The following is a 57,671-nucleotide window of genomic DNA, read 5'->3' as shown; positions in this document are numbered from 1 at the left end:
AAAGGTGTATGAGCGTGAAATTAACTACAATTGGTTTAGGTTATATTGGTTTACCAACATCTATTATGTTTGCAAAACATGGGGTGGAAGTGCTAGGTGTGGATATTAATCCTCAAGCGGTAGCAAGTTTAAATCAAGGACAAATCCATATCGAAGAGCCTGGATTACAAGAAGCATTTGAGGCTGTATTGGAAAAAGGGAATTTTAAAGCATCTCAAACGCCTGAAGAAGCGGATGTTTTTATCATTGCGGTTCCAACACCTAACAACGATGATACGTATGAATCATGTGATATTTCAATTGTGATGCGTGCACTTGAAAGTATTGTACCTTATTTGAAATCTGGAAACACAGTGATTGTGGAATCAACGATAGCACCGCGCACAATTGATGACCATGTCAAACCATTTCTTGAGCAACAAGGCTATACGATTGGTGAGGATTTATATTTAGTACATTGTCCTGAACGTGTCCTCCCAGGAAAAATTTTAGAAGAACTTGTACATAATAATCGGATTATAGGGGGCGTCACACCTGCATGTGTGGAAGCGGGCAAAAATGTTTATCGCACTTTTGTTCAAGGAGAAATGATTGAAACAAATGCACGTACTGCTGAAATGAGTAAGCTAATGGAGAATACGTATCGTGATTTGAATATTGCATTAGCCAATGAGCTAGCAAAGATTAGCAATCATTTAAACATTAATGTACTTGATGTCATTGAAATGGCAAACAAACATCCAAGAGTTAATATTCATTGGCCTGGACCTGGAGTAGGTGGCCACTGTTTAGCAGTAGATCCTTATTTTATTATTGCGAAAGATCCTGAACACTCTCCATTAATTCAAACAGGTCGTAAAATTAATCGTTCGATGCCACAGTTTGTCGTGGGTCATGTGAAAAAGATTTTACAAACAGTGAATGGTCATAAGGTTACTGTTTTTGGTTTAACGTATAAAGGTGATGTTGATGATATACGTGAATCGCCTGCATTTGATATTTATGAATTATTAAAAGCAATCGAAGGATTAGATGTTGTCGCGTACGATCCTCACGTTCAATTGGACTTTGTTGAAAAAGACATCGCAAAGGCTGTAGAGGGCTCATCCCTTGTCATTGTCTTAAGTGATCATTCGGAATTTAAAATACTTAAAGACCAAGACTTTAGTTCAATGAAAGATAAGTTGATACTTGATACAAAAAATGTCATACCGAACACTTTTAATGAAGTTAAATACTTCAACTACGGTAATTTATATGAAATAGAAAGTATGTGAAGACTTTTATAAAGATAGTAGGTTATAAGTGTGAATATATTATTTATGATTTTAAAAGAACAAGTTGGAAATTGGCAAAAAATACTTCAATTAGCAGCATATAATATGAAATCTCAGTATTCTAACCACTATCTCGGTGTGTTTTGGAATATTTTACAACCTATGATGCAAGTCGGCGTGTATTATTTAATCTTTGGATTAGGTTTAAGAGGTGGAGGAAACCATTTAGTGGATGGTGTGCCTTTCATCGTTCATTTAATTTCTGGTTTATTTCCTTGGCTCTTCATTTCTCAAAGTATTAATTCAGGCGCCAATGCGATTCAATCTAATCTAGAGTTAGTGACGAAAATGAAATTTCCATCCTCTGTCTTATTATCGATTTCATTCACCAATACATTGTTTAATCTGTGCTTTATGACCATGATTTTATTTGTCATTTCTATTGTTAATGGTTATGTTGCGATTTGGAAGTACTTTATATTTCTTTATTTTATTTTCGCTGCATTTCCAGCAATTTTTGGGATTTCTTTATTAATGAGTTCACTTGTCATTGTTGTCAGAGATACAAAAAACCTTTTGCAAAATATATTGAGATTAGGTTTTTTCATGACACCTATATTTTGGAGTCTTAATTCTGCACAGCCTATTTTACAAAAAATAGCTAAATTAAATCCTTTTACTTATTTAGTAGAAGTCTATAGAAGTGCTTTTTTAACAAGTCCACATTTGCTATATGGGACAATGGCAGATCATTTTTACTATTGGACGTTTACATTGTTGATGTTAATTTTAGGGGCTTTAGTACATCAAAGATTTAAAGACCGATTATTAGATTTTTTATAGCACAATGCAGAAGGAGCAGGTATGAAATACAAAATTTTATTAATCAGTCAAAATTTTTATCCAGAACTTGGATCAGCAGCAAATAGGATGAAAAATATATTTGAGCAACTTCAGAAAAAGGGATTTAATCCGATGATTGTGACAACAGATCCATCCTATCCCAATAGAGAGATCTTTAAAAATAAGCGTTATTTCGATAATAATGCTTTAAATCAACTTGAAGGCACACAAATCCATCGCATCCAGATGAGATTTGATAAACAACATCCGAATTTAGTTTATCGCTTGCTTTACTATCTTGAGTTGACAGTTAAATTAAAATATTATCTTAAAAGATTAGAAGGTTTTGAAAATATATTTGTTAGTAGTCCTAATATATTTATGGCTTGGGCCACTCTGTTTTTCAAAAAGAATAAGACAGCGAAATATTTTCTAGAAATTAGAGATTTATGGCCTGACAGCTTTTTAGATATTGGGAAATTTAAACTCAAATATTCAAAGCCCATTCTAAAGTTTCTAGAAAAAGAAATGTATAAACAAGCGGATGATGTGGTGATTAACAATCCTTTTTTTGAGACCTATATTAAAAATATGATTGGTAACAACAAGCATTTTATTTATATGCCAAATGCCATTACTAAAAGTGAAGTTCAACCTACCAATAAATTAGAGGCATTTTCAGTCATCTATACAGGTAATATTGGTTATGCACAAGATGTGGAACAATTAATCTCGATTGCGCGACAGCTTAACGCAAAAAAAGTCCATTTTACAGCCATTGTTTATGGTGTAAAAGCAGACCGATTTAGAAGCGCTGTCAAACAGGAGCGTATGCATTATGTTCATCTTATTCCTCCGTTAAAAAGAGAGGAATGTTTAGCAATGATTTCAACCCATCATGTTTCACTATCTATTTTAAAAAATACACCTGTATTTATGAATGTGATGCCTGGCAAAATTGTTGATAGCATATGTTCAGGTACACCGGTTGTCAGTAATTTAGGAGAAACGGTGTGTGATTTAATACAACAAAGCGGCGTAGGCTTTTCAAAAGAAAATGCCTCATCGAAAGAAATCGTTAACTATATTTTAGAACTGAAAAATAATCCACAACTATTGAAACAAACCATCGATAATACGCAAAGTTTAAGAGACGCGGATTTTATATGGGAAAACAACATCGAACAGTTAACACAAAGGTTGAGGAGGGGTTAAATGGAAGCGAACTTTAAACAATTCATCTCTGGAACATCGTATGAAGGCGCTTATGTAAGATTAAAGTCTAAGAAAGTTCCAATCTATCAAGACGAAGCGATGACAATGCCATTTGAATTAAATGATCCAACCTCAAAGTTATATCAAGTGTTATATGAATATAAACAGTCAACTAAGCTTGCTTTGAAACAGGGCGAGCTTGAGCTTTATGTGAATAAAAATGATGTACAGTTAATGTTATTTTTACACGTTGATTTACACTTAAATGAGATTCATCTTGCTTATTTTGATCAAAAATGGAAGCAAGTTTATCTTGGGAATCAAAATGAACCGTTCGATTATCAAGTCAATGATGTGGGGTACTTAATCGCAAATCATTTAAAAATCCTCATGTGCATTCAAAGAAAGCAACAACTTAATGTTGTAAAAAAATTGCTCGGAGATACGATTGAAAAACGACAATCCATAACGCAATTGATGGAACAAAATAACACATTAAAAGACAGATACTTGAAGTTACGCAATTCAAAATTGGGAAAAATTCAGATTAAATGGTGGGAGAGGCTCAAATGAATTTTAGAGCGATAAAATATTTATTATTTGGCAATCCTAAACCGTTCCAAATGACGAGAGAAAAGATTGACTTCAAAAAAGAAGAACTCACAGCACTCCAAAATATTGCGGACGTTATAGAAGAAGATGAGAGTAAAGGGTTATACGAAATCTATCGATCCCATGCTTTAAAACCTTACGTTGACTATATTCGTACCTATCATCAAGTAGGGAAAGGGGATCAAAATTCATCTTTTGACTTAGTGAACATGCCAGAACAGACCTTATTAAATCAAGAGAGGTTGCCTTTAAATGTAGGCATTGTCGCAGATACATTTTTATATGATGCTTTAAAAGGGGCTTGTAATTTAATTTACATTAATGAAAAACATAAGGATGAACACTATGATTTAGTCATTGTTGCATCAACTTGGAAAGGCATAGATGGTTATTGGGAAGGAAATACGAACGTTTATAGTGAAAAATATAAAGAACTGAAAAGGCTTGTTAAAAATTTTCAAGATAGAGAGATTCCTATCGTATTTTTTAATAAGGAGGATCCTATTAATTTTGAGATCTTTCAATCCCATGCACAATGGTTTGAATATGTGATAACGACGGAACAAGAGTTTGTGTCAGTTTATAAGGAAAAATTACGCATTGCAAAGGTGAAACAGATGCAGTTTCCAATCAATCCTCGAATCCATCATCCGATAGCGTCCAGCCGAGATGTTGCGGATAAAAAAATTGTTTTTGCAGGATCTTGGCTAGATAAATATGAAGAACGTGCGGCGGATATACAAACGATTTTGGAAGGCGTCATTCAAAATGACTGGGATTTGACTATTTATGATCGAAATCTATGGACAAATAAAAAGAAGTATCAGTTTCCAGCAGCATTCTTACCCTATATTGCTGCACCGTTAAGCCATATGAATACGATGAAAATGCATCGTGCCTATCCATTTGCTATTAATGTGAATACAATTAAATATTCCCAGAGTATGTGCGCGAACCGAATTTTCGAGTTACAAGGCATGGGCGTGTTCTTGCTATCGAATTATAACGCTTTTGTGAATGCCCATTATCCACAGATACAGATGGTTTTTGAGCCAAAAGATGTGAAGAAAATTAATCGATTAGATCCCGTTTTAATCAAAAGAGCACAATCCATCGGTATTCAAAAGGTTATGCTTTCAACAGCGCATCAGTTGAAGTGGTTGGACGACGTCAGTCAATTCATCGGATTGTCTAGCCAAAGTTCAAATCTTCCTGAGATTACGGTAGTTATCGAGGAAGCGGATACGAAAGCAATGGAAATGTTTGAAGCTCAAACTTATGAATTGAAAACATGTGTATCCTTTACGGACGACATTCGTACAGATTACTATACGTTTTTCTCATCCGATTTCAACTATGATCCCGAATACTTGAGTGACTTTGCAGCCGCTTTTATGTATACCGATGTCCAATTTATTACCAAAAAAACGGAAGGATATCGATGGGTGAGTGGTTATGAGAACCGCTATTTAACAGTTTTTAATCAACAGCATGACAATAATCAACAAGGCTTTGCATTAGACATGACATTTGTAGACAGCAAGAATCAAATTGAAGCAGAACTATCTGTGAAACCTGAACTCAGTGTGATCGTGCCTGTTCATAACAATGGCACGCATTTAGAGCATAAATGTTTGCGTTCAATCATAAGTCATCCTTTATTTCCAAAATTAGAAGTTATTCTTGTTGATGATGGGTCAACGGATTGTTACACACGAAACTTAATGGAAATGTATAGTCAATGGTACAAAAATATTGAAGTGATTCATTTAAGTGAAGCTTCAGGGAGCGCTTCGACGCCAAGAAACATAGGGATTGATTATGCGAAGAGTGACCTGATTACTTTTCTAGATCCTGATAATGAATGGATTGGAGAAGGAATTGACCGTTTGTTTGAGGAAATGACACAAAATGATGAGATCGATGTTGTCATTGGCAACATGTTAAAAGTAGACCAAACTGAAACGAAAAAACATGACTATTATCAACAATTTGTTCATGTCGTGCATGCGGATATGACGCGACAGACACACCAATTTTTACATGATATGAAGCTTAAGACAGCTAGTATTCAAGCGCTCATTGTTAGGAAGTCTTTATTAAAAAAACATCAAATTAAAATGGTGCCGGGTGCTTTAGGACAAGATTCATTGTTCTTTTTAACAGTGATTCATCATGCGCAAGTGCTCAAAGTGGTTGATGCTACAGTGCATGTCTACTACGCAGGGATTGCCAATTCGATGACGAATCAAATTTCTGAACAATTTTTTAGAAAATATTATTTAGTTGAGCGGGAAAAGGTGAAATTTCTTAAACAGCATGGCTATTTATCAACATATATGAATCATCGTTTTAATTACTATGTTAAGCATTGGTATATTTCAAGGATAAATAGAGCGACAGAGAAAGATCCGAATGTGTTGAAAGCATTTTTAGCCATCATTGATTTATATCAACATTTTGATCGTCCGTATGATGCGGAATTAGTAGATGAAATTGAAATGATGAAGAACGAGGTGAAAGAATGGGGTATTTACTGATAACCAATGCATATCCAAACAAAGATAAAATATATGCGAATGCTTTCATTCATCGAAGAGTCAAAGGTTACTTAGCACGAGGACTCGATGTAACGGTTGTTATTTTTACGACTAAAATCAAAAGAGATGAATACTTTGATGGTGTAAAAATCATGTATATGGATGAGGCACAATTATACAATCACCTATTATATTACCGTTACGAAAAGCTGCTATTCCATTTTATTAATTATAAAATGTTTAACGCAGTAGAACGCTTAAAAGTAAAGCCGAATGTTGTTGTCTGGTTACACGGCTTTGAAGCTGAGGCATGGTATACACGTTATTATAATTACTTATCCTCACCAGGATCACTAAAAGCACAACTGCAGAAAAAAGAACATTATTATCCAGTTCAAAAAGCTTTTTTGAAAAAATTAATGACACGGCAAGATATGCATGTACAGTTTATTTATGTCTCTGAAAGGTTTAAGACATTGTATGTAGATCCATTTGTAGGTGTTGAGCCTGAAAACTTTGAAATCATACCGAATATGATTGATGCAGATTTATTTCCTTATCACGAAAAAACAAAAGAGGATCGCTTTCATATTGTAACGATTCGGCCCTTTACTGCTAAAAACTATGCCAATGATTTAACAGTGAAAGTGATACAACAATTAGCTAAGAAGAAATATTTTAAGAAGCTCCAGTTTTCAATTTATGGTGATGGACCCCTGTTTGAAGAAATTACAAAACCTCTTCAAAATAAGAAGAATGTTAATTTGAATCAGATGTTTATTCCGCAAAATGAGATCTCAAGTATCCATCGAGAAAATGGCATTTATTTAGGACCTAGTCGCCATGATTCTCAAGGTGTATCAATTAATGAAGCAATGAGTTCAGGATTAGTTCCCATTTCGAATGAGATTGGTGGCATCCCCAATTTTATTCAGCAAGCAGTATCAGGGTTTTTAGCACCACGAAATGATGTTGATGAAATGGTCGCTTATATTGATTTTTTAATTCAACATCCAAAAGTATTTTTAGAAATGAGTAGAAACGCATCCGAAATGATACAAAGTATAACAGGTTCAGATGTTGTACTTCAAAAAGAACTTGAGGTGATTACAAATGGGGAATATTAATTATCAAGCCGCATATGAATATCTAGAATCACAATTAGAAGACATCATGCTCGAAACAGCATACTTACTCGATCATAATCCAGCAACTTTGAAAATCGATGATATCGTAACGCATCAGGAAAAAGAAGGCGAAATTGATGTAACAATATGTAGTTCGGGAGAAAAAATGAAATATGCACTCTACATTTATAAAAAGGGTGAATCAGTAGCGATTGATAAAATCATGTATCAAGTTCAAAACCATTTTCAACTCGAATTAGAACCTGGTAAATATAGAATCAAAGCCTTTGTACAACAAAACGATCATCAAAAAGTATCAAAATCAAAGGAAATGAGAGTCTATTAAGAAAAGAGGATAGCGATGTCTAAAAATAAGTGTATTTTTTCTTGGGATTTTAATACAAATACGCATAAACTCGAAATTCATTTTAAGAACAATGATTGGACACATAGAAATGAAACGCAATTTAACACAGCTTTAGAAAAAGTGACGGAAATTCATTGCCATTTTTATGAAGTAATAGATGCGCGCACAATCGCAAATTTTAAAGCGTTATTAGCTGATATACCGCATGTATTGAAATTTAAATGCATATTTCACGTCCTTGAGACAAATGAAACGACAATCATTAGCCTCTTATCTCAGATGCCTGAAATGTATATGCTTAACATTTACAACTTCAAGCATCATATTCTATCTATAGATTTTATAGAAAATGAGGGGACACAGGCGCTAGTCGCTACACATAACCAGCAATTAATTGGACAATTAAAGCTAGCGATCCAACAACAAATAGGCAGAAATACAGTGAATGAACATCAACTTAAAAATGCTTTAACGCAGCTAGAGCATGACTATCAAGACTTGTACTCAGAATATATAAAGCAACATAAAAGGATGCAGTATGCATTTAGAGAATTACACCGCTTTAAACGAAGTGCTTGGAAATATAAAAAAATCTATTTAAACCATGAAAGGTTGATTGACCTTCTAGAAAAGGCAAATTTTTATCAGAAAAAAGTGAACAAGAAAAATGTTAAAAAAGGTATGAAATGGTTTTGGAGGGAGGTTGTAAAATGAATGCATCGTCAGAACAATATTCACCGGAACAATTAGAAGCAATGCAAAAACCTATTGCAAGAAAGCCTCATTCTTTTGTCAAATCATTGATTAATAGTGGTGATGTTCAAAATAACAAAAGGTTAAAAAAGGGGATTTCCTATATCTTATTTTTAAACAATCACTTAGATCAGGAAACCTTCCTACAACTTCAAAATCACTATGACCAATTGATTTTAATATTTAAATCAAAAGAAGAGCTTTTAAAGTTTAAAGAGATGGCAATTCCAAAGCAATCACAAATCTTTTGTCATTTATTCGAAAATGACCTTAACGCTTCATTTGAATTTGCAATAAAACAGGTTGAATACAGCCATGCTCTTATCACGCTGTTTCATGAGGAAAAGGTCAGTACATTGCCTATTGCTAATCATACATTATCACGCGATATGATTTATTTAATCGGTTCAGAATGGCTTTATCCGACACATGCGATACAAAATATCTATTTAGAATATCCGCTTGATAGCTTTATAAAGTCATACATTAATGAAAGATGTAGCGAGTATAGAGGTGTGTCACAATGCAAAATAGGAGTATCGAATTTAACACAAAAACGAAAGACGAACATCGAAACGGTAGCAGAAGCTTACCAAGCATTAAAAACGATTCAAGCTATTTATTCAGAGAGTCTCCTCACTGATGTTACCTATCATTTTGAAGCGAATAATTTAATCGTTAAACTTAAAGCTTTTATGGAAACGCAATCGTCAGAAGTCAATGCGCGACTAATGATTTATATCAGGGAACATATCCAACCTTTTAATTATCATTTGTTGAATAAAGGGCATGCCAAGACATTAGTGGTGGCATATTGTTTTCCACCATTTATTGATACGAGTGGGAATGTCATGGCGAAGCGTATTCGAGATCAGGAAGAAATTGTAGATATTATATCAAATAACATGTCACGTATTAGAGACAAAGATTTTATGTTGAATACGCTAGCTGAACATTTAGTAGACACGCATTACTTACTTGATGTTAAACAAGCCTTTTCTAGTTGGGGAAGTATTAGTGGATTTATCGAAGAAGGATTAAAAGTGCTAGAGGAAAATCCAAAATCTTACGAGCACCTCTATTCTCGAGCCATGTTTCCACAATCTCATTTTTTAGGATATGAAATTAAAGTTAACCATCCGCACATTTTTTGGCGAGCTGAATTTTCTGATCCATTGCACACGACTGTAACAAGTGACTTAAGATATGCACCCATTGAAGATGAACAGTATATAACTCGAATTAAGAAATCCTTAAGACCTGAACTTGTGCCATTAGTTGACGATAATGTCTTTAATGTTTGTGAGTTACTTGCTTTATCTCATGCAGATGAATTAATTTTTACGAATGAAAATCAAATGGAGTACATGATTGGGCGATTTGATGACAATATTAAAGATAGTATTAGAAACCGCGCAGTCATATCGAGACATCCTATCCCTCGAAAAGACGATTATTATAAAGTGATGACCACTTATGAAGTGGATACTGAATACATTAACTTAGGTTATTTTGGTAATTTTTATGCTACGAGAGGTTTTAACGAGATTGAATTGGTATGCAAATATTTAGAATCTAAAGGGGAAACAAACTTTAGAATACATTGTTTTACAAATATTAGAGGTAATGTCTTGAATATGTACAAAAACAGTGATTTTAAAGAATATATTATTTTACACCCGCTTGTAGGTTATTTTGAATTTTTAAATATTACTTTGTTATTCGATGGCTTACTTATTTTTGACGCACATACGATTGGTATTAAACAGTTGAATCCTTATATTCCTTCGAAGCTTAGCGATTATAAAGGCAGCGGTAATATGGTTTGGGCATTTACAGAAGAAGGAAGTGTAATGGATCAAGATCAATCGATTATTAAAACACGAATGGGAGACTTTGAAGATTACGTGAATTGCTTTCGCGAAATTAAAGCAAACGCACGAAATAATTCACATCTAAATCAGGTGATAACATGACTTATAAAGTAAAGGTAGAAAATGTCTCAAAAATATATGACTTAAATAATAGTAAAATCAGTAAAATGATTTCTTTATTTTCATTTGGTTATTTTTACAAACCTAAACCCTACTATGCGCTTTATGATATTTCATTTGAAGTCGAAAAAGGGACGTCAGTCGGACTCATTGGATTAAATGGCTCAGGGAAATCTACTTTATCAAACATTCTCGCAGAAGTATTAAAACCTTCGAGAGGGAAAGTAACAATTAATGGTAATGCTTCACTCATTGCGATTTCAGCAGGCTTGAAAAATGATTTTACAGGTGAAGAGAATATACGTTATAAATGTTTAATGCATGGCATGTCTACTAAAGAAATTAATCAAATATTCGATGATGTCGTAAAATTTTCTGAGCTCGATGAATTTATTTATCAGCCAATTAAAAGTTATTCGAGTGGGATGAAAGCAAGATTAGGTTTTTCAATTGCAATTCATACAAATCCAGATGTTCTTATTGTGGATGAAGCGTTATCAGTTGGAGATGAAACGTTTGCGAATAAATGTATCGCTAAAATGAAAGAATTGCAACAACAAGGAAAAACGATATTTTTTGTATCTCATTCAGCAGCTCAAATTAAAAATTTATGTGATAAAGCCATCTGGATTCACTATGGAGAAATGATTGAATATGGCGAAGTCAATCATGTTGTTAAGCGATATAATACGTTAATTCGTGGTTTTAAAGCACGAGATAAAAAAGGACAACTTGCTTATAAAAAGAAAATGCTAGGCTTACAACAACAGAGAAGTGATTCAATTGAAGCGTCAGAATTATCCCCTGTACATTGGCATACCTTTTTACCTTTAGGTGGTAGTTTCATTTTATTTTTAATCGCAATTATATGGCAAATGGGTGGTTTTTAATATTTTAGACTGTATTACATTTTAAAAGATATAAGAAAGGGCGTTACAGATGAAAAAAGTAGGTATGTTCGTTTGGAATCACTTTACAAATGATGCGCGTGTGCATCGTGAATGTACCGCATTAGCAGATGCAGGTTATCAGGTTGATTTGATTGCGATTAATGATCCGAAAAATCCCAATATCCATCCTTATGAAAAGATTTCAGATCGTTTTAGCGTTCATCGCGTAAAACGTTATCCCACACTATTGCAAGCTTATTCAGATCATGGCAAACGCTTTTTAATTGCTGTCGGTGGTGTATGTACAGTTGTGGCAGTCGGCTTGTTTTATGTGAATTACATGTTATTAAGCAGCTATTTAGCGTTATTATTAATCAGTATGGGTGCAATGAAATCTCGTTGGCTACGCAAGTGGGTGATTAATAGTGCGATTATTTTAAGAATGATTGTTAAAGGTTATCGCCTCAATCCAGATGTTTATCATGCAAATGATTTGAACACATTACCCCAAGGGATTGTGTGTGCGAAGTTGCGCCTCAAACCTAAACCCCTTATCTATGATAGTCACGAAGTTCAATCAGATCGTACAGGGTATCGTCCTGATTTAATTAAGCGTATTGAAAGATTTTTATTACAATTTGTTGATGAAATGATGGTAGAAAATCATACAAGAGCAAAATATAATGAAGACATTTACGGATTTTATCCGAAAACACTTTATAATTATTCAGAACTTTATGATATTGAAACAAAACCTAAAATTAATTTACATCAAAAGCTTAATTTAAAGCCAGATGAAAAAATATTACTCTACCAAGGGGGGCTTCAACAAGGTCGAGGTCTTGAAAAATTAATTGAAGCGATGCCTTTAATTAAAGAGGGCGTATTGGTTTTTGTCGGAGGCGGTAAATTGACAGGGACGTTGAAAACACAAGCGCAACAATCCTCTGCACGAGATCGGATTTATTTTTTAGATAAAGTCCCATTTCAAGAACTGCCAAGTATTACACGTGAAGCTTTCGTTGGTTTTCAAGTTTTACAAAATGTTTGTTTTAATCATTATTCAGCCAGTTCAAATAAATTATTTGAATATATTATGGCGCATGTCCCCGTTATTGGGTGTGATTTTCCTGAAGTTAAACGTGTTATTGTAGAAAATGAGATTGGCGTTGCAATTGACCCTCATAACGTTCAGCATATCGCAGAAGCTGTTAATCAAATGATTGATGATCCGTCTTTTTATGCGCAATGTAAGGAGAATACGAAAAAGGCCAAAGCCATTTACAATTGGCAAAATGAAAAATCGAAGTTATTAGATGTTTACAACCACTTAGAGAAAGCACAACGCTTTATAGGCGCTATAAAAAATCGATTGCAATTACGATAGACAACTACACCTCACGACGGATTTTTGATATGTGAAACAATAAATTGTAGCATTTCTGCATAAAAGTCTGTATAAAGGGAATGTGAAGTTTAAGTAAATATTATGTTAAAAATTTGGAGGTTATACAATGAGGTTCAAAGTACTATCGTTATTATTATCAACAGGGGTTGTCCTAGCAGCTTGTGGTCATGATGATCAAGACGACCACGATGATCATCAAGAACATGCACAGAAAACTGAACAAAAATCAGACAATCAATCTAACGCATCGTCTCAAAATATGACAACTCAAAATGTTAATAAAGTGAAAACTCAACCAGAAGATGCTATTAAAACTGCACAAAAATCATTTGATGGGGACGTTAAAAAAATAGAATATAAAAACGACCATGGCGAATGGATTTATGAAATCGGCTTATTCAAAGGAAATAAAGAAGCAGAAATTAAAGTATCAGATAAAGATAATAAAGTCATACACAAAGAACAAGAAACAGAGCACGAGATGGATAATGAAAAAGCAATCCAATATCAAGATGCGATTTCATTTAAAGAAGCTGTTAAAAAAGCACAGAAAAAATATGATGGTGATTTAAAACAATGGCAATTGAGCCAAGATGATGGTCAATTTGTTTATGAAATCGAATTATCAAGCAAGCAAGGTGAACAAGAAATCACATTGGATGCGAAGTCTGGTGATGTGCTTAAACAAGATCACGACAATTAAAATAAATGATTGAGGTTAGATTAGGAATGCATCTAAGCCTACTTAAATTAACAATATCTATTCTCATAGAATATGTCCAATTCAGTGTAGACGATTCACTATAATTTAAACAAAAGAACAGTGGCTAATAGGATTTATTTACACTTAGAAAGCTTGTACAATTCTAGCCATATTGTTTATCTTTAGACTAAATAAGCGCTAAGATGACTTTGATTGAAAAAGTCATCTTAGCGCTTTCTTTATATCATTGTTATTGCTTGCTATGGATTCACACTCGTCTGAATTTCGGCGTTTCGTCTAAGTTATATTAAGGGCAATAGGATAATAATGAAAAGAAACAGTCTAGAAAATCTTCATATTGGATCTGCATCACAATTTGTGCATTCGGCTGAGAATGTTGGAAATCCATAATGGTCATACCTCGTGTGTGTTCACCTTTGAGTTCAACATCGACATGAGCTGGACGTAGTGTAAATAAATCTGGATTGATTAAATACATGATGGTGTAGGCATCATATACATTCAAGCCTTGTTGGAAGTTTTCACCTCTATAATGGCGGAAAAGCTCAACAAGCATCGCGCCTGTTTGATTCGTATTTTGAATCTGTGGCAACTTTTCTAAAGGAAGATTCGTTGTGCGCACAACATCTAAACCAATCACGGTGATAGGGACACCACTATCAAAGACAATTTGAGCAGCTTCTGGATCAGCATAAATATTAAACTCAGCTGCTACAGTCACATTTCCTCGTGAAGCACTGCCGCCCATTAACACAATTTCTTTGATTTGATGTTTGATGTCTGGATGATGCTTCAGCAATAATGCGATGTTAGTTAAAGGACCAATTGGAACTAAGGTAATAGGGGAATGACTTTCAACAATGATGGATCTCATTACTTCAACCCCATTGTCAGATTTTACCGTACGTGTGAGAGGAGGAAATTCAAAGCCATCCATACCCGTTTCTCCGTGTACATGTTCTGCATAAATTGGAAGCTGAATTAAAGGGACAGCTTGACCACGACTGACTGGGACATCTTTATTGAAGTATTCTACGAGTGTTAACGCATTTCGTGTTGTTTTATCTATAGATACATTACCATGGACCGTGTTAATCAATTTGACATCGATTTCTGGATGATGAAGTGCAAAGCTGATGGCCGCAGCATCATCGATACCAGGGTCTGTATCAATAATAATAGGGATAGGCATCTCTATTGTCGCTCCTTTAAAATAATATTGTAAAAAAGCACTAACACGCATGCGTGTTAGTGCTTTCGTTATGCATTGCTTAGATGTGGTGACCGTGACCACCTTGCATAACCCAATATGTTCCGATAACAATAACTAAAGTAATGATAATCGCAAAGAGTACTTTTGCAAGTTGAATACGACCATTTTTACCTTCAGTTAAGTGCATGAACATTAAGAGTTGTAAGAACGCTTGGATAAATGCAAAACCAAAAATAATAGTAACTTTGGCGTTAAAAGACAGTGATGTGTAAAGAGTCACGAAAACTGCAAGTAACGTTAAAATGATTGAGGCAATAAAGCCTATCGTATGTTTAACAATTGTATTCATCCGCTATACACCATCCCTATCATATATACGGCAGTAAAGATGAAGATCCAAACAACATCTAAGAAGTGCCAGTATAAACTTACTATAAATAATTTTGGTGCGTTGTATTTATTAAGCCCGCGCATTGCAACTTGGATTAATAAGCAGATAATCCAGAAAATACCTAAAGTTACGTGGGCACCGTGCGTTCCTAATAGAATAAAGAAACTAGACCAGTAGGAAGCAGTTTGTGGTGTTGCACCTTCATGAACGTAGTGCGAGAACTCGAAAATCTCGAATCCAACAAATCCGATCCCTAGTAACACTGTAATAATCATCCAAAGTAATAATAAATTCTTATTTTCTTTACGCATGTAATAAATCGCGATACCGCAAGTATAAGAACTTGCTAAAAGTAAGAAAGTCATGATTAATACAAGTGGTAATTCAAACAAATCAGTTGTAAGCATGCCACCATAACTACCACCATGTTGGAGGGTTAATAGTGTTGCGAAAAGCGTACCAAAAAGTGCAAATTCAGCTGTAAGGAAGATCCAAAAACCGAGTTTATTTATTTCGCCTTCATGTGTACGAGCATCAATAGTATCGACAACCTTATTACTCATGATTTAGAGCCTCCCTTTCTTTTTGACGTGCCTTTCTTAAGCGCGCTTCAGTTTCAGCGACTTCACTTGCAGGAATAATATAACCGTGATCTTCTTGGAAACTTCTCCAAATCATTAATCCGAAAATACCAGCAAGTGATAAAATCGCAGGTAATAATGTTTCGAATACTAAGAAGAAACCACCGATGAAGAACAAGACACCCATCCAGAAACCAATGTGTGTATTATTTGGCATGTGAATGTCACTATAATTATGATTGTCAAGATAGTGTCTACCTTGTCGTTTCATTTCAACAAATGTATCAAGATCGTCCCACTCTGGTGTGATGGCAAAGTTGTATTTAGGTGGAATTGCTGAAGCAGTTGACCACTCTAAACCACGTCCTAAACCATCCCAGTTATCGCCAGTTGCTTCACGTGGTGCTTTAATGTGACTGTAGATGATGTTACCAACGAAAATTAAGAAGCCGATAGACATCAACGCTGCACCAATTGAAGAAATAAAGTTCAATAAGAACCAGTGATCTTCAGGCATATAAGTGTAAAGACGACGTGGCATACCATCAAGACCTAAAATGAATTGTGGTAAGAATGTAACGTTGAAACCAATCATAAAGATCCAGAAGAACCATTTATTAGGTTTCTCAAATAATTTGTATCCCATTGCTTTTGGATACCAGAAAATCATAGCTGCGAAACATGCGAATACAACACCAGCAACAATTGTGTAGTGGAAGTGGGCCACTAAGAAATATGTGTTGTGGTATTGGAAGTCAGCGGATGCCATCGCAAGCATGACACCTGTAACCCCACCAATTGTAAAGTTAGGGATAAATGCTAATGAGAATAGCATAGGTGATTCAAAAGTAATTCGGCCTTTATACAATGTGAATAACCAGTTAAAGATTTTCACACCTGTAGGAACAGCGATTAACATTGTTGTAATTGAGAAGAATGAGTTAACTAAAGCACCATTACCCATTGTGTAGAAATGGTGAACCCAAACTAAGAAACTCAAGAATGCGATACCAGCTGTTGCCCACACCATACTTTGGTGTCCGAATAAACGTTTACGTGCAAATGTTGGAATAATTTCTGAATAAATACCAAATGCCGGAAGGACAAGGATGTATACCTCAGGGTGCCCCCATACCCAGAAGAAGTTTGCCCATAGCATTGGCATACCGCCATTGGCTACTGTAAAGAATGCAGTGTCAAAGATTCTATCAGCAGTCATTAACGCAAGTGCGATTGTTAATGCAGGGAATGCCAAGATAATAATTAACATAGTAATAAATGTTGTTACAACAAACATTGGCATTTGCATAAATGTCATACTTGGTGTTTTTAGCTTAATAATAGTAACGAAGAAGTTAATACCTGTTGCTAAAGTACCAATACCTGAAATTTGAATCGCGATTAAGTAGTAGTTTACACCTGGTCCAGGACTAAATTCACCCGCAAGTGGTGCGTAGTTTGTCCAACCTGCTGCAGGTGAACCACCGACGATAAATGAAAGGTTGAATAAAAGCATACCTGCTACAAACAACCAAAAACTAATGTTGTTAAGTAATGGGAATGCAACGTCACGTGCACCAATTTGTAATGGAATAATGATGTTCATTAAACCGATAACAAGTGGCATTGCCATGAAGATGATCATGATTACACCGTGCGTTGTAAAAATTTCGTTATAATGGTTTGATTCTAAGAATGGGTTATCTGGTACTGTTAATTGAATACGTAATAGGATTGCATCAATACCACCACGTACAAACATTAAAACAGCACAGATTAAGTACATTAAACCAATCTTTTTGTGGTCGACTGACATGAACCATTCCTTATATAAATATCCCCAGAGCTTAAAGTAAGTAATGGCAGCAACAACACCAATAACAAGAAACGGCGCTGCAATTTGAGCCAATGTAATCATCCAGTTACCGTTTACTAAAAGCTCATTCCACGGAAAGTTCAACATTAATGTCCACCTCCACTTTTATGATCTTTATGTGCCTCAGCATTTTTGGCACCTTCATGCATTGATTCCATTTCGTCCATAGTATGCTTTTCATTTTTCATGAATGCACGACTATATGGCTCGTCGTTTTTCAGAATGGCAGCTTTCATACCATGTCGTTCGTAGTTCGCATTTGTAATTTGTGGTTTACGTGCTGGCTTATTCGGTTCACTTAGTACGCCTTTAGTATCATCATAGAAGTTTGGATCTTTTGGTACGTAGTTGAATCGTTTATAAGCATAGAAAATGTATTCTGGATCAGCAGCAGGATCCACAAATGCCATATGTGTGCCACTAAAAGTAAGCTCTTTGTTTTTAGTGATAGGTAAAAGTTGTTTATCAAACGTATCTTGATCAATTTTTTTCTCAGATTGCGCTTCTTTTACCCATTTGTCATATTCACTTTGACTCACAGCTTCTACGTTAAATGTGTGACGAGAGAAGCCTTCACCGTTAAAGTTTGAGTTACGTCCACGATATGTACCTTCTTCGTGAGCTTGGTAAGTCCACTCCATTGTCATGGCAGTCATAGCATATTTTTGACCACCTAATTGAGGAACCCAGAAACTTGTCATTGTGTCCATTGCTTGAAGTTTGAAAGTAATTGGTCGGTTAGTAGGAATTTTAATGTGGTTAACCGTTTCAATTTTTTCATCCGGATAAGCAAAGAACCATTTGTATCCACCACTCACTGCGTAAATGACGATTGGGTCATCTTCAGCTTTAGGTGGCTCCTCATATTCATATAAGGCTCTAACAGTTGGAATCATTAATGCAATTAAAATGATCACAGGGATGATGAACCATACTGTCTCAAGAATAACGTTGTGGTGCATTTTTCCTGATTCGCTTGTGTTTTTGTAACGATACTTAAACGTAAATATCGCGAATAGGATAAGTACCACAGCTACAATGGCAACCATAAAGATGATTGAATAAATAATCAAAAACCTTTGGTCGCTGGCCATTGGCCCTTTTGCGTTTAGAACTTCTACATCAGAACAGCCCGCAAGCAAAAACAATGTTCCGAAAGCTAGAAGCAAAGACTTAAATTTTGACACTTTTTTTGACCTCCTAATACTACAATTGTAGGGCTTATACTAATTTTAAAATAATATATGATATTTACAAGTGCCATTTTGAAAAAACAATAAATGAAAAAACATGAAAGCCTTGATATTCAAGGCATGATAGGGCTTCAGGGCATTATTAAAATTATGTGTACATTTTGTGAAAAGTCTCTATTTCTACTTATTTAATTAAGATTTAATTAAGAAAAAGGTAATGTTTATTTTTTCACAAACTTTTCGAGCTATTTTTTATGGAATTAAAAAAGGGGGATTTGAAGAATAGATGTAGGGAAAGTGCTAATTAAAATTTGTGAAAAAAAGTTTAAAATACGAAGTAGTTGATATGAAAAAAAGAGAAAGATTTATAAATACAGTTTTTAAGTGTCTATTTTATCTCTCTCTTCTTTATGGGAATAGCATAGCGCATCAATATTATTTTTAGTGCATAATAAATTTCACATCAGGAAAAAGTATTGATGATCACTTTTCGTTGTTCGGAACTATGGATACAAATATTATTTTAAGGGTGCATCTACAACTTTGATTACTCTCGAAGAAGTTTCAATGGCACCGTTTGAATCGGCAACTTGGTATTGAAGTTCGTATGTACCTTGTTTAGATGTATCGATATGACCATTTACTTTAATTTTATCAGTTAAGTCGCCGTCTTCTTTATCAAAAGCGGTCACACCTTCAAGAGGGTTGTATTTTTCGCCCACTTGAATGACCGAGTCTTTTATACCTTTAAAAGAGGGAATCGTGTTTGTTGTAGCCTCTGCATTAAGATGTGGTGTGACAAGTGTCGCTGATACACCGATAGCTGTTAATGATTGAAGTAGTTTGTTCATAAGATTTTAGCCCTCCGTTCATTGAACTGTTATGGTATTCACATTAAGTATTATACATTTTTCAGAGAATTTTGCTATCCATCTATGGACCTAATTATCATCAATGAGAATATGTTATATTTTTCTAGAATGGCTGTATCAAAGTGTAAGATTGATTTACTTTTGACATAAGTCAAATGTTTGAGTAAGGAATCAATGCAAATATTAAACAGGAGTGAGGATTTATGTTAACACAAGAAGAAAAAGGAATTATTTTGCAAACTGTACCGATTTTAAAAGAGAGAGGAACAGAAATCACATCAAATTTCTATAATAGAATGTTTAACCAACACCCTGAATTGCGCAATATGTTTAATCAAACGAACCAAAAGAAAGGATTTCAATCGACAGCGCTTGCACAATCTGTCTTAGCAGCAGCGATGAACATTGAGGACTTCACACCGATTTTACCTATTGTTAAAGAAATCGCTTATAAACATTGTGCGTTACAAGTTTTTCCTGAGCATTATCCGATTGTAGGAGAAAATTTATTAGCTGCTATTCAAGAAATAGTTGGATTAGAAGAAGATGATCCAGTTATTCAAACTTGGGCAAAAGCTTATGGCGTGATTGCAGATGCTTTCATCGGAGTAGAAAAAGAAATCTATGAAAACATGGCTTGGGATGGCTTCAAACCTTTTAAAATTACGCATATTGAACAAGTAACACATAATATTAAAGCATTTACAGTGACTTCAGAGACACAAGATTTAAGCCAGTTTGTACCAGGACAATACATCACAGTAGATGTTGAAAGTGAAAGATTACCTTATAGAGCAAAACGTCACTATTCCATTGTAGATGGTGGTAAAGACTTCATGACATTTGGGGTAAGACATGAAGTGAGTAATACACATGAGGGTGAAGTTTCGACTGTATTACATGAAGAATTTAAAGAAGGAGATACGATTTTATTATCTGCCCCGGTGGGAGGATTTAAAGTACATCATTCTGAAAAGCCTCAATTGTTTATCGGTTCAGGCGTAGGTGTGACGCCTTTAGTCTCCATGTATCGACAAGTGATTGAATCACAAGGTACAGCACAAATGATTCATGTCGCTGCGACAGAAAATGACGTTGCTTTTAAAGACACATTAGAAGCGCTAACAGCAAAATCGCCCCATGCACACCTTCATATTCATATTAAAGATAAAGAAGGTTATTTAGAAGCAGATGAACTTAAAACATATCTTTCAGATGAAACAGAAGTTTATGTATGTGGGGGAACACCATTTTTACAATCGATTATTAAAACATTAGATGATTTAGGCGTAGATCAAAATCAAGTTCACTTTGAAACATTTGTACCACGTTTAAGTGTTAATGTATAAAAAATAAATAATAAAAAGCGATGAAGAAGGGCTTAGTGGCTTGCTTCTTCATCGCTTTTTTAGAAAGAGCATAAATTAATCGTGAGTTAACGCGATTGATGTATATTTTTTTTATAAGTATAGCCAAGAGAATTAAAAAGGGTTTTATAATTTTCAATGGCTGTTGATTGGTATAATCTACTTGTCAACTGCACATTTTGTAATGGTTGGTTAACAATATCTTCCATTCTAGAAGCAAATTCTTCTATATTTTGTGGTGTGACCAAATAACCGTTTGCCCCATGATCAATAATTTCTCTAGGTCCATATTTCACATCATATGAAACGACAGGACATCCTGTTTTGATACTTTCCATAATTGTAAGACCAAATCCCTCATGCAGGCTTGTCAGTAAAGAAGCTTTAGAACGTGAAAATACGTCTAATGGATTTGAAGTAAAGCCATTAATTTCGACACTTTTTTCTAAATTTAATTCTTTAATCAAAGCTTCAATCATTTTTAGCTGACCATCTTCATCTTTACCGTAAAGATGGAGTTTATCTTCGTATCCCTTATCTTTAAATAATTTGTAGGCACGAATGAGATGGGGCAATTGTTTCTGTACGCCAAATCTTCCGATAAAAACAAAGTCTTTACGTGCATGTTCAACGCTGTTAGAAACTGTGTGATCAATAGAGTGAGGGATGACTATGAATTTATCATTTGAAATGCCATATTTTGCTTGAATGTCTTCTTTTTGGTGATTTGTAAGGATTAAATATTTGAATACAGCGTTACTATTTTCTAATGCAAATTGATAAGATTTGAGTACGCTTGTATCATCATTTTGTAAATGCGTATTATGGAAAACGAGGATGTTTTTAGTCTTCTTTTTATTGAATAATAAAGGTCTGTCCAATAAACGCGCATCATTGAAAACAATGTCACCGTCTTGGAACTTACTTTCAAAATAATAACGAAATAATGCTTTTTCATTATCAAAAAAGCGATAAGGTCGACCTTCTTGATCAACAAGTTTGATGAGACTTAGCTTAGGTTTTTCATCTGAAGTATAGTATTTGACGCAATATGGGTAGCCTAAACCATCATAAAATGTTTCAACTTGCTTACCGAAAGTCTTAGGATGATAGACAATTTTTTGATGAATATAGCCGTACTGATTATACTTACGTCTTTCAATACGGCGCTTTGAGATATCATCCATAAAATCTTCTAATTCTAAGATGTTTGATTGTGCATAGTATTTTCTGTAAAGGACATAGCGTTCTTGATTATAGTATCGCACAATATCGTTATCTTTCTTAGGTACTTTAGAAGTCAGTCCTTCGATTTCTCTAGCTGTCTCATTTATGATTGGCTTTGATTTAAAACGGCTCCGTCTAACGGCATACAGACGATAACCAGATAACCAATCATAGATGTTTTCGTGCGTAATAGACGGATCAAGTATGCTATTTTCAATAAACGTTTTTTGGATTTCTGGATATTCAATATTATAGTTTGTCGTCAAAATTACATTATTGATGTTTAATTGCTGTTTGAGTAGATCTATTCTTTGTAACAATGACTTAGTACGACCACCATGTTCTTTTGGTAGAGTAGAAGTAATTGTATAAATCATATTAGGAAATGCCCCTTTAGTTAAAATAATTATATTAATGCCCTTGAAAATATTCTAACTACAATTTGCTTTGATGTATACAGTTCTAGTAAATTGTAATAAATTAATTTGATATTTGAATGATTGACACTTTTAATAGACTATATTTCTATAGTAAATAACTGGTATTTAATCAACTATAAAATGAATTGGATTATTATAACAAAATATAATATGTATTTTAGCATACAAGAAAAAGAGGTTGAGCAACGTGCCCAACCTCTTTATATATATATCAATACTTGATTTGTCCAAGCTTATTAAATAAGAAAAAATATACCGCTAACAGACAAATCTTTAGAATTCATCAATTATGATAGTTTATTCTAAACCACGACGCATTTTTTCAGCAATTAAAGTATTATTTAAAACCATTGTGATTGTCATAGGCCCTACACCACCAGGAACAGGTGTGATTGCACCTGCAATTTCTTTTACTTCGTCATACTCTACATCGCCTTTAAGCTTGCCGTTTTCATCTGGTGTATTTCCGACATCAATCACTACAGCACCAGCTTTAACGTCATCACGTGTCACCATACCAGGACGTCCAACTGCGCTCACAATGACATCAGCTTGTTTTAAATGTTCACTAATATTTTGACTACGTGAATGTAAAACAGTGACAGTTGCATTTTGTTGGATTAATAATTTTGCCACAGGTTGACCCACAATATGACTACGGCCGATAACTACTGCGTTTTTACCTTCTAAATCAATGTCCGCATGTTTCAATAATTCCATCACGCCAAGTGGTGTACATGGGATTAATTTTGCTTCATCTAAATATAAACGACCAATGTTGATAGGGTGGAAACCATCAACATCTTTGGCTGGGTCAATGGCATCTAATACTTTTTGTTCATCCACTTGTTTCGGTAGCGGAACTTGCACTAAAATCCCACTTACGCTGTCGTCTTGATTTAAACGTTCTAACTCTTTCAACACATCCGCTTCAGAAGTATCTTCATTTAAATGAATGACTTCAGAAATCATGCCGATTTTTTCAGCTGCCTTCTTTTTTGAACGGACATAGCTTTGGCTTGCGCCGTCATTTCCAACTAAAATAACAGAAAGCTTAGGCGTATACCCTTGCGCCTTTAATTTTTCTACTTCATCTTGCAAACCTTGTCTATAATCTTTCGCGATTTGTTTCCCATCTAAAATTTTTGCACTCATAAAAATAGCCTCCTCATAATAATTCGAACAATAACGAATGATTTCAATGTAATTATACCAATAATCGAACAAAATACGAAATATAGATTTTAAAAAAGTATTAAAGTTCGATTTTTACGTTGAAAAAAGCATGTGAGCTTGTTATGCTATACCTGTAATATACAACTATTAAGATTAATATTTCAAATCTTTGAAAGGGTGTTCATAGTGAAGGTAGCAGTCATAATGGGGAGTTCTTCTGACTGGGAAATAATGAAAGAAGCATGTGTCATGTTAGATGATTTTGAAATTTCATATGATAAAAAAGTCGTTTCAGCACATCGCACACCACATATGATGGTCGAATTTGCAAGTCAAGCAAGACAAAATGGATATTCAGTCATTATTGCAGGTGCAGGCGGTGCTGCACATTTACCGGGTATGGTCGCTTCCATGACGACATTGCCCGTCATTGGCGTGCCTATCGAATCAAAAAGTTTAAAAGGCTTAGATTCATTACTTTCTATCGTTCAGATGCCTGGAGGAATACCTGTAGCTACAACGGCAATTGGCAAAACAGGTGCGAAAAATGCAGGGATTTTGGCTGCACGAATGATTGGTATGACAGACGAACAAGTTCAAGCGCGTTTAAACGCTTACGAAGCATCGCTTGTAGAAAAAGTAGAGGTGATGCAAAATGACCTTCGATAAGTTACATTTTGGGCAAACAGTTGGCATTATTGGTGGCGGACAACTTGGAAAGATGATGGCACAATCTGCACAAAAAATGGGGTATCGTGTGGTCGTGTTGGATCCAGATAAAAATTGTCCTTGCCGATATGTTGCACATGAATTTATACATGCTGCCTATGATGATATGTCAGCATTAACACAATTAGGAGAAAAATCAGACGTTATCACTTACGAGTTTGAAAATATTGCGGGCAAACAACTTCAAAAACTTGTAGAAAATTACAACGTTCCTCAAGGTTATCAAGCCATTCAACTTCTTCAAGATCGTTTAACAGAAAAACAAACTTTACAAAATGCAGGCGCAAAGGTCGTTCCTTTTGTTCAAGTCACATCAGCACAAGATTTAAATGTAGCAATACGAACATTAGGATATCCTTTTATGCTTAAAACACGTTTTGGTGGTTATGACGGTAAAGGTCAAATCCTTGTACAATCAGAAGCGCAACTCGAGGAAGCATTCGCTTTAATTGAAAATCAAGAATGTGTCGCAGAACAATTTTTGGATTTAGCACTCGAAGTTTCATTAACTGTAACGATAGGGAAACATGGGCAAAAAGTTTATTTTCCGCTTCAAGAAAATGAACATCGTCATCAAGTATTGTTTAAAACAATTGTACCTGCGCGTTCAAGCAAAGAGGAAGAGGCACGTCAAGAAGTTTCGAAAATTACAGAAGCAGTACATTTCGTAGGTACATTTACAGTTGAATTTTTTATTGATCAACAAAATGAACTATACGTCAATGAGATTGCGCCACGTCCTCACAATTCAGGACATTATTCGATTGAAGCATGTGATTTTTCTCAATTTGATACACATATCTTAGCTGTGACAGGGCAACAATTGCCATCTCAAATCGAGTTATTGAAACCTGCAGTAATGATGAACTTACTAGGAAAAGATTTAGACTTATTAGAAGATCAATTCAGCCAGCATCCAGAGTGGCATGTGCACATTTATGGTAAAACAGTGCGAAAACCTGAACGTAAGATGGGGCATATGACCGTTTTGACAGACAACATTGAAAAAACTGAAAAAGCAATGTTGAAACAATTTGAAGGGAGAGACGAAATCAAATGAGTCTACTATATGAAGGTAAAGCCAAACGTGTATTCGAAACGGAGCAACCTAATGAATTACGTATCGAATATAAAGATGAAGTGACAGCAGGAAATGGTGCTAAAAAAGATGCAATGGTTGGGAAAGGGCGTTTAAACAACCAAATTACAAGTAAGATTTTTGAATATATTAAAAAAGAGGGCGTTGAAAGTCACTTCATTCGCCAATTATCTGAAACGGAGCAATTGGTAAAAGCGGTTAAAATCATCCCGCTAGAAGTTGTAGTCAGAAACATTGCTGCAGGTTCTATTACAAAACGTCTTGGTTTTGAAAAAGGTCATCGTTTTGATTATCCTTTCGTTGAGTTTTTCTATAAAAATGATGACCTTAACGACCCATTGATTACAGATGATCATGTTAAACTCCTTCATATTGCAGATGACGAAACGATTGCTGCACTTAAAAGGGAAGCACTCAAAGTAAATCAAGCACTTGTGAAATTAATGGATGAAATGGGACTTGATCTCGTCGATTTTAAGATTGAATTTGGGCGCGACTCATCAGGGAATCTTGTGCTCGCAGATGAAATTTCCCCTGATACATGTCGTATTTGGGATAAAACGACACACGAAAATTTTGACAAAGATGTATATAGAGAAGATACAGGTTCTTTAATCGATACTTATCAAACTTTCTTAAATAAATTGGAGGCACTTTAATCATGAAAACAATCGAATTACACATCACTTTACAACCCCAAGTTTTAGATACGCAAGGACAAGCGTTAAACCGCGCAGTACACGATTTAGGATATCCACAAGTTAATGATATTCGTGTAGGAAAAGTACTTTATATGACAATTGATGAAGCAACGGATGAAGCAGTTCATAATGTTATTACAACATTAAGCGAAAAGTTATTTGCGAATACAGTGATAGAAGAATATAGCTACAAAGTATTGGATGAAAAGGAGAATGCATAAAATGAAGTTTGCTGTCCTAAGATTCCCGGGGTCTAACTGTGACCGTGATATGTATAATGCAGCGATTAAATCAGGTGTAGAAGCTGATTACGTGGATTATCGTGAAACGTCATTGAATGGCTACGATGGTGTTTTGATTCCTGGTGGTTTTTCATTTGGTGACTATTTGCGCTCAGGTGCTGTAGCGAGTGTTACGCCCGTTATTAAAGAAGTTAAAAGACTTGCAGAAGAAGGGAAACCAGTCCTTGGTGTTTGTAACGGTTTTCAAATTTTAACAGAAATTGGACTGCTTCCTGGTGCATTGTTGCATAATGACTCACACTTATTTGTAAGTCGCAACGAACGTTTGAGAATTGTAAATAATCAAACACCGTATACAAATAACTATGCCGAGGGTGAAGAAGTGGTTTACCCAGTTGCACACGGTGAAGGTCATTATTATTGTACGGAAGAAATTTATCAAGACTTAGTAGAAAATAACCAAATTATTTTGAAATATGTGGACAATCCAAATGGTTCACATGATGATATTGCAGGAATTGTGAATAAAGCAGGAAATGTTTGTGGCATGATGCCTCACCCAGAGCGTGCATTAGAAGCGATTCTTGGTACTGATAGTGGTGTGAAATTATTTGAATCTATGGTAAATAGTTGGAGGGAACAAAATGCCTAAATTTTTAGAGCCGTCTGCAGAAGAAGTTAAATCAGAAAAATTGTATCGTGATATGGGGTTAAGTGATACAGAGTTCGAAAAAGTAACTGAAATTTTAGGACGTACACCTAATTTTACTGAAACAGGTATTTTTTCAGTAATGTGGAGTGAACACTGTTCTTACAAACACTCTAAACCATTTTTAAAACAATTCCCAACTACAGGTGAACATGTATTAATGGGACCTGGTGAGGGCGCTGGTGTTGTGGATATCGGTGATAATCAAGCGGTCGTCTTCAAAGTTGAATCACACAACCACCCATCAGCAATTGAACCGTATCAAGGCGCAGCAACAGGGGTTGGTGGCATTATTCGTGATATCGTATCTATCGGTGCACGTCCAATTAATTTATTGAATAGTTTACGCTTTGGTGAATTGACTGAAAAAACGAACCGCCGATTATTAAGTGGTGTAGTTGCAGGCATAGGTGGCTATGGTAACTGTATTGGAATCCCTACAACTGCAGGTGAGATTGAATTTGACGAACGCTATGACGGTAATCCACTTGTCAATGCGATGTGTGTCGGTGTCATTGATCATGACATGATTCAAAAAGGAACTGCGAAAGGTGTAGGCAACTCTGTCATTTATGTGGGCTTAAAAACAGGTCGTGATGGGATTCATGGTGCTACTTTTGCATCAGAAGAGTTAACAGAAGAAAGTGAAAGTAAACGTCCTTCTGTTCAAATCGGTGACCCATTTGTCGGTAAGAAGTTAATGGAAGCGACTTTAGAAGCAATCACATTTGAAGAGCTAGTAGGAATTCAAGATATGGGTGCTGCAGGTCTGACATCTTCATCTTCTGAAATGGCTGCAAAAGGGGGTAGCGGTATTCATTTAGAACTGGATAAAGTCCCTGTACGAGAAAAAGGAATTTCACCATATGAAATGATGCTTTCAGAAACACAAGAGCGTATGTTACTCGTTGTTGAGAAAGGGACTGAACAAAAGTTCTTAGATTTATTTGATTATCACGAGTTAGATAGTGCAGTCATCGGTGAAGTAACAGATACCAATCGCTTTGTCCTCACATATGAAGGTGAAGTTTATGCAGATATCCCTGTTGAACCGCTTGCTGACGAGGCGCCAGTTTATGTATTAGAGGGAGAAAAACTTCAACATGAAGCGCCGGCAAACAATTACGACAATATAGATGTTGAAAATGTATTCGATCAATTACTGACGCATCCTACACTTGCATCAAAACATTACTTGTATGATCAATACGACCAACAAGTAGGTGCGAATACCATTGTGAAGCCTGGATTACAAGCTTCTGTTGTACGTGTGGAAGGTACAAATAAAGCTGTTGCATCAACAATCGATGGTGAAGCGCGTTACGTATTTAATAATGCGTATGAAGGTGGAAAAATGGTCGTTGCAGAAGCATACCGTAACTTAATTGCAGTTGGGGCAAAACCGCTTGCGATGACAGACTGTTTAAATTATGGTTCTCCTGAGAAAAAACATATTTATCAACAGCTTATTGATTCTACAAGAGGAATGGCTGAAGCATGTGAAGCATTAGCGACACCTGTTGTATCTGGTAACGTATCACTTTATAACGAAACGCGTACGTCCTCAATTTTCCCAACACCTGTTGTAGGTATGGTGGGATTAATAGAAGATATCGATTATTTAAAATCATATCAACCATCTGTTGGCGATACACTTTATGTTGTAGGTGAAACGACAGATAGCTTTGGAGGAAGCCAAATTGAGAAACTTTTACATGGCAGTGTTAATCATGAAGAAGCGCATATCGATTTATCTAAAGAGGTTCAAAGAGGCGAAGCAATCCGTTCGGAGATTCGCAGTGGAAAAGTTTCACATACACAAACAGTCGGTAAAGGCGGTTTATTACTTACATTAGCCAAAATGAGTGCACATTACAGCTTAGGTATTGATGCAAAATTTGATTTAACAAATGCACAGTTATTTAGTGAGACGCAAGGCCGTTATATTGTCGCTGTTAAAAAAGGACAAAGCATTGATATTGAAGATGCCACGCCAATTGGTTCTTTCACTGACACTGACGACTTTAAAGTAGAAGGTAAAGAAAGTGTAATCGAACGTCGTACATCAGAACTTAAAAGAAACTGGGAAGGGGCTATTGAGGCATGTATGACATCCGTGGACTAAATGAAGAATGCGGTGTTTTTGGAATTTGGAATCATCCACATGCGGCACATTTAACATACATGGCTTTACACAGTTTACAACACCGTGGTCAAGAAGGTGCTGGAATTGTATGTTCAAATGGTGAGCAACTTTTTGGGGCGCGTGGTATGGGATTACTTCCCGAAGCGATTTCAGAACAACAACTTAACTCTCTTCAAGGTTATGCGCACGCTATCGGTCATGTACGTTATGCGACAACAGGCGCAAGTGAAATTTCAAATGTCCAACCTTTTTTGTTTAAACATTCAAAAGGGGACTTAGGCTTAGCGCATAATGGAAATTTGACAAATGCGGGTCAAATTCGTAAAGCGATTGAGTCTGAAGGTGGCATATTCCAAACAACAAGTGATTCAGAAGTTTTAGCACACTTACTTATTAAAGGTAAATCGAAAAATATTAAGACAAATCAAAAAGCTGCGTTGAATCAAGTGAAAGGTGCCTTTAGTTGTGTCATTTTAAATGAACAGCAATTGACAGTAACACGAGATAATCGTGGGGTACGTCCTTTAATGCTTGGTAAAGTGGATGGGGCATATTGTGTAGCAAGTGAAACATGTGCTTTTACTGCAATTGGCGCGGAGTATATTCGTGATATTGAACCTGGAGAATTAATCACATTTTCAAATGAAGATGATGTGGACTACGATATGTATACGCCTGATGTAGATCATAAGATGTGTTCTATGGAATATGTATATTTTGCACGTCCTGATTCAGAATTTCGAAATCATTCTATTTACAATGTCAGAAAAGCTTTAGGGCGAAAGTTAGCTGAAGAAATGGGAGTAGATGCAGACATCGTTATTGGTGTGCCTGATTCTTCTCTTCAAGCTGCAAAAGGTTTTTCTGAATACACAGGAATTCCGAATGAACAAGGATTATTAAAAAATCGATACATTGGCCGTACTTTTATTACACCTGATCAAACCGTCAGAGAGCGTCAAGTCCGAATGAAACATTCTCCGATTCGTGATGTGATTGAAGGGAAACGTGTCGTGGTGATAGATGACTCCATTGTGCGTGGAACGACAAGTAAATACATCGTGAAAGCATTAAAATCAGCGGGAGCTAAAGAAGTGCATATGGGTATTTCTTCCCCCCCATTACAAGACCCATGTTATTACGGGATAGACGTTTCTACACATGCTGAACTGATGGCAGCACAACATAGCGTCGAAGAAATCCGAAAAATGATTGGTGCAGATACATTAACGTATCTATCTGTAGATGGGATGCATGAAGTGTTCAGAGCGCACGGTTCTAAAGGTGAATGTAACGCTTGCTTTACAGGTGAATATCCAATTGAAATTGTAGATCATCAATTACCAGAAGCGAAAGAAATGAAAAGAAGAGGAGTGTAATAAATGGCTGAATCGTATAAAAAAGCTGGGGTGGACATTGAAGCAGGTTATGAAGCGGTCAAACGTATGTCCAGTCATGTTGAAAGAACAATGCGTAAAGAAGTACTCGGCGGATTAGGTGGCTTTGGTGCAACTTTTGATTTATCACAACTGAATATGAAAGCGCCTGTGCTCGTATCAGGTACAGATGGAGTCGGTACAAAATTAAAACTTGCGATTGACTATAATCAACATGACAGCATCGGTATTGATGCAGTAGCCATGTGTGTCAATGACATTTTAACGACTGGTGCAGAGCCATTATACTTCTTAGATTACATTGCTACAAATAAGGTCGTACCTGAAGTCATCGAGCAAATTGTCAAAGGAATTAGTGATGGTTGTGTTGCTACAAATACAGCATTAATCGGTGGCGAAACGGCTGAGATGGGTGAAATGTATCACGAAGGTGAATATGATGTTGCTGGTTTTGCCGTAGGTGCTGTTGAAAAGGAAGATTATATCGATGGTTCAAAAGTTGAAAAAGGAGATGTCATCATTGGGCTTGCATCCAATGGTATTCACTCTAACGGTTATAGTTTAGTACGTCGCTTAATTGCACAATCTGGCATTAATGTCGAAGATGAATTTGAAGCAGGGAAAAGCTACTTAGATGTATTTTTAACACCGACTGCACTATATGTTAAACCTGTACTTGAGGTGAAATCACAAGTACAAATTAAAGCGATGACACATATTACAGGGGGTGGCTTCTATGAAAATATTCCTAGAGCACTTCCACAAGGTAAAACAGCAGTTGTTAATACAGAATCTTTCCCAACACCTAAAATATTTGAATGGTTACAACAAGAAGCACAAGTTGATAGTGATGAAATGTATCACATCTTTAATATGGGCATCGGTTTTACACTTATTGTTCGACCTGAAGATGAAACAAAAGTGCATCAAATTTTAAAAGCAGCGGATGTTCAATCTTACACAATAGGTACAATTACTGAAGAAGATGAAGCCATTCGCTTAACGGAGGCGGCATTGTGATTAAAATTGCGATTTTTGCTTCAGGCTCAGGAACGAATTTCGATAATATTATGACACGCATTCGTGAAGGTGAATTGCAAAATATAGAAGTGACAGCGCTATATACAGATCAACCAGAAGCCGCGTGTATCGCACTGGCGCAACAACATGAAATACCCGTTCATGCTTTTGTACCTAAAACGTATGAAAATAAAGCAGCGTATGAAGCGGATGTGCTTAAGCATTTGAAAGCTGAACAAGCAGAATGGATTGTTTTAGCGGGTTATATGCGACTCATTGGTGAAACGTTATTATCAGCATATGAAGGTCGTATGATTAATATTCATCCTTCATTATTACCGAAATATAAAGGTAAAAACGCAGTCGGACAAGCATTAAATAGTGGTGATGACAAAACAGGTTCAACCGTACATTATGTTGATGCAGGCATGGACACTGGACAAATTATTGAACAACGTACATGCCCGATTTATAAGGATGATACGATATCTACATTAGAACAACGTATTAAAGCATTAGAATATGAATTATATCCAGCCGTTATAAAGAAGATTATTCAATAAGGAGTTAAATTAAACCATGAAAAAAGCAATTTTGAGTGTTTCTGATAAAACAGGTATTGTTAAATTTGCCAAATCATTAGTCGATGCAGGTTATGCATTATATTCAACAGGTGGCACATATCGTGCAATTGATGAAGCAGGAGTGAAAGTGGCATCAGTGTCTGAATTAACACAGTTTGAGGAAATAATGGATGGACGTGTTAAAACACTTCACCCAGCTGTTCATGGCGGTATTCTCGCTGATAGAGATAAACCGGAGCATTTAGAACAATTAAAAAAACAAAATATTGATTTAATTGATATGGTGGTTGTTAATTTATATCCATTTAAAGAGACAGTTAAAAATCCAGATGTGACAGAAATGGACGCAATAGAAAACATCGATATCGGTGGGCCGACAATGTTAAGAGCTGCTGCGAAAAACTTTAAACATGTTACAACGATTGTGGATCCAACTGATTATGACACAGTGATTGAGCGTATTCAAAATGGGACTTTAGATGAAGCTTATAGAAAGTCATTAATGATTAAAGTTTTTAATCATACATTTGAATATGACCAAGCGATTGTTGAATTTTTCAGTGACAATAAAGAAACTTTACGTTATGGTGAAAATCCGCAACAGTCTGCGTCATTTGTTCGTACATCATCAGCTCCGAATACCATTGCAGGTGCAAAACAACTGCATGGTAAGCAATTGAGCTATAACAATATTAAAGATGCTGATGCGGCATTAACACTTGTTAAAAAATTCGATTTACCGACTGCAGTTGCAGTTAAGCATATGAATCCATGTGGTGTAGGTATTGCTTCAGACATTCATCAAGCGTATCAACATGCATATGAAGCAGACAGTCAATCTATTTTTGGTGGTATCGTTGCATTAAACCGTCCAGTTACAAAAGCGCTTGCTGAAGATTTACATTCTATTTTCTTAGAAGTTGTGATTGCGCCAAAATTTGAAAAAGAGGCGCTAGACGTATTGCAACAAAAGAAAAACATTCGATTACTTGAAATTGAAATGTCTGAAGAAAAAGATGAAGTTGAATTTGTCTCTGTTTCAGGTGGCTATCTTGTTCAAGATAAAGATCACTTCGATGTTAAAAGAGAAAACATGACCGTTGTGACAGAAGCGAAACCAACAGAAGAGCAATGGAACGCATTATTGTTAGGTTGGCAAGTTGTTAAGTCAGTGAAAAGTAATGCGATTGTATTAGCTAATGACAAACAAACAGTAGGTATTGGCGCGGGACAAATGAACCGTGTCGGTTCTGCTAAAATTGCTATTGAGCGTGCAATCGAAATGAACGATCAAGTCGTATTAGCGTCAGATGGTTTCTTCCCTATGAGTGATACAGTTGAAACTGCTGCAAAAGCAGGTATTAAAGCCATTATACAACCAGGGGGTTCTATTAAAGATCAAGATTCAATCGATATGGCGAATCAATATGGTATCGCTATGGTAACTACAGGCATGCGCCATTTCAAACATTAATGAAGGAGGAACGCATACTATGCATGTATTGGTCGTTGGTGGTGGCGGTCGTGAACACGCACTTGCACACAAATTAATTCAATCTCAGCTCGTTTCGAAAGTTTTTGCAATTCCAGGAAATGTTGCAATGAATCATGTAGCCGAAGTGCATTCAGAAATTGCTGAAACGGAACACGATCGTATTGTTGAATTTGCAAAAGATCATCAAGTAGAGTGGGTAATCATTGGACCAGAGCAACCTTTAACTGGGGGATTAGCTGACTTATTAAGAGCGGAAAAAATCAAAGTATTTGGCCCTAATCAAGATGCTGCACAAATCGAAGGATCAAAATCTTTTGCTAAGCGTCTTATGGAAAAATATGATATCCCAACAGCAGATTATCGTGAAATTAATGATAAAGAGGAAGCTTTAGCTTACATTGAAACATGTGAATTGCCAGTGGTCTTGAAAAAAGATGGTTTAGCAGCTGGTAAAGGCGTAATTATTGCAGAAACGCGTGAGCAAGCGCAAGAAGCAATTGATATTTTATATCCTGAAAAAGAAAGCAAAGTGGTTTTTGAACAGTTTTTAGAAGGTGAAGAGTTTTCACTCATGACATTTGTTAATGGTGACTATGCCGTACCTTTTGATACGATTGCGCAAGATCATAAACGTGCTTTCGATCAAGATCAAGGTCCTAATACGGGCGGAATGGGTGCTTATTGCCCAGTTCCACATATCAGTGACCAAGTTTTAAAAGAAGCTAATGAAAAGATTGCTCAGCCTATTGCAAAAGCGATGCAGTCAGAAGGTTATGACTTCTTTGGTCTATTATATATTGGCGCGATTTTAACGAAAGAAGGTCCTAAAGTCATAGAATTTAATGCACGCTTTGGTGATCCCGAAGCACAAGTTTTATTAACACGCTTAGAAAGTGACCTTATGGCACATATCATTGCGTTAGATGAAAAGCAACCTATTGAAATGAAATGGAAAGAAAATGCTGTAGTCGGCGTGATGCTTGCTTCAAAAGGGTACCCAGGTGACTATGATAAAGGTTTAGCTGTTGCAGGGTTTGAAAATGATTTAGACCATTATTTTGTAAGTGGATTAAAATATGAAAATAATCAATATGTGACTTCTGGTGGCCGTGTGATTTTAGCAATCGGTGAAGGCACAACAATTGAATCAGCTCAGGCGCAAGCGTATCAACGTGTAGCTCAAATAGAAAGTGATGCCTTATTTTATCGAAATGATATTGCAAATAAAGCATTGTCATAATTCATAAACTTTACATGAAGAAACGTCATCACTTCAATGATAGAAATTGAAACAGAAATACAACCTCCTCAATTACGTCGTTCGTCAATCGAGGAGGTTGTATTTTCTTATATTAGAAGAAAGGGTATCTATGTGTGATTGAGTATAGCGTCTCATATTATAGCTCATCCAAAAAAGAGGTTAAGCCATGTTATGCGGCTTAACCTCTTTTTTGCGTAACTATCCGATTCGACAGAGCGCAAAAAAATACTCATATAAAAAAGCGGCATAAGCAGACGATATTGCGCGTAAGCTTTATAACAAACTTTCGTCAATATACGTCTACTCTGCCAAAGGTAAGGCATTGTATGGGAATATGCCTTACATCATCGATGGTTCGTCACTTTATCACAGTGTTTTTTATGATTAAAGTGACGTGCCGATTTCCTTTGCAGATAGAATTATAAACGGGATTAAAAGGAAATCTGTACGATGCCTTTTCATATCATCGAGATCATGAAAACGCAACAGATGCGTGACTCGTGTTAGCGCGCATCTGTAATTCCAGTTAATGGCATTGTACCTGCTAATATGAAAGACAGCATTACAATACCTAATGTAACGATGATTAAAATGATATCTCTATAGGTGAACGGCACATGATAGTAATATGTGCGGGGCCCATCTTTAAAGCCTTTTTTCTCCATTGCTACCGAAAGGCGATGTGCTTTTCGGATATTTTGACTTAATAAAGGAATGAGTAAATGTTTCAATCGTTTAAAGCCTGAATAATTTTGATTATCGATCATTTGGTAGCGCATCTTTAATGAATTTCTTAATTGGAATAAAGCATCAATCATTAAAGGAATCATACGAAACGCAGCCATAAATGCATATGCAACTTTAGGTTTGACTTTTAGATGTTGCATAAAACTATAAAAAATCATAATGACTTGCGAAGTGAATGCTATAGACAAGCCAAAATAACTGATTGTCATTGTTCGAAAAGAGAGGTGAAGACCTCTGACTAAACTTTCAGTACTTATTTTAACGAAACCAAACGAAAATAAGACGTGCTTACCATGTCCATAAAAAATCATAAAAAGAGATGAGGTCAGCGCAAAAAATGTCGCAATAAGCGCAAAGGTTAAAACAACTTTCCATTTAGTTCCACTAACAAGCCACATAAATATAAACATAATTGTGGCGAGGTAAATCATAAAATCAAAATTATGAATAAAAATGATGAAAAAGAATAATGCGATGCCTAAAAATAACTTCGTTACAATGTTTACTTGATCCATAAACGTATTGCGTATTTTCCATGATTCTATCATTCACTCACCACCTCGACTTCATGTAATTGATTGTCTCTAACTTCTAAACGTCTTGATGGATAACGTTGAATAATATGTGGGTCATGGGTTACCATTAAAATCGTTTGTCCTTGAGCGACACGTTTTTGAAACAATTCAATAAGTTTAAATGTATTGTGACTATCCAAACCAAATGTAGGCTCATCTAAGAGAATGATATCTGCTTCAGTACTTAAAGCTGTTGCCACGCTTAAACGTCTTTTCTGTCCCATTGAGAGTTCAAAAGGATGTTGCTGTGAGACATGCTCTAAATCAAGAAGTGCGAGCATCTCAGACGTACGAGATTTGGCATTTTTAGAATCCATATGGTGGTAATTAATATAGATTTCATCGTATACACTATTTTGAATAAATTGTAGCTCCGGATTTTGATAAACCAGATACATGTGTTGCGCAGCATCTTTAATTTTAGTGAGTTTTTGGCCATTGAAAGTCATCTTGCCTTTATAACGAATCAACTGCATGATTGATTCTAATAGCGTCGTTTTGCCTGTTCCATTTTTCCCAGTTAAAGTTATCCACTCTCCAGAACGAATGGACAAGTCTTCTACTTCATATAAAGTTTGACGATTTCTTTGGACAGCCCCTTGATGAAACGCCAATTCAAATAATGATGTCTCCTCAGAAAAGGATGCTTTTTGCGGTTCAGGTGCATGCGACCATGCTTTAGGGTGCCATACGCCAAATTCAGTGAGTAGAGATTCATAATTTTTCATAATATCGCTTGGCGTACCCTGTTGAATGATTTCACCTTGATGATTCATTAAAATGACACGATCAACATAGTCCCAAATATGTGCCACTTTATGTTCAACAATTAATACCGTTTGGTCTTGCCATAGCGTTTTCAACAAGGTCCATAAATTTTCAGTAGCTTCTGTATCAAGCATTGCTGTGGGCTCATCTAAAAATAAAGTATCTGCACGTTGTAATAAAGTGCCAGCAATGGCTAACTTCTGTTTCATCCCACCGCTAAGATGATGGATCAATTGTTTAGGATTAATATCAAGGCCCACCTGTTTTAAAGCCCATTGAATTTGTGCATCCATTTCATGACGGGGGACTTGCTGATTTTCTAAAATGAAAGCAAGCTCCTCATTCACTTGTGGCATGCAAAATTGTGAATCAGGATCTTGGAAAATAACGCCTGAATGCTCAGCAATTTCTAATTCATCATATTTCATAGGTAAATCAATTAAGTTCGGTACGATACCACTTAAAACATTGAGTAAAGTACTTTTACCTGAACCTGAAGGACCAAGTAAAAGTACTTTTTCTTTATCTTTTATTTCAATATCGATACCATCAAAAATTTTATAGGGTGCGCTCGGATATTTTAAGCGTAGATTTTTAATTTTTAGCACAATAAAGCCACCTTACAATGTATCGTAATCATCTTTTGATGCAGGTCGAAATAGTTTAGTGACACCAGTCTGATCCAGGGCTTTGACTAAAATATAAGGGAATACACCCGCTAAGACTGCACCACTGATAACACGGAATGAAATGAGTAAAATAAGATTCCAAGTGGCAACTTCATTTAAGTAACCATAATACCAGTCAATCGGTAAACTAATGATTGCTGCTGCCATCCCCGCAAGTACAGCTACCATTAATGCACGAGATTTATATCTGAAAATAGCAAATACAATCTCACAAGCAAGACCTTGTAGCAACGCATAAATAATAGTAGGAATATCAAAACGTCCCATGAGAATCGTTTCCCCAGCACCTGCAGCAAATTCAGCTAAAAGCGCAATCCCCATTTTTGGAATGATAAGATATGCGACAACAGCGGCACTAAACCACATACCATACATAAGTTGATCTAAATGTAACCCTAAAGGTTGAACTGTATTATTCACAATCCACCATAAATTATAAATCACTGCAAAAATGACTGAAACCAATACAGTGACTAGAATATCTGATAATGTTAAGCCTTTCTTCATTTGTATACCTCCCAAAATTAAAAAAATACGCATATCTCTTACACTAGAGACAGACGTATGCTGTGATAATTTATATGGGATACAAGTCATCTTAATTGAAGCATACGCTTTTCTCCTAAAACAAGGCGTATCCATTATAAATGAAACACTTTCCTACGCTAGTATCATCTAGTTCAGGTTCAAAGGGTTCGAGGCTTATCCTCATCTCAGCTTTCACACCCCTAGTGCGTGCGTATTTAATTGTTAATGTCAATGTACACCTAGCCCATTCAAAAGTCAACACTCTTCAACATTCTTTTTAATGGCTAGGTGGCCGACAATTTCAATATTATGCTTTGAATGATATACCTAATTAGATGTTATATATAAAAGAAGGGATTAGAACATGTTAACGTCCTATCCCTTGTTAAACTTCTATAAATGCACAGCTTTCAAATAAAAAGGTCGCATTATTCAAAAGTTTTTTGAATATCGTCTTTTGTTTTTTCAGCGCCTTCTTTAGCATCTTCTTTTTTATCTTTTAATTCTTGCTCTTTATCTTTTGCTTGTTCAGCAGCTTTTTTAATATCTTTTTCAGACATTTAAAACGCCTCCCTTTCGTTTAAAGCTATAATAATACATAACCCATATTGAAAAACTCTAAACATGATTGTTTCAAACAAGGTTTTAAAGGATGTATATCAATGCTGTTTTGGCTGCGATGAGGGGGAGATGAGACATGCAAGGGGTTTGATATTTTAAACTTATGTATCAAAAAGTGCTTTTCGTTTCAAATCATTTGAGTCGTATTGATGAAGCGGTGCTAAAATTTGATCGATATACGAAGGTTAGTTTGTCATTTTAAGCATGAGTGAAATGGTTAAGGTAGTGGCTATCTTTTGGTATACTAAACCAATCAAGTATTTTATTTAAGTTTTTAATTGTATATACGTTGATGCATGCTGTACGCAATTGTGGGGAAATCAAGTTAAAATTTTGATGCTACTTAAGTATTGAAAATTCTCATTCTAAAGACTGAATTTGATTAATTTTACAGACAGGTATTCATAGTTCGTATATAATAACTTTGAGGTGAGAGGATGTCTTTGTTTAACAAATACACCGAGGTCATTTATAGCTATATTATCGGTGCACTGTCAATTTTATTAAGTGTGATTATTTTTATAAATATTCCACTCATTCATGAGTTAAAGGATGGTAAGCACCATATTTCTAAGATTGATAATTTATGGGACTTCATTATGGCCTTTTTCAATGAAATTATTCGTGTGATGAGTAAGTATATTGGTGATATCCCGCTAGCAAGTGGCATTGTCATTCTACTTTTTGGTATTTTAATGCTTTTCATAGGTAGAACACTCACGAATACGACACGATTTGATTACGACATATCTATTTTATTTTTACTCATCGGAATCATATTCTTCGTATTAACACTCATTTTTATGTCACAAGTGTATGGATGGATTGCGTTTGTTTTCATCATTCCATTTTTAATTCATATTGGTTATATTGCCTATAAAGATGAGCTGAATCCATTACATCGTAAAGAGCATTATTTATGGATTATTTTTAGTTATGGCATTTGTTATATCATTACACAATTGGCACTTTATACAAGAATTGAAAGTCGTCAAATAGCACCGATTGATGTTTTAAGCATCAATACATTTTTCGTCTTATTATGGTTGATTGGACAAATGGCAATATGGAATTTCTTATTTCTTCGTCGTTCACTACCTGTATCGCAAGAAGAAATAACAGGTGAAGAAAATCCATATTCTAGAAGTAAGAAGTATCAATTTGCGAACCCCTCTAAAATTCATTTCAAGGACTTCCAAGATCGTACAGTTGAATTTACTCATGATATTTCGCATCGTACACGTAGAAGTATTGATATCGAACGCTTACGTGCTAAGCGTGAAACGATTGTAGAAAAATGGTTTAAATGGGCGAGATTGGAAGAAGATGATATCCCTACGTTTCTAAAAAAACGTCCAAAATGGTTAAATAAAGGCTACGTAACAATTGCTTGTGGTGTGATTCTGTTGTTCTTTATTTTATTAGAATTTAACAACCGCAATGCCTTATTTTTATCTGGAGATTGGCAACTTTCACAAACACAATATGTATACGAGTGGATTAGTCTATTTCTTCTTTTAATTGTTGCCATTTTATTTATTTTAACGTCTGTAACGCGAATGTTAAGAGGTAAATATTATTATTTACAATTATTTATGATTAGTATTTTATTTTTTAAATTATTTACAGAGTATATCGTAATTGTCGTACACGGATTGTTATTATCCATTTTCATCACGCCAATTCTAATTTTAATGTTAGTTCCGACGATTATTGCTTTCGTCTTACAATTGAGACAACCAGGTCCTGTACCAAGAAAATCGCAATAAATGAATACAAGCTTGAAGAGACTGGGACATCAATCCCAAAATCAATAGCGCTGAGATGATTTTGCTAGAAAATTGTCTTAGCGCTTTCTTTTTATGATAAAACTTCGTATGATATGCCTGTGTTTCGGTGTGAGGAAAAAGTATTAATACTTAAAAAAAGAAATCATATGACCTAGTGATATTAAATCAAAAACAAAGCAAACATTTTCATCTTCATCTTGGAAAGTCCACACGACTACTATGATAACAATGTTACTCCTATATTTTTCGTGTTAAGATGGTGGTAATGATAAGAAGGGAAAGGCTGATTATATGAAAACCGCAGTACTAAATAAAGGAAAAGAAGATAAATATCTTAACCAATACCCTTTGATAGAAGAAGAGGATATCTATCGCCAAGATCGACTAGAAGAAGGAGATTTATTTCAATTATTAACATCTAAAAATACTTTTATCGGAGTGGGATACGTTGGACGACAACATAAAGGGTTAGGTTGGATATTATCATATCAAAAAGATGATGAAATTAATCAAGCTTTTTTTGAACAGTTATTTGAACAAGCTCTAGAAACACGACAATACTACTATCAAATTGAAGGAACCAATGCTTTTCGTTTATTCAATGGAGAAGGTGACGGATTAGGTGGTTTAACTATTGATTCTTATGATGGTCACTTATTGATTCAATGGTATTCGATAGGGATTTATCAATTTCGTGATTCTATTCTCGAGGCTATCAAACAGGTCTTTCCGTTTCGTTCAATTTTTGAAAAAACAAGATTTAAACATCAATCTATTAAAGGCGGATGGGTTGAAGGGGAAAAACCAGAATTTCCAATTGTGATTGAGGAAAATTTCACGTTTTACAATGTGCACCTCGATGATGGCCCGATGACAGGTATATTTTTAGATCAAAAAGAAGCAAGAAAAAAATTAAGAGACTATTATTCAGAAGATAGAAAAGTTTTAAATCTATTTAGTTATACAGGTGCGTTTTCAGTAATTTCTGCAACAGGCGGTGCAAAAACAACAAGTGTAGACTTAGCAAATCGTTCGCGCCCCATGACTGAAGAAAATTTTGGACTCAATGGTATCGATCCGAAATCACAAAATATTTTTGTGATGGATACATTTGATTTTTATAAATATGCAGAAAGACATGGTCTGACATTTGATACAATCGTGATTGATCCACCAAGCTTTGCCCGCAATAAAAAGAAAACTTTTTCTGTTACTAAAAATTACCCGCAATTGATTGAAGGGGCTTTAACACTATTAAATGCGAAGGGTAGTCTTATTTTAAGTACAAATCACAGTGCTTATTCATTAAAAGCGTTTAAAAATATGGTTAAAAAAACGTTAGATCATGAAGGGATTGCTTATCAAATTGATGAGGTGATGGGCTTGCCTAAAGATTTCAAGACACATCCACATTTTAAACCGTCGAAATATCTTAAATTGATTTTTGTGACACTTCAGTAATAATTGCAGTTGAAACGGGGTATAAGAAGGTGATAACGCTTTGAAAGGTGGAGTTGAAATGGGTATTTCCAATAAAATTAGCGAAACATTAGGAAATAAAGTATTAAATATTGAAAACATAAAACGAAAAAATGCATTACCGGTTACCACTTCAGAAATAAATGAAAGACGTCAACGTGCTGAAAACCTTGTGAAGAAAAAAGCTTTTCTTTCATCGAGTGCAACCATCGTTCCAATACCTGGATTCGATTTTGGGGTCGATATGAAATTAATGCGTGACATTATAGAAGATGTCAATAAAATTTATGGTTTAGATCACAAACAAGTGAATAAAATGAGCGACGATATGAAAAATCGTGTCTTGATGGCTGCAGGCATTCAAGGCAGTCAATTCATAGGAAAGAAAGTATCAAGCGGTATTTTAAAAGTAGTTGTGAGAGATGTCGCAAAACGTGCAGCAGCTAAACAAATACGTTGGTTTCCTCTTGTAGGACAAGCGGTATCGGCATCAATTAGTTATTACTTTATGAATAAAGTAGGGAAAGATCACATTCAAAAATGTGAAAACGTTGTTAAGGCATTGTTATAAATTATAAAATTCAGTGACGTTTTTTTGAACCAATCCTGTGAAAAACAAGGGATGAAAGCATTTTCGAATTGAATTTAAATATAGAATTTGGTAATGTTAAGCTATGTAGCAAAGTTAGTAATAATTTAAGCTAGTAAATCTAGAAATTGAAGGAGTAAGATGTAAGATGGAACAACAATCATATGTAATTATTGACGAAACAGGTATTCATGCACGTCCTGCAACAATGCTTGTTCAAACAGCTTCTAAATTTGACTCAGATATTCAATTAGAGTACAACGCTAAAAAAGTCAACTTAAAATCAATCATGGGTGTTATGAGCTTAGGTGTTGGAAAAGACGCAGAAATTACTATTTATGCTGATGGTAGTGATGAAAAAGAAGCAATCAGCGCGATTACTGAAGTCTTATCAAAAGAAGGGTTAACAAAATAATGTCAAATATAATTAAGGGAATTGCAGCTTCAGACGGTGTTGCTATTGCCAAAGCGTATTTGCTCGTTGAACCTGATTTGAGTTTTAGTCAAGAGACAACAGATCAGCCTGAACAAGAAATCCACAAATTCAACGTTGCGTTGAAAAATTCTAAAATAGAGTTAACAAAAATTCGCAACAATGCGGAAGAACAATTGGGTGCTGACAAAGCGGCCATTTTTGATGCGCATTTATTAGTGCTCGATGATCCAGAATTGATTAATCCTATTGAAGAAAAAATAAAGAATGACAAAGCAAGCGCACCACATGCGTTAACTGAAGTGTCACAAAACTTTATTACAATTTTTGAATCAATGGATAATGAATACATGAAAGAACGTGCTGCAGATATACGTGATGTGTCCAAACGTGTTTTAGCACATCTACTTGGTGTTGAATTACCTAATCCAAGTATTATTGATGAAAGCGTCGTCATTGTGGGCCATGACTTGACACCATCAGATACAGCACAATTAAATAAACAATATGTTCAAGGATTCGTTACAAATATTGGTGGCCGTACTTCACACTCAGCGATTATGAGTCGTTCATTAGAGATTCCAGCTGTTGTAGGGACAAAATCAATTACTGAATCTGTAGAACAAGGTGATATGGTGATTATTGATGGTTTAACTGGAGATGTCATCATTGATCCTACGGAAGATGAATTAAAAGCGTATCAACACAAGCGTGAATCATTCTTTGCTGATCGTGAAGCACTTAAACAATTACGTGATGAACCATCAAAAACAAAAGATGGTCAACATGTCGAACTTGCCGCAAACATTGGAACACCTAATGATTTGCCAGGTGTAAAAGATAATGGTGCAGAAGGTATCGGCTTATATCGTACAGAATTTTTATATATGGGTCGCGATACGATGCCTTCAGAAGATGAGCAATTTGAAGCTTATAAAAAAGTTTTACAAGAAATGAATGGTAAACGTGTGGTTGTCCGTACGTTAGATATCGGTGGAGATAAAGAATTGCCATATCTTAACTTGCCTAAGGAAATGAATCCATTCCTTGGTTATCGTGCAATTCGTCTATGTTTAGATCAACCTGAAATTTTCCGTCCGCAGTTAAGAGCGTTATTACGCGCTTCAACTTACGGGAAATTGAACATTATGTTCCCAATGGTTGCTACTATAAAAGAATTCCGTGATGCAAAAGCGCTTCTTCTTGAAGAAAAAGAAAACTTAAAACAAGAGGGCGTTGAAGTTAGCGATGATATTGAATTAGGTATTATGGTGGAAATTCCATCTACAGCAGCTTTAGCTGATGTTTTTGCTAAAGAAGTTGACTTCTTTAGTATTGGAACAAATGACTTAATTCAATATACGATGGCAGCTGACCGTATGTCAGAACGCGTATCATATCTTTACCAACCTTATAACCCATCAATCTTACGCTTAGTTAAGCAAGTGATTGAAGCATCTCATAAAGAAGGTAAATGGACAGGTATGTGTGGTGAGATGGCTGGAGATGAAACAGCTATACCACTATTAATTGGTTTAGGGCTCGATGAATTTTCAATGAGCGCGACATCCATTTTAAAAGCACGCCGACAAATTAAAAATTTAAGTCAAACCGAGATGACACAATTAGCAGACCGCGCAATTAATTGTGCTACTGTTGATGAAGTTGTAGATTTAGTCAAATCAAAAACAAGTCAGGCTTAGTTCACTTTACTGTAAAACAAAACAGGAGCTTGCACCTCAAAGTGCAGACTCCTGTTTTGTTTTACACAAATTAACGATAACGCTTTACAATATGGCGTATGTTACATACGAGATGATTCCCACTATTATGAAGTAGGAATCCCCAATTTTTGATTTAATCGATCTAAATCGACTTGGAACATAGGGACCTGATCAATCAAAATAAAGGGTGTAGAAAATGCGTCCCAGTCGATCATTTCATTTCGATATTGTGCATGTGCAATGTTGCGCTCTTCAAAATTAACGTGATTTTCGTTGAGATAATTTTTAACAAATGCACAAGGTGGACAGTCATTTTGTGTATAGATAATTACTTCAGCCATGATTGAGCCAACTTTCTTTTCAATATGTTCTTCATCATAAGTTAAAAATGGTCAAAAAGCAAATTTATAGTTTGATTAAAAATGACAAATTTAAGTCTTGTCAATAAATTGTCACGTATTAGATGAACAAAAAGATATTAAAACAATGAAAGATGGGCTTATAATAAAAATCACTTTACTTTTAAAACTAAGGAGGGACTCAAAATGGATGCAGTGGATATTAGCCGGTTTTTGACAGGAATGACACTTGCAGTCCACATTATTTTTGCAACAATAGGCGTCGGTATGCCACTTTTCTTTGCAATTGCTGAATTTATCGGTATTAAAAAGAAAAGTGATCAACATATAGCATTAGCCCAACGGTGGTCGAAAGGTTACACAATTACTGTGGCCGTTGGTGTAGTAACAGGTACAATTATTGGTTTACAGTTATCATTACTATGGCCTACATTTATGCGAATTGGTGGGCATGTCATCGCATTACCTTTATTTATGGAAACTTTTGCCTTTTTCTTTGAAGCCATTTTTCTAAGTATTTATTTATATACTTGGAATCGTTTTAAAAATCAATGGATACATTTTTTAATTAGTATCCCGGTTATTATTGGTGGTATGTTTTCAGCTTTATTTATTACGTCAGTGAACTCTTTTATGAATACACCAGCAGGAATGGTATTTAAAGATGGAAGAATGGTCAATGTTGATCCAATAGAAGCAATGTTTAATGCTTCTTTCTTTGTTCGTTCATTCCATGTTGTTACAACTGCGGTAATGACAATGGCCTTTATTTTAGCAAGTATTGCAGCATTTAAATTACTTAAAAATAAAGTAGAAAAAGATCGCCAATATCATCAAGCAGCACTCAAAATGACGATGATCGCAGGTTTGCTTTTTACGATGCTATCCATGTTAGCAGGCGATTTATCAGCTAAGTTTTTACACCATGAACAACCAGAAAAACTTGCTGCATATGAATGGCACTTTGATACCGAATCCAATGCGGATTTAGTTTTATTTGGTGTGTTAGATGAGTCTACTCAGGAAGTAAAAGGTGCAATCCATATTCCTGGCGCCTTAAGTTTTCTATCCGATAGTCACTTTGATACGAAAGTGAAAGGATTAAACGATTTTCCAAAAGATGAGTTACCACCTTTGATTGTGCATTACTTCTTTGATCTTATGGTGACGTTTGGTATTTTTTGTTTCGTTGTTTCATTCGCATACGTCATTGCGATGTGGGTGAAAAAATTAAATCCACATCATAAGGTGATTCTGTATGCGACTTTATTGACAGGGCCTGCAGCCATGTTAGCGATTGAATTCGGCTGGTTTTTAACAGAACTCGGTCGACAACCTTGGATAGTCAGAGGATTCTTAAAAGTTCAAGATGCTGCAACAGATGCAAATGGTCTTGTTTTTGTGACTATGCTTTTTGCAATACTCTATTTCGTGCTCTTGTTCTCTGCAACATACGTATTAGTAAGAATGTTTAAAAATAAAGCGGCATACGAAGATGTTGAACGTATCGCAAGAAGTAGAGGTGATTTTTGATGAGTTATGAAATCATTGGTATCACTGTTTTGTGGTTGTTTTTATTCGGCTATATCATTGTGGCATCTATCGATTTCGGTGCTGGTTTCTTTTCACTTCATGCGAAACTTTTTGGACAATCTCATTATATTAATCGTCTGATACAACGCTATCTTAACCCAGTATGGGAAGTTACTAATGTATTCTTTGTCTTTTTCTTTGTCGGCATTGTTGGTTTCTTTCCAGATACAGCTTACTATTATGGCACGGTTTTACTTATACCGGGTTCCATTGCATTGATTCTACTAGCTGCAAGAGGCGCGTTTTATGCATTTGAAAACTACGGTCAAGATAGTAAGTTGTCTTGGTTAATGATATATGGTGTTTCAGGATTATTAATCCCTGCAGCACTATCGACAGCATTAACAATTTCAGAAGGTGGATTCCTTAAGAAGACAGCTTCAGGAAGTATCGATCTCAACTGGACAGAGTTGTTGTTAAGTCCATACGGTTGGGCGGTTGTTTTATTAGCTATCGTTTCAGTGCTATATATATCATCAGGATTTTTAACATTCTATGCGCGTCGTGCTCAAGATTGGAAAGCCTATGCACTGTTACGTAAGTGGTTTCTCATGTGGGGGGCTCCTATGATTTTGATGTCGTTATTTGTATTTTTATCGTTAAGAATGCAAAATAAAGCACACTTTAATGCAGCGGTTTTTGATTACGGCTGGTTATTCATAATCAGTTTCGTATCATTTTTAATTGCTGGGGTGCTCACATACTTCAAAAAGGCGCACGGTATTGCATTCTTATTTGTAATGCTACAAATGGGAACAGCATTTTTCGGTTACGGTCTCAGCAAATTGCCGTATATTCTTTACCCTTATATTCATATAGATGATGCGGTAACGAATGATAGTATGGCACTTGTATTGACTATCGCTTTTATATGCGGTCTGTTGCTTTTAATTCCTTCACTTTACTTTATTTTGAAGTTATTTGTTTTTGATAAAGACTATGTGAGAGGTAATAAAAAAGGCTATTAAGGCATTCAAAATAAAAACATGTGATTGTTGATTTTAATCAGTTCATTCATGCATAACACATGAATTTGTAGTAATATAAGGTTATCATTAATTGATGTGCGTATACTATGAGACAATAAAGTATGATTGATGCATGTAAGTCATTAAAGTGGCTCTTTGAAGAAAATGTTGTTTTGGGCATTGTCGCGAGTACCAAAGGGCTATTGAAAATATTTTTAATAGGAGTGAAATGAAAGTCTAAAAGATGTTTTAGATTTTGTTTCACTCCTTTTCCCACGTATGCATTCCGCACATATTTTAGCGTAAAATCAACTTCAGGAGGCCTGTAATGGATAAAGAATATGTAGTCATTGGACTAGGGCGTTTTGGTGGCAGTATTGTTAGAGAATTAAATGCGTTAGACATGGATGTTATGGCGATAGATAAAGACGAAAACCGTGTAGATGAATATAGTGATATTGCAACACATGCTGTCGTGGCAGATACGACGGATGAGGCGGTAATGAAAAGTTTAGGGATTCGTAATTTTGACCATGTCATTGTCGCAATCGGTGAAAACATTCAAGCAAGTACACTGACAACACTTATATTAAAAGAGTTAGGTGTCAAAAAAGTAACAGCAAAGGCACAAAATGATTATCATGCTAAAATTTTGAATAAAATAGGTGCCGATACAGTCGTACACCCTGAAAGAGATATGGGGCGTCGTATTGCACACAATGTTGCAAGTGCGACAGTGTTAGACTACTTAGAACTGTCAGATGAGCACTCTATTGTTGAAATTAAGGTAAGTGAAACAATGGTGGGCCAAACATTAATTGAGCTCGACGTGCGTGCTAAATTTGGTATCAATATTATAGCGATAAAGCGTGGAAAAGAGATTATTGTAGCACCAGATCCAGACATTGCATTAGAATTTGATGATATTTTAATCATTATTGGCCATGATAATGACTTAACGCGATTTGAGAAAAAAATGGCACATTAGTCTTAAAATAAAAGGACGAAGTTGGAACATGAATGTCAACTTCGTCCTTTTTGAGTTTAAACGCGCATTAAAATTGTTGTAGCATTAAATAACAGAGGAGCTTACGAATTTGATTTTTCGCATGCCCCTCTGTTTTATCATATTTATATTATGACTTTAATTATTTTGTTTTATCATTTACTTTCATGATGACTGGTAAAATCATTGGTTTTCTTGCTGTTTTTTCATATAAATAAGGTTGCAATGTTTCAATAATAGAAGATTTAACTTGGTGCCATTGAATATTTTCATTGTTATTCAATTTATTAATCACATCTTGTTTGATTTTTTTCTGTGCATCATAGATTAATTGGCCTGACTCACGCATATATACGAAACCGCGTGAAATAATATCAGGGCCTGATAAAAGTTTGTTCGTATTAAAATCAATACTCACAACGACAATAACTAGTCCTTCTTCAGACAAGAGTTTACGGTCTCTAATAACAACATTGCCGATGTCACCAATACCGCTACCATCGACAAGGACTGTGCCTGATGGGATACGACCTGCTTTACGTGCACTATCACGTGTAAGCGCAAGCACATCACCTATATCATGAATAAAAACATTTTCTTCTTTGACACCACAATCAATACCTGTTTGACCATGTGCCATTAGCATACGATATTCACCATGAATAGGTAAGAAGAACTTAGGTCGAATAAGGCGTAACATTAATTGTTGATCACCTTGAGACCCGTGTCCAGAAGTGTGAATATTTGATATTTTACTATGAATCACTTCTGCGCCCGCTTGATAAAGTGCATTGATCGTGCGATTAATACTTTTTGTATTACCTGGAATTGGTGAAGAACTGAAAACAACTGTATCTTCAGGAATAATTTTAATTTGTTTATGCGTACCATTAGCGATTCGAGATAAAGCGGCCATAGGCTCACCTTGAGAACCCGTACACAAAATAAGTAATTCGTGTTTTGGAATACTATTAATTTTACTTGGTTCTACAAAAGTTTCAGGTGGTGCTTTAACATAACCGAGTTCGGTACCGATCTTAATATTGTTTTCCATTGATCGACCAAATGTCACGATTTTTCGATTGTACTTTACAGCAGCTTCAACCGCTTGTTGGACACGGTAAATATTAGATGCAAATGTTGCAAAGATGATACGTCCAGTACAATTACGGAAAATTTTATCAACATTTTGACCGACTTCACGTTCACTTAAAGTGAAGTCGGGAACAAGGGAGTTCGTGGAGTCAGAAAGTAAACAAAGGACCCCTTCATCACCCAGTTTTGCCATTCTACCAATATTGGCAGGGGCACCTACAGGCGTAAAATCAAATTTAAAGTCGCCTGTGTGTACAACTTTACCTTCAGGTGTATCAACAACGACACCATAAGTTTCTGGAATACTGTGTGTTGTAAGGTAGAAACTAATTTTGAAATATTTAGATTCAATCACTGTATCTTCTGTGATTTCGTTTAAATTAGCTTGACGTAACAAATGATGTTCTTCTAATTTATTACGAATAAGACCTAATGCAAGCGGTCCGCTATAAATTGGTACGTTAATCTTTTTAAGCAGGTAGGGCACACCACCGATATGGTCTTCGTGACCATGTGTGATTACTAATCCCACGATTTTATCTTGATTCTGCTCAAGATACGTATAATCTGGTATAACATAATCGATACCAAGTAAACTATCGTCAGGGAATTTGATACCTGCATCAATGATTACGATTTCGTCTCTGTATTCAACGGCATAAGTATTTTTACCGACTTCACCTAAGCCGCCTAACGCATAGACGCCCACTTCATTTTTTTGAAGTTGTTTCATTATTGTGCTTTCTCCACGTTAAAATGATCGGATTGTTTTTCATACTCTAAATGTGCGCCCTCTAATTTAGTTATGAATTCAATATTGTAGTTGCGTTCTTTTAAGTAACGACGAACTTGTTCTTCTGTTTGTGCTTCAACATAAATCGTTTGTGTATTTTCACGTACAATCACTTCATCACGATTATGTTGATAAAATACTTTAAAAATTGACATTAATTCGTTCCTCCTAAATTGGATATCTCTTTATAATAAATCGATTTACATGCCACAGGGTTAAAAATTGAATTTTAAAATAAAAAACATGAACCGAATCATGATTAAACAATGTGTTCAATAACATTCAATTCATCATTTCATTCACTTTAATCTCGCATGTACATCGCTAATTTTGATTTCCGTTCTTGATGAGGTGTATTGTATTTCAAATACAGCCCAGTTGCTTTTATTTTACATGAAGTCATCGAATAAATAAAGCGGAATGTGATAAACTAAAATAGTACCTAAATGAGATAAATAGTATATCTCTTTAAAATGTCCCGAAAAAAGGTGATGAAGATGAAAAGTGTAGCGCAGTTATTAACAGAAGTTAAAGAGGAACGTAATCGAGAGGACAAAAAATTAATTGAGATTCAGTTCGAAGTCAGAAATGAACAAGTCACAATGTTTTTTGAATATGAAGAAGAGCAAGCAACACAAGATAACCACTACTTTATTAGACATCATCATGATCCAGAGTTTTTAGACATGGAAACTTTTGAATTACTTAAAGAGGCGTTGGATGATGAAGGAATTAGACATAAGCAAAGAAGAGATGTGTTTTTATAGTCTCAATGTAGGAAGGGTTAACAAACAGTCTAAATAAGGCAATGATGTATATCACTACATATTTAACCTATCTACGTCTCAGGCGATAGCTCATTTAACGAAACCCCAAATCTCACTTAAATTCATCAGAGGTTTGGGGCTTTGCTATTTATAATTAAAATTTACTGAATATCAATTTGACAATATTTAAACTTCGACTGCACCATCTTTTGGCTTAAGTGGATTATCGTGATCAATGCGATCATAAAATAAAACGCCATCTAAATGATCAAGCTCATGCTGCACGACAATGGCGGGATAACCTTTAAGTCTCAAACTGATTTCATTACCATCGATATCATAACCTTTTAATTTGATTCGATAATGACGGTGAACTAAACCGGGCACGTCTTCGTCAACGCTTAGACATCCTTCACCTGTAGGTAAATAACCATCTTGTACGCTATGGCTTACGATTTTAGGATTGACGATACCCATATCATATGAATTGCCATTTCCATCATCTGGTAAATAAATGGCAAACATACGTTTAGGTACATTGATTTGAGGTGCAGCGAGACCTACACCACTACGTAATTGATATTTTTCAGCAATTTCTGGATCTTGACTATTTCTTAAAAAAGTTTGCATATCTAATAAAGTTTGACGTTCTTCGTCAGTTAATGGGAACTCCACTTCCTTTGATCTTTGGCGAAGTGTTGGATGTCCATCTCTAATAATATCTTTCATTGTTAACATATTTGACACCTTCCTTACTTATTAATATATCAAAAAATGACTTAAAAGTGATAGTCGTTTACTCTTAATTACTCAATAATTATTTGACAAAATTAAAAAGGAAGTTGTGATTTTATTCTATACCATGCTAACATCTCTAAAAATGAAAAAGTGCCACTTTTAAGTATGGTTTAAGACGTATTTTACGGGTACCATATTATTTTAATTTAAATAGACATCCTTTAAAAGTTTACGCCAAGTTTAACATATTAATGCATAACATTGAGTTGTATGCGATGTGTTTTGGTATAATGACAAATGAGTGAGATATGAATCAGCAATTCAAAATTGTTACAATGATAAGCTTTAGTAAAGTAAAGTTATGAATTGACGCAGAAAACAAAGCATCATTTGAATTATGAAGGAAATTTCATTAATATAGCCATTGACAATATAAGGAGGACCATAAATTATGAAATTCAAAAAAACAATGGGTGTAGCAATGGCTGCAACGATATTGCTAGCAGGTTGTAACAACGACAAAGAGTATTTTGAGAATTACAATAATGGACTTGAAAAAATGCAAAAAGCAGAAGCGCCAATTCAAAACATTAATAAAGAAATGAATAAACTCGAAAAAGAGAAAGAAAAAATTTCTAAAGAAGTAAGTGGAAAAGATATTAGCAAAGTCCAAGATAAGGTTAAAGCTTTCTTAGATAATGCAGCACAAAGAGAAAAACAACTTGATAAAGAGTCTAAAGCAATGGCGCAATCAGAGAAAGATTTTCAAAATATCAAAAAAGAATCTAACAAAATTGAAGATAAAGATGACAAAAAAGAATACGACCAGTTAAACCAAGCATTAGAAGAAAAATATAAAAAGCATAAAGATTTTGTGAAAGGCTATCAAAATATTATTAATAAAGAGAAAGACTTATTTGGTTATTTCAAAAATTCTTCTGGCACACAACAAGAAGTGGATAAACGTTCCGAAGCTTTAAATAAAGCACAAAAAGAAATGAAGAAAAAGGTTGATAACTATACAAAAGCAATTCGAAAAGTTCAAACAGAGAAGCAAGATGTCGATGAAATCGCTAACAATTAGAATATAACAGTTCGAGTTCAATAGTATAACAGTTGGCTATACTGTTGTTATATCAGGTGTTACAGAAGTTGCATAAAACTATTTAACAGTTTTTATGTTTTGTGTTACACTAAAGTAAGTTGAATTATATTTATAAACGGGAAAGGTATGGTGAATTGCATGGCTGCTAAGTTAAAAGCCCAATTCGATGCAGAACAAGTATTGAAAGATACTGAGTCGAAATTTGAGATGGTTCAAATCTTAGATGCAGATGGAAATGTAACGAACGAAGATTTACTTCCGGATTTATCGGATGAACAGTTAGTTGAATTAATGAGAAGAATGGTATGGACACGTATTTTAGACCAACGTTCAATTTCATTGAACAGACAAGGTCGCCTTGGTTTCTACGCGCCGACTGCTGGTCAAGAAGCTTCACAATTAGCTTCACAATACGCTTTAGAACAAGAAGACTTTATTCTTCCTGGTTACCGTGATGTACCACAATTAATTTGGCACGGCTTACCATTGACTAAAGCATTTTTATTCTCACGTGGACACTTTGTAGGTAACCAAATGCCTGAAGGAGTGAATGCGTTAAGCCCACAAATCATTATTGGTGCACAATACATCCAAACTGCAGGTGTGGCACTAGGTCTTAAAAAACGAGGTAAAAAAGCCGTAGCTATCACTTATACTGGTGACGGTGGTTCTTCACAAGGTGACTTCTATGAAGGTATTAACTTTGCTTCAGCATACAAAGTACCTGCGATTTTTGTTATTCAAAATAACAACTACGCGATTTCAACACCACGTGATAAACAAACTGCAGCTAAATCATTAGCTCAAAAAGCAATTGCAGTAGGTATCCCTGGTATTCAAGTTGATGGTATGGATGCTTTGGCAGTATACCAAGCAACTAAAGAAGCACGTGAACGCGCAATTAATGGTGAAGGTCCAACATTAATTGAAACAATGACTTACCGTTATGGCCCACATACAATGGCTGGGGATGACCCAACGAAATATAGAACTTCTGATGAAGATTCAGAGTGGGAGAAAAAAGATCCGCTTGTTCGCTTCAGAAAATTCTTAGAAAATAAAGGCTTATGGTCAGAAGACAAAGAAAATGAAGTCATCGAACAAGCTAAAAATGAAATTAAAGCTGCTATTAAAGAAGCAGATAAAACAGAAAAACAAACTGTAACTTCATTAATGGAAATCATGTATGAAGATATGCCTTACAACCTTAAAGAACAATACGAAATCTACAAAGAGAAGGAGTCGAAGTAAGCCATGGCACAAATGACAATGGTTCAAGCGATTAATAATGCGCTAGCAACTGAACTTAAAAATGACGAAAACACTTTGTTATTTGGTGAAGACGTTGGTGTAAACGGCGGTGTATTCCGTGTAACAGAGGGTTTACAAAAAGAATTCGGTGAAGACCGTGTATTCGATACACCTTTAGCTGAATCAGGAATCGGTGGTTTAGCTTTAGGTCTTACAACACAAGGATACCGTCCTATTATGGAAATCCAATTCTTAGGTTTCGTATTTGAAGTATTCGACTCTGTTGCAGGACAAATTGCACGTCATCGTTTCCGTACAGGTAACTCTAAAGCTGCACCAATTACAATTCGTACACCATTTGGTGGGGGCGTACACACACCAGAATTGCATGCTGATAACTTAGAAGGTGTCTTAGCACAATCTCCTGGTTTGAAAGTTGTTATCCCATCAGGCCCATACGATGCAAAAGGATTATTAATCGAAAGTATCCGCAGCAATGATCCAGTTGTTTACCTTGAACATATGAAATTATATCGTTCATTCCGTGAAGAAGTACCAGAAGAAGAATATACTATTGAAATCGGTAAAGCTAACGTTAAACGTGAAGGTACTGATTTAACAATTATCGCTTACGGTGCGATGGTACAAGAATCATTAAAAGCAGCTGAAGAACTTGAAAAAGAAGGTCACTCAGTTGAAGTAATTGACTTACGTACAGTACAACCATTAGATATTGATACTTTAGTTGCATCAACTGAAAAAACAGGTCGTGTGGTTGTTGTTCAAGAAGCTCAAAAACAAGCAGGTGTTGGAGCGAACGTGGTATCAGAATTATCACAACGTGCCATCTTATCATTAGAAGCACCAATTGGTCGCGTAGCTGCACCAGATACGATTTACCCATTCACACAAGCAGAAAATGTTTGGTTACCAAATAAAAACGACATTATTGAGCAAGCAAAAGCAACGCTAGAATTTTAATAGAGAAATTGAGAAGATGTGTTAAACGAGAAAGTCACAGAGGCACAAATGGAGAATGAAACGGTCGACCGTTTCTTCTCCTAAATCTGTGTGGATAACTTATTATTAAAAATTGATTTTTAGGAGGAAACAACGTGGCATTTGAATTTAGATTACCCGATATTGGTGAAGGTATCCACGAAGGTGAAATCGTAAAGTGGTTTGTTAAAGCTGGAGATACTATTGAAGAAGATGACGTATTATGTGAAGTACAAAATGATAAATCAGTTGTTGAAATTCCATCACCTGTAAGCGGTACTGTAGAAAAAGTACTCGTTGAAGAAGGAACAGTTGCAGTAGTCGGCGATACAATTGTAATGATTGACGCACCTGATGCTGAAGAAATGGAATTCAAAGGCGGTCATAGTCACGACGGTGGTTCTGATAAAGCAGAAGAAGCACCTCAAGAAGAAGCAAAAGCTGAACCAGCTGCAGCACCTCAAGAAGCTGGTGAAGTCGATGAAAATAGACACGTTAAAGCAATGCCGTCTGTACGTAAATATGCACGCGATAATAATGTCAACATTAAAGCTGTAAATGGTACAGGTAAAAATGGTAGAATTACTAAAGAAGATGTAAATGCATACATTAATGGTGGTGGCCAAGCAGCACCTGAATCACAAAGTGCATCAGCATCTGAAGCACCTCAAGAATCTGCAGCACCAGCAGCATCAACAGTTTCAACTGAAGGTGAATTCCCTGAAACAACTGAAAAAATCCCTGCAATGCGTAAAGCAATTGCTAAAGCAATGGTTAACTCTAAACATACAGCACCTCACGTAACATTAATGGATGAAATTGATGTTCAAGAATTATGGGATCACCGTAAGAAATTTAAAGAAATTGCTGCTGAGCAAGGTACAAAATTAACATTCTTACCATATGTTGTGAAAGCATTAGTTTCTGCATTGAAAAAATACCCAGCACTTAACACTTCATTTAATGAAGAAGCAGGTGAAGTTGTTCATAAACATTATTGGAACATCGGTATTGCAGCAGATACAGAAAGAGGTTTATTAGTGCCTGTTGTTAAAAATGCAGACCGTAAATCAATGTTCGAAATTTCAGATGAAATTAATGAACTTGCTGTAAAAGCTCGTGATGGTAAATTAACTTCTGACGAAATGAAAGGCGCAACATGTACAATCAGTAACATTGGTTCTGCAGGTGGTCAATGGTTCACACCAGTTATCAACCATCCAGAAGTTGCTATTTTAGGTATTGGCCGTATTGCACAAAAACCTATCGTAAAAGATGGTGAAATTGTAGCAGCGCCTGTATTAGCATTATCACTTAGCTTTGACCATAGACAAATCGATGGTGCAACAGGTCAAAATGCTATGAACCACATCAAACGTTTATTAAACAATCCAGAACTATTATTAATGGAGGGGTAAAATATGGTAGTCGGAGATTTTCCAATTGAAACAGATACTATTGTCATTGGGGCAGGTCCTGGTGGTTATGTTGCAGCAATCCGTGCTGCACAATTAGGTCAAAAAGTAACAATCGTTGAGAAAGGTAACTTAGGTGGTGTGTGTTTAAACGTAGGTTGTATTCCTTC

54 protein-coding genes and 1 riboswitch (1 of these 55 only partly in view) are annotated in these 57,671 nt (G+C 35.4%); of the genes, 38 read left to right on the top strand and 16 right to left on the bottom strand.

The features are described 5' to 3' along the window. Positions 1 to 14 precede the first annotated feature (14 nt). The 12 genes from C1H58_RS06485 to C1H58_RS06430 all read left to right on the top strand — a co-directional run bounded on the left by C1H58_RS06485 (position 15) and on the right by C1H58_RS06430 (position 13,729). Complete coding sequence (locus C1H58_RS06485; protein ID WP_050345847.1) at positions 15 to 1,277, top strand: nucleotide sugar dehydrogenase; 1,263 nt, start codon at positions 15 to 17, stop codon at positions 1,275 to 1,277. Between the two features lie 30 nt (positions 1,278 to 1,307). Further along, complete coding sequence (locus C1H58_RS06480; RefSeq protein WP_050331402.1) at positions 1,308 to 2,120, top strand: ABC transporter permease; 813 nt, start codon at positions 1,308 to 1,310, stop codon at positions 2,118 to 2,120. Positions 2,121 to 2,141: 21 nt separating this feature from the next. Continuing rightward, positions 2,142 to 3,335 (top strand): glycosyltransferase family 4 protein, encoded by a 1,194-nt coding sequence (locus C1H58_RS06475; RefSeq protein WP_060830124.1) that lies wholly within the window; start codon positions 2,142 to 2,144, stop codon positions 3,333 to 3,335. After that, positions 3,336 to 3,908: a hypothetical protein gene (locus tag C1H58_RS06470; protein WP_050345845.1), complete on the top strand. Its 573-nt coding sequence runs from the start codon at positions 3,336 to 3,338 to the stop codon at positions 3,906 to 3,908. Next, complete coding sequence (locus tag C1H58_RS06465) at positions 3,905 to 6,487, top strand: glycosyltransferase (RefSeq protein WP_165545699.1); 2,583 nt, start codon at positions 3,905 to 3,907, stop codon at positions 6,485 to 6,487. Before C1H58_RS06470 ends, C1H58_RS06465 begins: the two co-directional genes overlap by 4 nt. Beyond that, the gene (locus C1H58_RS06460; RefSeq protein WP_165545698.1) at positions 6,472 to 7,614 is read left to right on the top strand and encodes a glycosyltransferase family 4 protein; all 1,143 of its coding nucleotides are present in this window, start codon (positions 6,472 to 6,474) and stop codon (positions 7,612 to 7,614) included. Before C1H58_RS06465 ends, C1H58_RS06460 begins: the two co-directional genes overlap by 16 nt. Continuing rightward, positions 7,601 to 7,960: a hypothetical protein gene (locus tag C1H58_RS06455; protein ID WP_165545697.1), complete on the top strand. Its 360-nt coding sequence runs from the start codon at positions 7,601 to 7,603 to the stop codon at positions 7,958 to 7,960. The genes C1H58_RS06460 and C1H58_RS06455 overlap by 14 nt, the downstream gene beginning before the upstream one ends. A 15-nt stretch (positions 7,961 to 7,975) precedes the next feature. Continuing rightward, positions 7,976 to 8,695 (top strand): hypothetical protein, encoded by a 720-nt coding sequence (locus C1H58_RS06450; protein WP_165545696.1) that lies wholly within the window; start codon positions 7,976 to 7,978, stop codon positions 8,693 to 8,695. Then, on the top strand, positions 8,692 to 10,710 hold the full coding sequence (locus tag C1H58_RS06445; RefSeq protein ID WP_165545695.1) for a hypothetical protein: 2,019 nt from the start codon (positions 8,692 to 8,694) through the stop codon (positions 10,708 to 10,710). Before C1H58_RS06450 ends, C1H58_RS06445 begins: the two co-directional genes overlap by 4 nt. Continuing rightward, on the top strand, positions 10,707 to 11,618 hold the full coding sequence (locus C1H58_RS06440; RefSeq protein WP_165545694.1) for an ABC transporter ATP-binding protein: 912 nt from the start codon (positions 10,707 to 10,709) through the stop codon (positions 11,616 to 11,618). Before C1H58_RS06445 ends, C1H58_RS06440 begins: the two co-directional genes overlap by 4 nt. 49 nt (positions 11,619 to 11,667) lie before the next feature. Next, positions 11,668 to 13,005 carry a glycosyltransferase gene (locus C1H58_RS06435; RefSeq protein WP_165545693.1) on the top strand — a complete coding sequence of 446 codons (1,338 nt, stop codon included), beginning with the start codon at positions 11,668 to 11,670 and terminating at the stop codon, positions 13,003 to 13,005. Positions 13,006 to 13,132: 127 nt separating this feature from the next. Further along, positions 13,133 to 13,729, top strand: a complete 597-nt coding sequence (locus C1H58_RS06430; protein WP_165545692.1) for a PepSY domain-containing protein — start codon at positions 13,133 to 13,135, stop codon at positions 13,727 to 13,729. Positions 13,730 to 14,036: 307 nt separating this feature from the next. Here C1H58_RS06430 and rihC read toward each other — a convergent pair whose 3' ends face one another. The 6 genes from rihC to C1H58_RS06400 all read right to left on the bottom strand — a co-directional run bounded on the left by rihC (position 14,037) and on the right by C1H58_RS06400 (position 19,855). Next, a complete protein-coding gene (gene rihC / locus C1H58_RS06425; protein ID WP_165545691.1) occupies positions 14,037 to 14,942 on the bottom strand; it encodes a ribonucleoside hydrolase RihC in 906 nt (301 codons plus the stop codon). Between the two features lie 79 nt (positions 14,943 to 15,021). Then, complete coding sequence (gene qoxD, locus C1H58_RS06420; protein WP_016424723.1) at positions 15,022 to 15,312, bottom strand: cytochrome aa3 quinol oxidase subunit IV; 291 nt, start codon at positions 15,310 to 15,312, stop codon at positions 15,022 to 15,024. Beyond that, positions 15,309 to 15,917, bottom strand: coding sequence for a cytochrome aa3 quinol oxidase subunit III (qoxC, locus tag C1H58_RS06415; protein ID WP_050331390.1), 609 nt, complete (start codon positions 15,915 to 15,917; stop codon positions 15,309 to 15,311). The genes qoxD and qoxC overlap by 4 nt, the downstream gene beginning before the upstream one ends. After that, the gene (gene qoxB / locus C1H58_RS06410) at positions 15,910 to 17,895 is read right to left on the bottom strand and encodes a cytochrome aa3 quinol oxidase subunit I (protein WP_037559218.1); all 1,986 of its coding nucleotides are present in this window, start codon (positions 17,893 to 17,895) and stop codon (positions 15,910 to 15,912) included. Before qoxB ends, qoxC begins: the two co-directional genes overlap by 8 nt. Positions 17,896 to 17,897: 2 nt before the next feature. After that, the gene (qoxA, locus tag C1H58_RS06405) at positions 17,898 to 18,998 is read right to left on the bottom strand and encodes a cytochrome aa3 quinol oxidase subunit II (protein WP_050331388.1); all 1,101 of its coding nucleotides are present in this window, start codon (positions 18,996 to 18,998) and stop codon (positions 17,898 to 17,900) included. A 524-nt stretch (positions 18,999 to 19,522) separates the two neighbouring features. Further along, on the bottom strand, positions 19,523 to 19,855 hold the full coding sequence (locus tag C1H58_RS06400; RefSeq protein ID WP_165545690.1) for an immunoglobulin-like domain-containing protein: 333 nt from the start codon (positions 19,853 to 19,855) through the stop codon (positions 19,523 to 19,525). A 224-nt stretch (positions 19,856 to 20,079) separates the two neighbouring features. On the opposite strand from C1H58_RS06400, the gene C1H58_RS06395 reads away from it, so the two are divergent. Then, a complete protein-coding gene (locus tag C1H58_RS06395) occupies positions 20,080 to 21,225 on the top strand; it encodes a globin domain-containing protein (protein WP_165545689.1) in 1,146 nt (381 codons plus the stop codon). Positions 21,226 to 21,311: 86 nt separating this feature from the next. Here the strand turns inward: C1H58_RS06395 and C1H58_RS06390 are convergent, their stop codons facing one another. Together C1H58_RS06390 and folD are read right to left on the bottom strand one after the other, a co-directional pair. Continuing rightward, positions 21,312 to 22,847: a glycosyltransferase gene (locus C1H58_RS06390; RefSeq protein WP_165545688.1), complete on the bottom strand. Its 1,536-nt coding sequence runs from the start codon at positions 22,845 to 22,847 to the stop codon at positions 21,312 to 21,314. 360 nt (positions 22,848 to 23,207) lie between these two features. Next, positions 23,208 to 24,065 (bottom strand): bifunctional methylenetetrahydrofolate dehydrogenase/methenyltetrahydrofolate cyclohydrolase FolD, encoded by an 858-nt coding sequence (gene folD / locus C1H58_RS06385; protein ID WP_060830113.1) that lies wholly within the window; start codon positions 24,063 to 24,065, stop codon positions 23,208 to 23,210. 207 nt (positions 24,066 to 24,272) lie between these two features. On the opposite strand from folD, the gene purE reads away from it, so the two are divergent. Genes purE through purD form a run of 11 tightly spaced genes read left to right on the top strand, consistent with a single transcriptional unit; the run spans position 24,273 to position 35,448 of the window. Further along, complete coding sequence (gene purE / locus C1H58_RS06380; RefSeq protein WP_165545687.1) at positions 24,273 to 24,755, top strand: 5-(carboxyamino)imidazole ribonucleotide mutase; 483 nt, start codon at positions 24,273 to 24,275, stop codon at positions 24,753 to 24,755. Further along, on the top strand, positions 24,742 to 25,875 hold the full coding sequence (gene purK / locus C1H58_RS06375; RefSeq protein WP_060830112.1) for a 5-(carboxyamino)imidazole ribonucleotide synthase: 1,134 nt from the start codon (positions 24,742 to 24,744) through the stop codon (positions 25,873 to 25,875). The genes purE and purK overlap by 14 nt, the downstream gene beginning before the upstream one ends. Next, a complete protein-coding gene (purC, locus tag C1H58_RS06370) occupies positions 25,872 to 26,573 on the top strand; it encodes a phosphoribosylaminoimidazolesuccinocarboxamide synthase (RefSeq protein ID WP_165545686.1) in 702 nt (233 codons plus the stop codon). The genes purK and purC overlap by 4 nt, the downstream gene beginning before the upstream one ends. Positions 26,574 to 26,575: 2 nt before the next feature. Continuing rightward, complete coding sequence (purS, locus tag C1H58_RS06365; RefSeq protein ID WP_016424734.1) at positions 26,576 to 26,836, top strand: phosphoribosylformylglycinamidine synthase subunit PurS; 261 nt, start codon at positions 26,576 to 26,578, stop codon at positions 26,834 to 26,836. 1 nt (position 26,837) lies between these two features. Next, positions 26,838 to 27,509, top strand: a complete 672-nt coding sequence (gene purQ, locus C1H58_RS06360) for a phosphoribosylformylglycinamidine synthase I (protein ID WP_165545685.1) — start codon at positions 26,838 to 26,840, stop codon at positions 27,507 to 27,509. After that, on the top strand, positions 27,502 to 29,691 hold the full coding sequence (gene purL / locus C1H58_RS06355) for a phosphoribosylformylglycinamidine synthase subunit PurL (protein WP_165545684.1): 2,190 nt from the start codon (positions 27,502 to 27,504) through the stop codon (positions 29,689 to 29,691). The genes purQ and purL overlap by 8 nt, the downstream gene beginning before the upstream one ends. Next, complete coding sequence (gene purF, locus C1H58_RS06350) at positions 29,670 to 31,091, top strand: amidophosphoribosyltransferase (RefSeq protein WP_060830109.1); 1,422 nt, start codon at positions 29,670 to 29,672, stop codon at positions 31,089 to 31,091. The genes purL and purF overlap by 22 nt, the downstream gene beginning before the upstream one ends. Before the next feature lie 3 nt (positions 31,092 to 31,094). After that, positions 31,095 to 32,129: a phosphoribosylformylglycinamidine cyclo-ligase gene (purM, locus tag C1H58_RS06345; protein ID WP_050345828.1), complete on the top strand. Its 1,035-nt coding sequence runs from the start codon at positions 31,095 to 31,097 to the stop codon at positions 32,127 to 32,129. Further along, positions 32,126 to 32,692: a phosphoribosylglycinamide formyltransferase gene (gene purN, locus C1H58_RS06340; RefSeq protein ID WP_103356434.1), complete on the top strand. Its 567-nt coding sequence runs from the start codon at positions 32,126 to 32,128 to the stop codon at positions 32,690 to 32,692. Before purM ends, purN begins: the two co-directional genes overlap by 4 nt. 16 nt (positions 32,693 to 32,708) lie before the next feature. Beyond that, positions 32,709 to 34,187, top strand: coding sequence for a bifunctional phosphoribosylaminoimidazolecarboxamide formyltransferase/IMP cyclohydrolase (purH, locus tag C1H58_RS06335; protein ID WP_165545683.1), 1,479 nt, complete (start codon positions 32,709 to 32,711; stop codon positions 34,185 to 34,187). A gap of 19 nt (positions 34,188 to 34,206) precedes the next feature. Beyond that, the gene (purD, locus tag C1H58_RS06330; RefSeq protein ID WP_165545682.1) at positions 34,207 to 35,448 is read left to right on the top strand and encodes a phosphoribosylamine--glycine ligase; all 1,242 of its coding nucleotides are present in this window, start codon (positions 34,207 to 34,209) and stop codon (positions 35,446 to 35,448) included. Positions 35,449 to 35,972: 524 nt separating this feature from the next. Here purD and C1H58_RS06325 read toward each other — a convergent pair. The 4 genes from C1H58_RS06325 to graF form a co-directional block, all read right to left on the bottom strand. Continuing rightward, positions 35,973 to 36,764 (bottom strand): energy-coupling factor transporter transmembrane component T family protein, encoded by a 792-nt coding sequence (locus C1H58_RS06325; protein WP_165545681.1) that lies wholly within the window; start codon positions 36,762 to 36,764, stop codon positions 35,973 to 35,975. Then, positions 36,761 to 38,167 (bottom strand): ABC transporter ATP-binding protein, encoded by a 1,407-nt coding sequence (locus C1H58_RS06320; RefSeq protein WP_165545680.1) that lies wholly within the window; start codon positions 38,165 to 38,167, stop codon positions 36,761 to 36,763. The genes C1H58_RS06325 and C1H58_RS06320 overlap by 4 nt, the downstream gene beginning before the upstream one ends. Positions 38,168 to 38,179: 12 nt before the next feature. Further along, complete coding sequence (locus tag C1H58_RS06315; protein ID WP_016424744.1) at positions 38,180 to 38,755, bottom strand: ECF transporter S component; 576 nt, start codon at positions 38,753 to 38,755, stop codon at positions 38,180 to 38,182. A gap of 133 nt (positions 38,756 to 38,888) precedes the next feature. Then, a riboswitch (TPP riboswitch) is annotated at positions 38,889 to 38,988 on the bottom strand. A 216-nt stretch (positions 38,989 to 39,204) separates the two neighbouring features. Continuing rightward, complete coding sequence (gene graF, locus C1H58_RS12210; RefSeq protein ID WP_016424745.1) at positions 39,205 to 39,336, bottom strand: glycopeptide resistance-associated protein GraF; 132 nt, start codon at positions 39,334 to 39,336, stop codon at positions 39,205 to 39,207. 498 nt (positions 39,337 to 39,834) lie between these two features. Between graF and auxA the strand changes: the two genes are divergently transcribed. The 5 genes from auxA (at position 39,835) to ptsP (ending at position 45,391) form a co-directional block, all read left to right on the top strand. After that, entirely contained in the window at positions 39,835 to 41,166 is a 1,332-nt protein-coding gene (gene auxA / locus C1H58_RS06310; protein ID WP_165545679.1) for a lipoteichoic acid stability factor AuxA, read from the top strand. A gap of 312 nt (positions 41,167 to 41,478) precedes the next feature. Beyond that, complete coding sequence (locus C1H58_RS06305; protein WP_165545678.1) at positions 41,479 to 42,648, top strand: class I SAM-dependent rRNA methyltransferase; 1,170 nt, start codon at positions 41,479 to 41,481, stop codon at positions 42,646 to 42,648. A 58-nt stretch (positions 42,649 to 42,706) separates the two neighbouring features. After that, the gene (locus C1H58_RS06300; protein WP_165545677.1) at positions 42,707 to 43,237 is read left to right on the top strand and encodes a DUF697 domain-containing protein; all 531 of its coding nucleotides are present in this window, start codon (positions 42,707 to 42,709) and stop codon (positions 43,235 to 43,237) included. Between the two features lie 166 nt (positions 43,238 to 43,403). Beyond that, positions 43,404 to 43,670 (top strand): phosphocarrier protein HPr, encoded by a 267-nt coding sequence (locus C1H58_RS06295; RefSeq protein ID WP_016424749.1) that lies wholly within the window; start codon positions 43,404 to 43,406, stop codon positions 43,668 to 43,670. Next, a complete protein-coding gene (ptsP, locus tag C1H58_RS06290; RefSeq protein WP_165545676.1) occupies positions 43,670 to 45,391 on the top strand; it encodes a phosphoenolpyruvate--protein phosphotransferase in 1,722 nt (573 codons plus the stop codon). Before C1H58_RS06295 ends, ptsP begins: the two co-directional genes overlap by 1 nt. 125 nt (positions 45,392 to 45,516) lie before the next feature. Here the strand turns inward: ptsP and C1H58_RS06285 are convergent, their stop codons facing one another. Then, positions 45,517 to 45,753 (bottom strand): glutaredoxin family protein, encoded by a 237-nt coding sequence (locus C1H58_RS06285; protein ID WP_060830099.1) that lies wholly within the window; start codon positions 45,751 to 45,753, stop codon positions 45,517 to 45,519. Between the two features lie 204 nt (positions 45,754 to 45,957). Here C1H58_RS06285 and C1H58_RS06280 point away from each other — a divergent pair, with 204 nt between their 5' ends. The 3 genes from C1H58_RS06280 (at position 45,958) to C1H58_RS06270 (ending at position 49,320) form a co-directional block, all read left to right on the top strand. Next, positions 45,958 to 47,304, top strand: coding sequence for a cytochrome ubiquinol oxidase subunit I (locus C1H58_RS06280; RefSeq protein WP_060830098.1), 1,347 nt, complete (start codon positions 45,958 to 45,960; stop codon positions 47,302 to 47,304). Continuing rightward, a complete protein-coding gene (locus C1H58_RS06275) occupies positions 47,304 to 48,332 on the top strand; it encodes a cytochrome d ubiquinol oxidase subunit II (protein ID WP_165545675.1) in 1,029 nt (342 codons plus the stop codon). The genes C1H58_RS06280 and C1H58_RS06275 overlap by 1 nt, the downstream gene beginning before the upstream one ends. Before the next feature lie 328 nt (positions 48,333 to 48,660). After that, positions 48,661 to 49,320 (top strand): potassium channel family protein, encoded by a 660-nt coding sequence (locus C1H58_RS06270; protein ID WP_165545674.1) that lies wholly within the window; start codon positions 48,661 to 48,663, stop codon positions 49,318 to 49,320. Between the two features lie 160 nt (positions 49,321 to 49,480). Here C1H58_RS06270 and rnjA read toward each other — a convergent pair whose 3' ends face one another. Continuing rightward, on the bottom strand, positions 49,481 to 51,166 hold the full coding sequence (gene rnjA / locus C1H58_RS06265; RefSeq protein ID WP_050331360.1) for a ribonuclease J1: 1,686 nt from the start codon (positions 51,164 to 51,166) through the stop codon (positions 49,481 to 49,483). Continuing rightward, a complete protein-coding gene (locus C1H58_RS06260) occupies positions 51,166 to 51,381 on the bottom strand; it encodes a DNA-dependent RNA polymerase subunit epsilon (protein ID WP_016424756.1) in 216 nt (71 codons plus the stop codon). Before C1H58_RS06260 ends, rnjA begins: the two co-directional genes overlap by 1 nt. Before the next feature lie 342 nt (positions 51,382 to 51,723). Between C1H58_RS06260 and C1H58_RS06255 the strand changes: the two genes are divergently transcribed. Then, entirely contained in the window at positions 51,724 to 51,993 is a 270-nt protein-coding gene (locus tag C1H58_RS06255) for a hypothetical protein (RefSeq protein WP_050331359.1), read from the top strand. A 186-nt stretch (positions 51,994 to 52,179) separates the two neighbouring features. Here the strand turns inward: C1H58_RS06255 and def are convergent, their stop codons facing one another. Continuing rightward, positions 52,180 to 52,731 (bottom strand): peptide deformylase, encoded by a 552-nt coding sequence (gene def, locus C1H58_RS06250; RefSeq protein ID WP_050345814.1) that lies wholly within the window; start codon positions 52,729 to 52,731, stop codon positions 52,180 to 52,182. A 451-nt stretch (positions 52,732 to 53,182) separates the two neighbouring features. On the opposite strand from def, the gene C1H58_RS06245 reads away from it, so the two are divergent. The 5 genes from C1H58_RS06245 to lpdA form a co-directional block, all read left to right on the top strand. Next, on the top strand, positions 53,183 to 53,815 hold the full coding sequence (locus C1H58_RS06245; RefSeq protein WP_165545673.1) for a YkyA family protein: 633 nt from the start codon (positions 53,183 to 53,185) through the stop codon (positions 53,813 to 53,815). Positions 53,816 to 53,974: 159 nt separating this feature from the next. Further along, positions 53,975 to 55,087: a pyruvate dehydrogenase (acetyl-transferring) E1 component subunit alpha gene (gene pdhA, locus C1H58_RS06240; protein WP_050331357.1), complete on the top strand. Its 1,113-nt coding sequence runs from the start codon at positions 53,975 to 53,977 to the stop codon at positions 55,085 to 55,087. A gap of 3 nt (positions 55,088 to 55,090) precedes the next feature. Beyond that, positions 55,091 to 56,068 (top strand): alpha-ketoacid dehydrogenase subunit beta, encoded by a 978-nt coding sequence (locus C1H58_RS06235; protein WP_165545672.1) that lies wholly within the window; start codon positions 55,091 to 55,093, stop codon positions 56,066 to 56,068. A gap of 134 nt (positions 56,069 to 56,202) precedes the next feature. Further along, positions 56,203 to 57,504 (top strand): dihydrolipoamide acetyltransferase family protein, encoded by a 1,302-nt coding sequence (locus C1H58_RS06230; RefSeq protein WP_016424762.1) that lies wholly within the window; start codon positions 56,203 to 56,205, stop codon positions 57,502 to 57,504. A gap of 3 nt (positions 57,505 to 57,507) precedes the next feature. Beyond that, positions 57,508 to 57,671 carry the start of a dihydrolipoyl dehydrogenase gene (gene lpdA, locus C1H58_RS06225; protein ID WP_050331355.1) on the top strand. It continues 1,243 nt past the right edge of the window, so only the first 164 of its 1,407 coding nucleotides appear in the window; its start codon is at positions 57,508 to 57,510; its stop codon lies off the right edge, out of view.

This window comes from Staphylococcus sp. 191 (assembly GCF_011174885.1).
GTDB lineage: Bacteria > Bacillota > Bacilli > Staphylococcales > Staphylococcaceae > Staphylococcus > Staphylococcus coagulans.
This window is presented reverse-complemented; position numbering and strand designations above follow the sequence as displayed.

Bases quoted from the DNA above. Each gene is read 5' to 3' on its own strand.
- C1H58_RS06475 (WP_060830124.1), top strand. From the start codon at position 2,142: ATGAAATACAAAATTTTATTAATCAGTCAAAATTTTTATCCAGAACTT.
- C1H58_RS06470 (WP_050345845.1), top strand. From the start codon at position 3,336: ATGGAAGCGAACTTTAAACAATTCATCTCTGGAACATCGTATGAAGGC.
- C1H58_RS06465 (WP_165545699.1), top strand. From the start codon at position 3,905: ATGAATTTTAGAGCGATAAAATATTTATTATTTGGCAATCCTAAACCG.
- C1H58_RS06460 (WP_165545698.1), top strand. From the start codon at position 6,472: ATGGGGTATTTACTGATAACCAATGCATATCCAAACAAAGATAAAATA.
- C1H58_RS06455 (WP_165545697.1), top strand. From the start codon at position 7,601: ATGGGGAATATTAATTATCAAGCCGCATATGAATATCTAGAATCACAA.
- C1H58_RS06450 (WP_165545696.1), top strand. From the start codon at position 7,976: ATGTCTAAAAATAAGTGTATTTTTTCTTGGGATTTTAATACAAATACG.
- C1H58_RS06445 (WP_165545695.1), top strand. From the start codon at position 8,692: ATGAATGCATCGTCAGAACAATATTCACCGGAACAATTAGAAGCAATG.
- C1H58_RS06440 (WP_165545694.1), top strand. From the start codon at position 10,707: ATGACTTATAAAGTAAAGGTAGAAAATGTCTCAAAAATATATGACTTA.
- C1H58_RS06435 (WP_165545693.1), top strand. From the start codon at position 11,668: ATGAAAAAAGTAGGTATGTTCGTTTGGAATCACTTTACAAATGATGCG.
- C1H58_RS06430 (WP_165545692.1), top strand. From the start codon at position 13,133: ATGAGGTTCAAAGTACTATCGTTATTATTATCAACAGGGGTTGTCCTA.
- rihC (WP_165545691.1), bottom strand. From the start codon at position 14,942: ATGCCTATCCCTATTATTATTGATACAGACCCTGGTATCGATGATGCT.
- qoxD (WP_016424723.1), bottom strand. From the start codon at position 15,312: ATGAATACAATTGTTAAACATACGATAGGCTTTATTGCCTCAATCATT.
- qoxC (WP_050331390.1), bottom strand. From the start codon at position 15,917: ATGAGTAATAAGGTTGTCGATACTATTGATGCTCGTACACATGAAGGC.
- C1H58_RS06400 (WP_165545690.1), bottom strand. From the start codon at position 19,855: ATGAACAAACTACTTCAATCATTAACAGCTATCGGTGTATCAGCGACA.
- C1H58_RS06395 (WP_165545689.1), top strand. From the start codon at position 20,080: ATGTTAACACAAGAAGAAAAAGGAATTATTTTGCAAACTGTACCGATT.
- C1H58_RS06390 (WP_165545688.1), bottom strand. From the start codon at position 22,847: ATGATTTATACAATTACTTCTACTCTACCAAAAGAACATGGTGGTCGT.
- folD (WP_060830113.1), bottom strand. From the start codon at position 24,065: ATGAGTGCAAAAATTTTAGATGGGAAACAAATCGCGAAAGATTATAGA.
- purK (WP_060830112.1), top strand. From the start codon at position 24,742: ATGACCTTCGATAAGTTACATTTTGGGCAAACAGTTGGCATTATTGGT.
- purC (WP_165545686.1), top strand. From the start codon at position 25,872: ATGAGTCTACTATATGAAGGTAAAGCCAAACGTGTATTCGAAACGGAG.
- purS (WP_016424734.1), top strand. From the start codon at position 26,576: ATGAAAACAATCGAATTACACATCACTTTACAACCCCAAGTTTTAGAT.
- purQ (WP_165545685.1), top strand. From the start codon at position 26,838: ATGAAGTTTGCTGTCCTAAGATTCCCGGGGTCTAACTGTGACCGTGAT.
- purL (WP_165545684.1), top strand. From the start codon at position 27,502: ATGCCTAAATTTTTAGAGCCGTCTGCAGAAGAAGTTAAATCAGAAAAA.
- purF (WP_060830109.1), top strand. From the start codon at position 29,670: ATGTATGACATCCGTGGACTAAATGAAGAATGCGGTGTTTTTGGAATT.
- purM (WP_050345828.1), top strand. From the start codon at position 31,095: ATGGCTGAATCGTATAAAAAAGCTGGGGTGGACATTGAAGCAGGTTAT.
- purH (WP_165545683.1), top strand. From the start codon at position 32,709: ATGAAAAAAGCAATTTTGAGTGTTTCTGATAAAACAGGTATTGTTAAA.
- purD (WP_165545682.1), top strand. From the start codon at position 34,207: ATGCATGTATTGGTCGTTGGTGGTGGCGGTCGTGAACACGCACTTGCA.
- C1H58_RS06325 (WP_165545681.1), bottom strand. From the start codon at position 36,764: ATGATAGAATCATGGAAAATACGCAATACGTTTATGGATCAAGTAAAC.
- C1H58_RS06315 (WP_016424744.1), bottom strand. From the start codon at position 38,755: ATGAAGAAAGGCTTAACATTATCAGATATTCTAGTCACTGTATTGGTT.
- graF (WP_016424745.1), bottom strand. From the start codon at position 39,336: ATGTCTGAAAAAGATATTAAAAAAGCTGCTGAACAAGCAAAAGATAAA.
- auxA (WP_165545679.1), top strand. From the start codon at position 39,835: ATGTCTTTGTTTAACAAATACACCGAGGTCATTTATAGCTATATTATC.
- C1H58_RS06305 (WP_165545678.1), top strand. From the start codon at position 41,479: ATGAAAACCGCAGTACTAAATAAAGGAAAAGAAGATAAATATCTTAAC.
- C1H58_RS06300 (WP_165545677.1), top strand. From the start codon at position 42,707: ATGGGTATTTCCAATAAAATTAGCGAAACATTAGGAAATAAAGTATTA.
- C1H58_RS06295 (WP_016424749.1), top strand. From the start codon at position 43,404: ATGGAACAACAATCATATGTAATTATTGACGAAACAGGTATTCATGCA.
- ptsP (WP_165545676.1), top strand. From the start codon at position 43,670: ATGTCAAATATAATTAAGGGAATTGCAGCTTCAGACGGTGTTGCTATT.
- C1H58_RS06285 (WP_060830099.1), bottom strand. From the start codon at position 45,753: ATGGCTGAAGTAATTATCTATACACAAAATGACTGTCCACCTTGTGCA.
- C1H58_RS06280 (WP_060830098.1), top strand. From the start codon at position 45,958: ATGGATGCAGTGGATATTAGCCGGTTTTTGACAGGAATGACACTTGCA.
- C1H58_RS06275 (WP_165545675.1), top strand. From the start codon at position 47,304: ATGAGTTATGAAATCATTGGTATCACTGTTTTGTGGTTGTTTTTATTC.
- C1H58_RS06270 (WP_165545674.1), top strand. From the start codon at position 48,661: ATGGATAAAGAATATGTAGTCATTGGACTAGGGCGTTTTGGTGGCAGT.
- rnjA (WP_050331360.1), bottom strand. From the start codon at position 51,166: ATGAAACAACTTCAAAAAAATGAAGTGGGCGTCTATGCGTTAGGCGGC.
- C1H58_RS06260 (WP_016424756.1), bottom strand. From the start codon at position 51,381: ATGTCAATTTTTAAAGTATTTTATCAACATAATCGTGATGAAGTGATT.
- C1H58_RS06255 (WP_050331359.1), top strand. From the start codon at position 51,724: ATGAAAAGTGTAGCGCAGTTATTAACAGAAGTTAAAGAGGAACGTAAT.
- def (WP_050345814.1), bottom strand. From the start codon at position 52,731: ATGTTAACAATGAAAGATATTATTAGAGATGGACATCCAACACTTCGC.
- C1H58_RS06245 (WP_165545673.1), top strand. From the start codon at position 53,183: ATGAAATTCAAAAAAACAATGGGTGTAGCAATGGCTGCAACGATATTG.
- pdhA (WP_050331357.1), top strand. From the start codon at position 53,975: ATGGCTGCTAAGTTAAAAGCCCAATTCGATGCAGAACAAGTATTGAAA.
- C1H58_RS06235 (WP_165545672.1), top strand. From the start codon at position 55,091: ATGGCACAAATGACAATGGTTCAAGCGATTAATAATGCGCTAGCAACT.